Origin of the sequence: Legionella beliardensis (assembly GCF_900452395.1) — a bacterium.
In the GTDB taxonomy this organism is placed as follows: domain Bacteria; phylum Pseudomonadota; class Gammaproteobacteria; order Legionellales; family Legionellaceae; genus Legionella_C; species Legionella_C beliardensis.
In genome coordinates, this window is sequence record NZ_UGNV01000001.1 from 1,089,555 (window position 1) to 1,147,225 (window position 57,671).

The window sequence follows — 57,671 nt, forward strand, 5'->3', positions numbered from 1 at the left end:
TTACCTTCAACGGGTACTTCACCGATTAAGGCAGACAACAGATTGACTTTGCTAAAATCGCTGCCAGCTGGAATGGTATAAAAAGGTGTTTTACTAGGGGCTTTTTCTTTAGGGGAAGAATTAAATTCAGTAAGCAATTTGCTTTCTGGTGGAGCTTTATCTAGTAAACTATCTAAATCTTTTATTTGGCCGGATACAGAAGTTTTACTTTCCTGCATTGGGTAAGATTTTGTTTGATGCTCAGTTAGAGAAGTAAGCTGATCTTTTAACACCTGTAGCTCATCTTTGAAAGAGTGGCTAATTTCCGCTGAGGGCTGTTTTAATTGTTTTTGCAGTGATTTATTTTCCTTTTGCATTTGTTCTAACTTCTTTTCTGTTTCTAATAAACGTGCTGAAACATCACGGATGTTGTCATTGAATTGACTGGTGATAGCTTCATTAAAATTATTGAGGTTGGGCGTGTTATCATTAATAGGTGTATTTTGCCGGCTATTAATAAGAATCAGAATCACAGCAAAGACGACTGAACCTGCTAAAATTTTAATGCCATTATTTTTGTTCATCGGCTATACCTCGCACGTTGAGTAAGCGCTTCTGCAAAAGGTCGCTCAGACACTAAAAAAACCGTTGTACTTTCATGTTGATTACGTGGCGGTAATGTACTTTTGGGATAAACGCTGGCAGTTTGCCAATGGCCCATCAGCTTGTTGAATTTCAGTTTTACTGATTTATTGAGTAAGTTTTTTAAATCAATTGCGGTGACATACAGATTACCTCCACTCCATGAAGCGAGAGGATGAGCTTCAATACTAGCCCCATAAAATAAGGGAATAGTTTTAGTGGTTTGCATAGGAGTACGGTAAATTCCCTCAGGAATTTCTCTTACGCGCTCAGGTGAGTACAAGGCTTGAATGGCAAAACGAGTTAGCTGTATGGCGTTATATTCATAGTGGTTAGAATCTACAAGGTGAGTATTTTTAGGTGCGTCAATTAGAATTTCAATAGGTGTACTGTTAATTGCTTTTTCATCTGCCTTAAGGTTAAGAATGATTACTTCACCTTCAGGCAATAACTGAACAATTAGACGAGAGTCTTTGAATGCTTCTCTAGCGGTTAAATACAAACTACTTCTAACTTTTAGAATATCTAGGTTAGCGCTAAGTTGCTGGTCAATTACTTTAACATCTTGAGGAAATTGAACGAGCCTTTCTTTACTAATAGGCAATTCAATTGTTAAGGGAACTTTTTCCCAAACTAGATGTTCGCTTTGTAGAGCATAGCTTAGATTTGTGAGTACAAAACCCAAAGCAAGTTGCAGTAATTTAATGAGTTTCATGATGTCCCTCCGTTTCAACTAGTAAATCTTGTAAGCGCGCTTCAGGACGGGTATAGCCATCAAGAGCTAATTGGAAAGGATTGTGTAAGCGTGAGAGATTGAGTTTGACAACACGAAGATGGTAGGCCACTATTTTATCTGCAATGACCATGGCGTTATTGTCTTTAAGTCTTTGAGTGATACGTAATATTAGTTTGACCTCCCAAGCGTCAGGTCCAATTTTTTTAATATCTTGCGGCTCCATAAAACGATAAAGGCTTGCAACTTGAGTACGGTCAAAGAGTTGCGCATTTTTATAAGCTTTAAGCGCGTCATTTAGTAACTGCTCGTGACGCGGAGTAAAATAATAATGAAAAGATTTAATGTTCTGATTAAATTCTTCGTTGCCTCTATTAGACCAGCTGTAAAGCGTTGGCATTAAGGAAGCAGCAAAACCTTGCACGTATTCACTGGAAATTTCACCTGCTTTCATCAACCCACCGTTAGTTGCCATAGTTGGACTAAGCCAAAACTCATAGCGTCTGGGTATAGTCATCAAGCTTATAATTAAGGTCAAAAGTAGAATGAATAAAACACCAATAAAGGCCAACAATAATCGGTTATGGTGTTGGAGACTGTCGATTTTTTTCCAATAGTTAAACATGTGGCACTCCAACAGATTTATTTTTTTGCCATTGACCCTGATAGTGAATCCATGGTGAGTGCTTGAGCCTTAATCGCACCAGCCAGTGAATAGTCTGCTTCATTAAATAGCCATAAGGCTTACCTGCCTTAATGCGCGCGATTCCTTTAGGCCATACGGTAATAGAAAGAATGAATCCGATTACAAAACCAATGCAGCCGAAAGCTAGCGGAAATCTAACCGTTATTCCTAGTAGAATAAAAATAAGTGTGGTTATTGGAGTTGTAGTGATCACTATCCAGAATAATTCACGCAGACTTAAGCCTTTCCAAGCTGGAAAGTCGTGTGAGAGATGGCGCGAAGAAGGCTGAGTCATTGATCAATCTCCTATATTTTAAACTTTGTAATCATGGTGTAACCCACATACCCAGAAGCAATGCTGATGGCTAAGTATGTGATACCCATAACAGCAAAGGTGCCGAAGGCTACCATTGATCCGTCGTTCTTTTTAGATTCTTCAATACCGTGTTGTACAGTAGTAATAAATTTAATGAAGGTCACGACAGCGGTGATAAAGAGTAGTAAGCCTAAACCTTGTTTGACATAATTTCCGGTCACGGACATCATGTTTTTTGAGCCATCGCCAATGTTGTCCGCATCAGAAATTTTAGGAAACCAGGTATCTGCCAATAGCACTGGCGTATAAAGTAGATGAACTGCTCCAAGGTAGGTAGCACGTAGCATTGTTTTCATGTTGTCTCCTTAACAAATAAAACTAAGATAAAAATCATTAATCCAATCACGAGCCTGATTAACCGCGAACCTAGATGAATCAAATAACTTTGTTTTTGTTTTTCTTCAGCGCCCATCATGTGATTCACCGACCACATGACTGCCAGGATCACTAACGCTATGGCAATAAAGCGGATACTGCTGGAAAAATCTTGTGGCGAAATATTGTTGCTTGCTTGTTTAAAGGTGGTAGCAAAAAGTCTTGCAATTTCGTCCTTACTCATCAGGGTTTCCTTACAAAATCCATTTCTAATGGTTTAATTTTGCGAGGCGCAATAATGGGTTGATTAATGTAATCAATAAGACCATTGCGAATATTTAGTAGATCTTCTTTAAGCCCAGCATGATGCTGACCTTGAGCATCCTCGAATGACTCGATTTGTAATTGAATACGATCATTAGGTGTTATCTGCGTTTGTGCTTCGTCAAGAAGCGGCATAATGGCATTAATTTGATTAATAATACGTACTAAAGTTTCATTTAAATCAGGATTATTGGCTGAACACTGCAGGCTTATTATCATTAAGGCTAAACTAATTATTCGTTTCATGTTTCTCTCTATAAATACTTCTTAAAGCGACAAACTGTCATTGCCACCATTAAGCCCATTAACAAGCTAATAGGAGTAAAGACATACCCAGGAGTAATGCTGATTGGCAAAGCAAGCCAAAGCATGAGCAAAATAAGTAGTATCTTTTTTAAGTAATAATTAAGTTTGTGAAAGACATAAGAAGACTCACGACCCAGACAAGCTGTGCGAATTGCTCTTTGGTTTAAGCCATCAACCAGGCCTGCAACCATGGCCAGCGTAAATAGAGGTATAGCCGCAAACAAAATAATGATTTTGACTAAAAGGCATTGACTAATTAATACAATAAGTTGGAAGAATTGCTGCGATTTTTGAAGCAAGTCTGCAGCAAAATCATTGAGAGTTAATTTGCTTAAATAAGGAATAGTTAATACCCAATTTGGCTTATCTTTAAAGGGAAAGGCTGCCAATAAGGAACCTTGATAAACAGGAGTAATTGCGTCTCTCTGCATAGCGATGAGGTTATCAATTTTAGCAAACGCATAGGGGTAACCGTGGAGTAACCATAGGTATATTGCCCAGAGCATTAACGTTAGCCAACCTAAGAAAAGCATTAAGGTTAATTGCAGGGTTAGTTGTCTAGAATGTTGATTTACTGCCATACATCCCTCTTAGCAATGACTAAGGGATAATGTTTTTCATGAATGTAATCAAACAGTGGATCAACATTAACTGGTAGTAGCGGTAATTTAAACTTTTCCTGCAGAGCTATAATGGTTTCAAAATTGCTTACATTGGTAATAAACCCTATGGCCTGTATGGATTTTAATTGTGCTTGATGTTGCTCTAGCCATGCGATGGACATCTTATCTGCGCCTATCACAAATAAGTTTATGTTAAATAAATTAGCATCTAATATTTTATGAGTGATTTTTCCTACGGTTGCTTTGCTCTTTGCAGGTATGCCTATTGGACTAGATAAGCCTAGTTTCAATGAGGCATCATCTTGCGACAGCGATAGAGGGATTACATCTATGCTATAGGCGTTTAAAGTCACTAATAACAAGAGCAAAATTCTAATCATTAAAATCTCCCTAAATCGACGACTTGTGAGCTTCTACCGTTAGACAACAAGAGCAATGGAGTTTGTTTCTTATCAAGTTTTAAGCTTTCGTACTGTTGGTTTCCTGGGTTTAAGGTAATTCGCTGGTTATTCACCAATTCGATAGGAAGCTGATGTGTGTTAGCCCAAAGTTGAATAGCACTGTTGTCCATATCGAGAAAGAGTAAGTTGAGTCTAGTGTTTGGCGTACGATTAATTGCATCAATCAATTGCAGCAGAATAGTGGTTACCGAATCATCTTCTCTTACAAACAAATAAAGTATTTCTCCAGCATTTAAGTTGATTGGCTGATGCGCGTAGGGCGAGTAGGGAGATGGATCAAAATCACCAACGACAGGCACATCTTTAAAAAGTTTGTTATAGGCATGGTAAAAAGCATTATTCCAGGCTATATTTTGCGCTACCTTTTGTGCTTCTTGAAGGGCGGCAAGCTCTGCAAAATGCGCTCGTTCAGTGTCATCTCTAGCGTTGAGCCCCAGAATATCAACTGGTGTCATATGTAAATCTTTGTAATAAGTCCCGCTTCTACTTTGCATTAATTGCAGATAGCGTTTTTCTTCTGATTCGCTTAGACCCCAAACTCTAGCTTCTTGCCTTTGCACATCATTGAGTTGGAAATCTTTGTCCTCAATTACTTCATCGTGAAACTCAGCCAGACCTGCTTTAACCAAAGCATTATTGGTAGTTTGTATAGGCGGGGTAATAATAGTTGGAATATATAAACCGGCTATAGATTGATAACTTAAAACTAAACCAATTATTAGCGTAAATAGTTTATGCATGGTTCACCTCTTGACGATTTAATTGAACCAATACGCGTGCTTTATCGGAGTTTTCAAACTCTATAGTTTGTTTGGCAAAATCAATATCTAAAACTTTCCATCCAGCTAACGAGTCACCTTTTTCTAGTGCTTGTGTTTTGTAATCGTAAGCTACTGATGCAACCGAAATTTCTTGAATGCTATCAATACTTAAAACGTCAAAGGGTAACTGATCGATAGAAAGCATTTTGATAGGTTGTTTTTTTTCATCTAAATGGCGTAAAAGATCAGTAATTCTTTCGAGTTGTTTTTTTATAGCAACTTGTTCGGTAGTGAATATATTGCCTAATTGATGATCATCTCTGTTCTGTAGTTGCTGAATGAATCCACTTAACTGTTTGAGGTTTGCAGTAATAGGTGATAAATCGAGTTGATCAGTAGGCTTTTGTAATTGTTTCTGTAGGTTATTTAGACGTTTATCAAGTACATTAAATTCGTTGTCATAAGTAGCAACGTGGGTTTTTGTACACATAAACGCCATTAGCAATCCATTTAATAAAAGTAGACTAAGCCATTTAATATCAAGATACTTTTTCATTTTGCCCTCCTTGTAATGAGAGCAAAATTAATTTCTCTTAATAGGTCATCCTGTTTAAGGCCAAATAGATTCTGGCCAACCAGTACAGTAAGCCCATCTGCTATCTTTAAAGGGCCTAAATGTCTGTTAATTTGCGGAAGTGGCTGTTGAAAAATCTGCTGAAGGCTTTCGCTTCGCTTTTCTTTAGGAGCAAGATGATATCCGGAGTATCGCAGCCAATACTCTACTGCCTCTCCTATAGTTTGTATGGAGCGAGGAAAGTTAATCTGTTGAACAGCCTTTAATGGATTAACCTGTGCAGCTAGAGGTTGATTACTTATGGTCGCATAACGGCTAATTTGTGTAACATCTGCAGAATAAATTTGTAGGTTACATAAAGTTAAACTGACTATCATGCCTCTTCTAAACATAACTACCTCTAATGCTTATATCCCTTTTTGTTATCTCGTTTTTCTTGAGTAATACTGTGTTGGGCAACAACTTTCCTGATAAAAATTTCTTTACGATCAACCTCAATATTTTTTGGCGCTCGTACACCAATGCCGATCAGCCCATCTTTTTCGTGAAGTAAGGTAATTTTGATTCTTCCTTTATCAATGTAAATTTCCTCACCAATACGTCTAATTAAAATCAACATAACTTGTTCTCCTGATATCTTTTAGTTAGCGTTTCCAGCATTTGACGAACATGAAATTTAACAATCTTAGGATCTGATTTTTTATGTAATTCAGACTTAGGTTGTAAGGCTTCTTGCCGTGCTTGAATGCTTTTTTTAAAGGCCATACAAATCTCTGTAAAAACCGGCAAAGTAGGGGGTGCACGAAGCGTTTTTTTTGTTTTTTCTAAAGCCATTTTAAGAATTTGATCATCAAATTCTTGCAAGCTATCAGACCACTCACGTTTGGCTGTCTCTAGCAGTGTTGGACTGCTATAGGCCGATAGCCAAAGGCAGCCATATATCGCATTAAAGCGTATAAAAAGAGTATCTATCCGTTTGTCACTATTTCCTTGATGAACCGAATTGAATGATGTTTCTGCTGATTTCTGAAGGTTGGATGTCTTCACAGTCGAAGTAGAAGCTCGCATCTTTGCATGATTCAGCGAGGATATCTGCTGCTGACTTTCTGCGAGTATTTGTTTGATTGTTTGCATGTATTTTCTCCTTTGTTCGTATAGCTAATGGTTCATCCTTCCAACACTGTTGGGCTAGCCAATTAACAGGAAATTTCCATTTAGGAACCCATTCTCCAGCCAGTTCTAGTTCTTCACGGTTTTGAATTTGCGCTTGTAGAGAATCCATGATGTATTGGAACAATTCTTCATTAGGATTTAATTTATAAAACTCTTGGAATGCTCTAGTTTCATCTTGCTTCTGTGGATAAAGCGACCAAAATTTTTGAAATTGTTGCTGTACATACACACACTTATTTTTTGAGTTATGAGGTGTGTCGGGTTTTATATTTGTTAATGTGTCGGCTTTTTGAAAACTGTTACTGTAATTAATTGATTTAAAATAATTTCTATTGTTCTGGTTTGTGTTGGGTAGCTGTGTCGGGTTTGTGTCGGGTTTATTTTGAACACACAAATCCGAATTAGCTAAAAGGCATTTTAAAATAAGTTGCTTATCAGTAGATTGGATATCAACAAGTCCAGCTCTTTCTAGCGCACAGATGATTCGCCGTAATTGTTGGCGGCTAGGACTTCCAGAATACTCAAAACCTTGATGAGGCTCTACATACAAAATTTCGGCAAGAGATTGATAACTAATTCTGCGCTTAATGCCTACTAAACAAGTATTACGATCCATATAAGGACGAATTCCTAGCAGATAAGCTGATTGCTGGATATATGGCAATCCCATTAGTGCTGATAATTCCTCATTAGTCACAAATAAAAATCCCATTTTTCTTATTTCTTCCTCTATTCAACAGTTCAGAGAACAGCGCTTGCACTATCAAATAATTTCAATTAATATCAACTAATAACACGAAACGTGTTTTTGTTATCTCATTGTAAATACACGCTTTTTAGTGTCAATGGGGTCTTTCTAAGTGATATTAAATGAACTTAAATGAACATGAAAAAAATTATTGGCAATAGGATTGCGCAAGCTAGAAAGGTAAATGGACTAACGATTAAGGTTCTTGCTGAGAAGACAGGACTTGGGCCTACTCGAATTGGGAATTGGGAGCAGGGGACTCGAAGCCCTGGGCCAGAAGAGGCTAAGATTTTATCTAGGGCATTACAAGTTGCGGCTTCGTGGTTGCTTTGCTTAACGGATGATCCACGAGGGGAATGGTTTTCTAATCCTAAAGTAACGGTCATAGAAAATGAATGATTGTTATAATAATGCGAATAGGCCGAATAATTAATTTACTAAATAATCTTTTAGTTTAGACTTGCTCTAATTAAGCCTTCTAATAAGTCAAAGTGAAAAATATTAAACTATAATGAGCAATATAATCACAGATGATTATAGAGGCTTACATGGAAAGTATTATTCAACTAGATAATATTTATTATCGCTCTAAAAAGAGAATTAAAGAGCTGGGTGAAGTATTTACTCCCGATAGCTATACAGAAGCTATGTTAAGTCTTTTAGCACATGATAAAAATTTTTCCTGGGCAAATGAAAACACAGTATTCTTTGAACCTTGTTGTGGTCATGGAAATATTGTTTTAGTTATTTTTTCAAAGCGTTTGGAAGCGTTTTTTTATAATTCAAAAAGGTATTCTAAAAATTACTCTGCTTTCTATGCTGTTGCTAATGCTATAAATACACTCTGGGCAATTGATATTGATTCACAAAATATTGCTGATTGTCGCTCTCGGCTATTCAGAAAATCCCTAGATTTTTTAAAAAATAAATTAAAGATTTCAGATTATGAGAAACTTATTAATAGAGATAAAAATTTCTTTGCTCATTTATTATGTTCTATTTACTGGCATATTCATGAAAATGAAATGTTATCTGCGGTAGAAAAAAATAAAAAGCACTCAAAACTAAATGCTCAAAAAACTAAAGCGAGTGCAGGGTGGTTGAATAAAAATAAAATTCGCCCTCTCAATTTTCAATTAACTTGGACAGCATATTTTGTACAGCAAATAGCAAAAAATTCTACGCCTATCTTATTTAAAAAAGCCATGAAATTTATTGAGGACATTAATTCTAACTACGGTACTAAAAATAAAGCTTTTGACTTTGCTAAAAATTTATACGGAGTAAAACAAAATAGAGAAATGGATTTAGAGGGAAGATGCAACCAAATTTTACATTAAAAAATGCTCATGTTGTAGATATTTTAGGAAATATAATTGGAAGAGACCAACAAATAATGACGATGGAAAAATCTTGTAATTTGGTATCTCTCCTAGATATTAATGATTTCCTAGATGAGAAGGTGGTTTTCTTTGATCCTTTTTGTAAGGCGGGAGAAATACTTTTGGCTTGTGCTTTTGTCAGTTGTTGGAATAAAAGTAAGGTTATAGGAATCCCAATAGACTTGAGCAGTGTAAAAAAAGAATTATATGTGGATAGCCGTTATTTTGGTTTATCTCCTGATGAAAGGCACTATAGGTTAAGCCTAAGAACATTTTTAGGTAATGAAAATTCTCATATAGAGAAATACAACAAAATTATTAGAAATGGAAATTATTTATCAGAGGTTGATGGTCGACTAAATAAGCAAGAATTTATTAAGGAGTTACATAATATGCTTGATTATATAAGTTCTAGCTCTAAACCTAAAAAAATTATAGCGGTTGGAAATCCACCATATCAAGAAAATTATGGGGGGCAAAAAACTAATACAGGCGCAAACCCTATTTATCATTTTCTTTTAGAAGCCTTAATAGATTCAAATAGAATTGATCAATTTATTATGGTTATCCCTTCTAGGTGGTTTGCTGGTGGTAGAGGGAACTCATTGAAAAATTTTGCTTACAAGATTCGAAAATCAAAGAAAGTAAGGCAGATTTATGATTTTCAAGATTCAAGATCTATTTTTCCAGCTGTTGATGTTAAGGGGGGCGTTTGTTTTATTCACTGGGATGCCAACTATTTTGGAGATACATTATTTCATAGCCATGGCCAAGATGATGCTGAATATATTGACATATCTAGTGGCCAAATAATTATTCGAGATAAGCTTGCAAGATCAATTATAAATAAAGTTACCAAAAAAACTTCAATATATATTTCTGATCGCGCTTGGTCATGGAACCCATTCAATTTGGCGAGTAACTATTTTGAAAAAAATGCAAATGACCAAGAAAAAGATGCTATTGAGTGTTTCACAAAGCGTAAGGTGATTAAGAAAATTAATAGGGCAAAGATAAGTAAAAATATAGATAAAATAGATAGTTACAAGGTTGTAGTTCCTAAAGCTGTTAGTAAAGGTGGGATACCGTATAGGCCTGACCAAATTTTTATATTAGGTAAGGGGCAAATTTGCACTGAAACTTTTATGGTTATAGATTCATTTTACTCGTGGCATGATGCTGAAGAACTACGAAACTATCTAAATAGTGATCTGGTAAGATTTCTTGTAAGTGTCAAAAAAATTACTCAAGACATAACCAAAGATACGTGGTGTTTAGTACCCGACATTACAATTGTAAGAGGTTTAGGGAAAGAAGAATTATATAATTTTTTCCATTTAAACGAAGAAGAAGTTAATTATATAAGACAGAAGGTTCATTTATGGAAAAGATAGAACCACTGGAACTATATGCCTATGCCACACCGTCCGATCTGGAAAAAGGACGAGTAAAAGTTGGCCATACTAAAATTGGAGGGCATAGAGATAGAATCAGGCAGCAGTTTGGTACTAGTAATGCTGAATATCCAGAATATATCTTAGTAGGCGAACTTCCATTAGGTAAAAGAGATCATCATGTACATGCACAGTTAATAAAAAATGGTATAAGGAAAGTTGAACACAGTCCAGGAAAAGAATTTTTCTATGCAACATTTGATGATGTTAAAAGAGCATATAATGAGATCGTTTATGGGAGTCACCGGCGTGACAATTATAAACTTAGAGATGAACAAAAACAGGCTGTTGAAAGAGCTAAAAAATGGTTTCTAAAAGAATACTCCGATGAAGTAATTAGAGGTGCAACCTATCCTAATCGTTTCTTAATTAATGCCAAGATGCGTTTTGGGAAATGTTTTACAAGTTTACATTTAGCTAAAGCTCTCAATGCAAAGAGAGTCTTAGTGGTTACTTATAAACCTGATGTCATAGGTGAGTGGCTTGATGCTGTAAATGAACATGTTGATTTTGAAGGTTGGGTAGGCATTCGTGCTAAAGCTAAATCAAAAATATCAATAGATCCATGTCTAGATACTCATTCTGATTTTCACATATATGACAATCCTATTTTACTATGTGTATCACTTCAAGATTTATGGATTGATAAATATGGAAATACTAAAGAAAGATTACAAAAAATACCTAGAATAAGATGGGATTTAATAATTTTTGATGAAGTTCATTATGGTAGTAGAACTGAAAGGGCAAGCTATATTTTAAATCAATTGAATTATAAATATAGACTAGATTTATCAGGAACTCCGTTTAAACTAATTGAATTTGATGATTTCTGCGCTCAACAAGTATTTACTTACAGTTATATTGATGAACAGGAAAAGAAGAAAGAAGAAATAGCCAGCGATCCACAAGACATTAAAGAAAAAATTTATCGTTTAATGCCAAATCTTAATATCTCAGCTATTGAAATAACAGAAAAGGATATTGCAGAGCAAAGAGATACTTTTGAAACAGATGATATTGATTTTTCCTTAAACAAATTATTCCAAACGGATGAAGCAGGGCGTTTCTCTTTTAATGATGCTGTTGATCATTTTATTGATGGGTTAACTAGATCAGATCACAGTGCCCGATCAATTAGTGTTTTTGGAAAATTAGCACAAAAATTAAATTGTCCTCCTAAACGTCATACTGTTTGGTGGTTAAGACGAGTCGATTCAATTAAGGCATTAATTAACAAGCTTCATGTTCATCCTTATTTCTCCAATTTTGTTTTAATTGATGCATCTGGCTCAGATACAGCTAAAAGTGAAAATGAGCGAATCATAGTACGGGAAAAATCAAAAGTTGAGCAGGCAATTAAAGATGTCAATAATACTCCCAACAAATTAGGAACAATCACATTAACCTGTGGAAGATTTTTAACAGGTGTTACCATTAAGGAGTGGGACAGTATCCTTGTTTTAAATGATACCCAGTCTGCTGAATCCTATTTTCAAGCAATCTTTAGAGTGCAGTCTAGATGGATTAGTGAAAAGACACATGAAATAATAAAACCTACTGCTTGGGTATTCGATTTTGCTATTAGTAGATGCCTTACTGTTACATATGATTGCGCTAGTAATATTGCTGATCAACTTGCTAGTTATGAAGGAACAAATAGCAATGATAATAATCTTGATATTATAACGCAGAAATTATGTGATACTTTAGATATAAAAAGGTTTTATGAAGGTGATTTAGTAAGCACGCCTACGACTGCTAAAGATATTTTTGAAGTCCTCAATCATGAAGGTTCAAAGATTGCTCTTGCACGAAGGATTACCTCGGATTTTTTGGTAAATTTTGCGCAGTTAAAATTTGTTGATAATAGACTTCTTGAAATTTTGGGTAAAATAAAAGGTTATAGAACACAGAATGTTGCGGACATTAGTGCAGAAAAACTTGTTCAAATTGGTATAGATGCTGAGCGTTTAAATGAAATTAAGTCTGATCCTAATCTTGCTAGCGAAGTCAAGGAAGAGATTATTGAGGGTTTTTGTGAAAGAGATGAAGACAAGGAGCGCAAAACTTATAAGAGATGGTATGCAACTCAAATTAAGCGTTTAGCTATTTGTATGGCTGATTTTATATACATGACCTATGAGAGAGAAACCAACATTAGTGATGTAATAGAAACAAAATCCCCACAATTTTTTGAGGTAATGACTGGTATATCGAAGGATGACTTTTCTGAGCTCTGCAATAAAGGCTTTATAAAAACATCGCCTTTAAATCGAATTGTCAGAGAGTTTAAAGATCAAGAAACTACTTCACTGAATCCAGAAGAATATATTCTGATGAATATTATTCCTCTAGTATCTGTTGGTAGCCTAAGCCGAACAAATATAAGCGATAATTAATAAATATTTTTCAGAAAGAATATCTGACTATTTGTTTTCGCTCATATATGTATTTTGCTTTCATCATTATGAAAGTGCCAGCCACTAGGGTAAAAACGAGCAGAGAGGGTGAGGAGGCAACACCTGTTTTCTTCACCAGCATTAATGAAAGTAGTGGAGCGAGTCCAGCTGATAAGCTTGCTGCGGTTGAATAGAGTACTGACAAAACAGTACAACGTAAATTAATTGGAAACATTTCAGCTAACATAACGGGCACAGTAGCATAGTAAGCGCCAGCGGGGATCGCAATTAATGATTGCCCTAATATAAATTTATAAATATTATCGCTAGATAAGCAATAAAAGAAAGGCTGTGAAAGTATAAGAAGCCCTATAGTTGCAGCGATGACTATCTTTTCTCGATTAATTCTATCAGATAATTTTCCAAATAAAGGAAATACAGCTAGTAATACTATTAGTGAAATGATGTTAGAGGTAAGAATTTGATGGCTCTGCAGATTACCATATAAGTGAGCTTGCATGGGACCATAAATAAAAATTTGAAAAGTAGTTGTAACACCTAGGCAACTTAAAATAAATACATAAAGAGATTGAATCTTATTACTTTTTATATAATTTACCGATTCAGAAAGTAAATTTTTAAAATTAGGCTTTGGCTTTTCAGCGTAAAACATGATGTATTCCATACTCTCAGGAATGCATAAACGGATATATAATCCTATGGATGATCCTAAAAGCGCGAGTATAAAAGGTACGCGCCAAATTAACCAATCATGTTCAGGGTAGTGGTTAGTAAAGTATGTAACAACTAATGCAATCAGTGATGCTACTAACATCCCTGACATAGCGCCGAAAGAAGCCCAACTTCCGGAGTATCCTTTTTTTGATGCCTCAGCATTTTCGATTAGGTAAGCAGCTGAGTTTAAGTATTCTGCGCCGCAAGAAAAACTTTGAATAATTCTTAGAATTAATAAAGTAATAACAGAATACATTCCTATCATACTGTTTGTTGGTATAAAGCCAATTAGAGTTGTGGATACTCCCATGGTAAGAATAGAGCAGGCTAGGATTATTTTTCTACCATAGATATCAGATAATAATCCCATCAAAATAGCGCCTAATGGCCTAGCTAAATACCCGGTGAAGAAAGTCAAAAATACAAGAAATAACCCTTGAGACGTATCTCCCATCAGATATTTAGCAATGTAAACGGATAGTAAGCCGCAAATAGCCATATCAAAGGACTCAACTAAATTACCGAGTGCACCTGCTAGAATGATTCGAGTTTGATGTTTCATAAATTAAGCCTGTTTTTTTTGTAACTCTGATCTTGTGGTTAAGGATTCTTCATCTATGTGGTCAAAGAATAATAAACCGTTGAGATGATCTATTTCATGTTGAAGAATTCTAGCTTCTAGTCCAGTAGCTTTCTTAGTTATTCTGTTACCGTCTATGTCGAAACCGGTATATTCAATTTCCATAGCGCGGGGAACTTGACCCATTAATTCACCACAATTTAAGCATCCTTCATAATCTGTTTGAATTTCATCTGAAAGAACTTTGTAAGAAGGATTAATTAAAGCAGTATCTGGAATAGGGTATTCAGGTTGCCTGCGCTTAGTATAGTTCGTTCCAAATACGATGACTCGTTTACTAACCCCAATTTGAGGAGCTGCGACACCTACTGCACCTTGTTCAGCCATAATATCAAACATATCTTTAGTAAGTTGTTTAAGCCAATCACTGCCGAATTCTGCTTCTAATACAGCTTCTGCAGTTTGTCTTAAAATTGGATCGTTTTTATCTAGAAGTTTTTTCATAGAGTTCCCGATTATTAATAATTAACTTTAGTTTTGGTTTTGTTGTATAACACTTTTTTTGGTCAGGAAAAGGTACAAATTCTTTAATTTCTCTCAAGCAATACTTACCCAAAGCAAGTAGTTTATTGCACTGACTAGGTTCTTTTTTCTGAATGAGAAAATTTTCTCTTTTGAAGCCGAAAGAAAATATAGCTCTATAGTCTGCAAAGTTTGTTGGGATTGAGATTCCCATTGTTAAGGCTTGGCTCTGCTGCTTATATTGCTTTAGAAGGGCTGCATTCTCTAGACAAAGAAGTTCTGCCCATAGTTTAGGCAGTTCTTGATAAATAAAATCAGCTTGATAACTACCGTCATATTGCCAAAGCCCTTTTTCAATTAAATTTTGCTCTATAGAAGGCTTTGAAGATAAAAAAAAGAGTTGCCCGTTTTGATTAATTAAAGCAATTGATATGTAGTCTGTCTCGAGTTGTCCTAACACATTAGAGAACAATCGGCGTAATATTACATAATGTTCAAAAAGAAAATCTTTCGCTTCATGATGAAGCGTAATTTGTACAGCTGTTACATCCATATTAACCAACTTCTTAAATGACATGGGTGTATTTTTTATGTTTCTCTTTGTAGGAAGAAATAGAACTAATAGCCAAGTCAATTATTTTTAATAAATTACTTTTAGAAGTATCAATTGAACGCACTTCTTTAATTAATTCTAATACGAAATCAGCATAGTCGTCAGCATTATCTGTATCTTCTCGATATAGTTGATGGCTTTTTTTCAAAATGTAATAAAGTAATTCTTCATCTATAGGCTGAGCTTGTAATTCAGTGCTATTTTCTCCAAAGAGCAGCCATCCTGCAGAAACGTTTAAATGTTTAGCAATCTCTTTAATTTTTTCATAATCAGGTAAGGCATCGCCACGGATATATCGTCTACAGATCTGTTCAGAAGCGCCAGAAAATTGCGAGAGGGTCTGAATACATATGCCGCTAGGGGATCTACTAGCTGTAAAACCTTTCGCTTTCATAGCTTCGATTAACCTATTTGAGAATTCTTTATACTTCTCTAGCCCCATAATTAATAAATTCCTAAATTTTTTAAACAGAAATTAACATATAAATTAATATCATTCAATTTCGAATAATATATTAATTTTACTTTCCATAAAAAAATACTTGATAATAATTTTAATATTGTATTAATATTAGTTTCGCAAATGATTACACTTGGTGAAGAACAAAGTTGTAAATTGCTACTAATAAAAATTAAGATGTAACAGGAGTAACATAGATGTACCAAGACTTAAAACTAAGTATATATCAAGATATAATTCAATATTTACTTGATAACACCGATTACAATTTAAAAAAAATAGCTAGCCTTTCTAATTGTTCAATAGAAATTATTCACACTCTCTATAGGGATAATTCTTTTCTGCGTGATTTTGCTTCAGAAATTCATCTGATTAGATTGTTTCTGACTCTTTTTGAAATAGAAAAAAGATATGGGAAACAAAAATCCTTTTCTCCTCACAGGAAGGAATGGCAATTTATCAATACTTCTAGGGCAATAAATTAAATTAAAAATATTTGAAGAGATGTTGTTATGCAGTATTTAAAATTTCAAGAATTATCACAAAAAATTTTATTTATTACTGATGTAGAAAAAATGATTGGCCGTAATAGGCTTACGCTAAGGCGCTGGTGGATGGAAGGAAAATTTCCTAGACCGGTTAAATTAAACGGTAGGACTTTAGCGTGGCATACGGAAACAATAAACAGTTGGATTAATAAAAATGTCCAATAATCTTTAACCTAAGCGTCATGTGACGTTTAGGTTAATAAAATGGTTTTAAGATTTTATAAAAAAGAAGAGTAGTTTAGGATTTACTAGGAAGTAATGGCTTATCTATTAGCTATTATGTAATTTAAAGGAAATATGTATGTATCGTCTAAATCATTATTCAATTATTTTAATTACTACCTATATTTTAGCCTTTTTAGCCATGCAAATTGGCGCCCAAAATAGCTGGATAGTGGGATTAACAAGTCTTCCAGTGATCATCTTAACAGTGTTGTGGTCAGAAAGAGTAATTCCCATCAATAATGACTTAAATCGATCAACATTTAACCGAGATATGTTTATTATTGCGTATAGCTGCTTATTAGCATTTGTTGCGTCTTTAATATTTCAGAGTAATAACGTAGATGCCAGAGGTTGGTGGCCTTTGGTTATTGTGATTGGCGCAATGTATGGCATCTTAATTGGTTTAATATACGCTGCGTTTGCAACGTTACTGCGTAAAGAACATGATTCTTATACAAATAAATTTGGCATTGCATTATTTTTAGGTTATTTCGTTATTAGCTTGTTACCTCTCTATTTTAACTTTGCTTCTTTTAGCCAAACTCACCTATTTATCTCTTTTATCATTCTTCTATTGGGTTTTCATCTGCTAATTTGTTTAGGTGCTCAATTAACCCGAAAACATCGTTCATAAGTTTTACAACAATAAAAAGGAAGGGAAAATTGAATAAGAAAATTCTTATACTAATGATAGCTGCTATTGCAAGTCAGGCGGATGCAAGGAAACCATTAGCTTCAGGTGACATTGTAGGCAGAGATTTGTTAATTCCTGGCGCTGGCTGGATAGGACATGTTGGTCTCGGAACAGGAGATGATGTTGGATTACCTACGCAAATAATAATCGAAGTTCTAAATGAAAGCCCAGTAGTACAATTGAATAACCTTACTAATTTTAGAGCTCGCTCTAGATATTGGGGAAGTAGATCAGGACTAGGCGATTATTCTACAGGAACTTACAATGCGCTTGTGGAAGCTTATCATCAAAGTTGGTGGTGCCCAACTTATTCATCTTCCACTGCCTATGTTATTGGTCAGGGAAATCCTTATACTAGGCAGCCAACGAAATGTGGTATGTGGCGATGTGACACTTTTATAGCCTGGGATTTCTATAGTGCAGGGTTTCCACAAATAATGAATAATCGGATTATGTTGCCACTTAATGTCTATAATACGTTTCCGTATGCAAATGGAGATACGATTACTAAGATAAATAATGTTGAAGATAAGACCCCTCTTATTCACGATAAAGATAAACAATTTTTTGAGCTCTCTGCTGATGAATTAAATAACCTATCTTACGAAAAATTTGTTGAGCTAGCTGATATTCCATTAAGTGAAGAAACGCCTACTCATATTGCAGTAGAGTGGGAATTTGCAGCTAATAAGAATGTAAATAGTACAAAGAGAGGTATATTTATTGATAGATTATCTATATCAAATGAGCAAGATGTTATTTCAAGGTTCCTAGAAATGTATAAACGAGATTCTAATCCAGAAATCCGCTCAAAATTAATTCAAGGTATAATGATTTATTATCAAAATAATCGTGAGCAAACTGATAATACACTTGATGATGAATTACTTAAACAGTTTTACTCCGGATTATTAAATCAAAAATTAGCTCGTAATGATGCTGACAAGGTTATTCGGGGCTATATCGATTTTCATTCACCTGAAGAAATTATGAATCATAGGGTAGATGTTGAAAAACAAATGATTGGGATTGAACCGCGCTTAGAGCTTGGTTTAAGGCATGAGCTTGCCTATAAGTCAAAAGAGTTAGAAAAAATCTATATTACCTCAATAATTAAGATGTTGAAAAAGCATCAAAGATCGGATTTAGATGGTATGTTTTTCGGGATGACCAATATATGGTTTAAAAATCTTAAAGATGGTGAGTCTATAGAGAAAATTAAATCTTATATGAAATTATCAAAGAAAAAATACATGAATGTTAGGCCTGGTAACGAAGATTTGTATGCTGATGTCGCCAGAATATCTTTTCAAGAATTAAATAAAAGCTTAATACTCTAATAAAGATAAATATAATATGGGCTCTCTTAAAATTGTTAAAGTAGAAGGTAATAATTTAGAGAGCTTATATGAATTATGTTTTATATTTAACTCTTGAAAATTGAAGGCATGACTTTAATATTCGTCATAATTTATAAATAAAAACCGCCAAGGTTACGCAAGAGTGGAGACTCATTAGGCGTGGCGGTTATGTTAATTAAATGATACATAATTCCTCTTCTTTTGGCAAAGGGGTCTGACATGTAAGATATGTTTTGATGCATGTTGCCCATTTTTCAAGTGCTTCTCTTCTTTGTGGTAACATTTCATTTTTATTATAAGTTGCCATAATCTTAGGCATTTTGTGGCCAAGACATTTTTCAATCACGACAGGATCTACCAGCAAGGTTTCACCGAGCTGAGTTGCAAACGTTCGCCTTAAATCATGAGCAGTCCATTCTGGAATACCTATTTTTGCCTGAATCCGCCTAATTGCTCTAGGTAGCGCATTTTCATCGAGCGGCTTACCTTCAATTAAGCCTGAAAGTACAAAAGGAGAATCACTAATTTCTCTAAGCTCATTAAAAATAGATTTTGTTAGGTCAGTTAAATGAATTTTAACTGTGATTCCACCTTTATTATGCTCAGGGGGCACTATCCAAAGGGAATTGGCGAAATCAATTTGGCTCCACTGAGCTAAGCGTATTTCAGCTGTTCTGACTCCTGTAAGAATAATTATTTTTATGGCGCTTCTAGTTTGAATTGACATCTGGCATTGTGAGCTATCTAAAAAATGCCAAATTTTTTTAATTTCATCTAGGTTTAAATAACGTTCACGATGCTTTTCTAACCCGCCAATATCGCGAGCACGAATATTAGAAGCCGGGTTTGTTTGCATGCTTCCTCTACTTACTGCGTAATTGAAGACTTGCTTTAATGTACTTAAAACTCGGTTTGCTTGAATGGGAGCACCGCGTTTAACAATAATGTCTAATGCATTAGATATATCCAAGGGCTGCAATTTATTTAAACTAAAATGTCCGAATAAAGGAATAATGTCAGCTTCAATTTGTTGTTTTATTTGTAGAGGTTTTTTGCGGTTTTTGACTACGTAGTGGTTATACCAATCATTAATTAATTTCTCTACATTATAAGCATCTTTTAACTTTTCTAGCCTACTATGTTCAATAGGATTAATTCCTTGTTCTTTTAATCCTTGCACAGTAAACAGAAGTTCTCTAGCTTGTTTAAGGCTAAGAGCAGGGTACTTACCTAAAGTCATTTTTTGGCGCTTACCATTTAAAGTAAAGCGATAAATCCAAGACTTACTACCGCCTGGCATAACTCGGATTCCAAGGCCGCTCGATTCTATTTTTTCATACCAGTTACTCTCAGGCTTGAGATTTTTAATAAAGCTATCGATAAATTTCATAATCATCCCTAATACTTTTGGTACCAATTTTGGTACCGGCAATTATGTTTATTTATGATATCAGATGAACTAAAATGAAATCTATAGAATGGATAAAATCCTTATTAAATAAGGAATTGTCCGGTTATTTGATATTTTTTGATAATATTTGATATTGATAGAAAATAGTCTCGTAATCAATAGGCCAGCGGTTCGATTCCGCTCAACGGCATAGTAAAATCAATAACTTACGTATTTCAATTTTCATTTTCGTTTTGCGTGTCGAATATGTGTCGAAGTTTGGCTCAGAAATTCGCTCACTTATATTTTAGAATTTCTAAGCTTTAGTGCTATCTTTTAACTAAAGGACTGTAAAAATTAAAACTTAGGGCCTTGTTTGAGAAATAGGTGATTGTGCAATTTTTTAAGGAAAATAAATTGCGAATAAGTCAAGTGTTTAACCTTAATAAATCTCAAGCTGAGCTAGATTTTATAGATATTGAGCTTGAGACCGATATTAGCTTGTTCTTAGATCCTCATTTTCTGGCTAATAAAAATGATCGATGGTCTCAAGAGGCTACAAGGACTATAAGAAGCTTTTTTCAGCACTTGTTAAATTTACTTATCTCTCATCAACTGGACCATGCGAAACAGTTGTTTCAAAATCTCTATGAACCGAATGAGACGTGCTTAGGTTTGTCTAAAAGAAAACCACAAGGTCATGGGGTAGGTCCTAAAGATACAAATAAAATTTTTGAAAATATTCTTCAGAGCAAAGCTATGAAGTCAGGTTTAGTAGGCGATTTAGAAGATTTTATAATTTTTGTAGATAATTTTAATAAAGATAAGCTTTCTGATATGACAACAAATATTATTAGAATGCACTTAATAAATTATACACAAGAACAATGCCAATTATGGAACATTCCTTTAACCTCGTCTATTCAAAGTGGGCCGTTTTGGAATAAATCAGCTAATAGTTGGAATAATATTTATACAGAAATGCTTGTAATCGATAGTAAACGCTACTTGTTAGTTCCTAAAGGTGTTGTAAGTTACATTAAAGAATACACTCATCAGAGATTTCATAGATACTTTGCACTACATTTTTTACAACAAGAACATCTTCGCCTTAATACAGCATTAGTTCAAATGAGAAAAAGAAAGGATGGAAGTATTGAACGCTATGTTACTAAAAAGAGCTTAATTGAAAACGAATTACCTGGAACGAAATATGATTTAAATGCCTTTGTAGAAAAACACCCGCAGATTTTTCAAGATTTTAAAAATGCAATGAAAAAGCCGAGTGTTTCACTCGAAAATAAAGATTTTTCTAAAGTAGAGATAACCGAAATTGCTGCATTTCTTAAAGATAAACTAATTGCTATTCCTCTGGGGCATAAGGGTGCTACGCAGTTCCATGACTGTATAATTGGAATATTAGAGTTATTGTTCTATCCAGAACTTATTTGCCCACAAAAAGAACATGAAATACATAATGGTAGGAAGAGAATAGATATCACTTTTGATAATGCGGCCCGAAATGGATTATTTTTTGAGCTGAGTAAAAGCCTATCTTGTCAGTTTCTTTTTATAGAGTGTAAGAATTATAAAGGGGATCCTAAAAATCCTGAGCTAGATCAACTTTCAGGTAGATTTTCTCCCAATAGAGGTAAAGTTGGTATCTTAGTATGTAGAGAAATAGATAATTTATCTTTGTTTTGCAAACGTTGTTCTGATACCTATAAGGATGATCGTGGTTTAATATTACCTTTAATGGATACAGATCTTTTAGAAGTGCTTGACAGTTATTTAGAAGGAAGACCTAAACAATTAAGTGAAATGTTACGATTAAGACGTAGAAATATTCAAATAAATTAGACTTTTATCCTAATATTATAACTTCAATATTACTATTAAGTTAAGGTTTCGCAGGATGCAAAATTTAATAAAATATGTATTGATTACTTTTCTAATAATAACCTTTGCTACTGCTATTTTAGCTTTATGTGGAGTTACATATTTATGGTTAAATAGAGATTTACAGGATTTGCCTTATCTTAATGTTTTGTTGGGAGCTTCTATCCTCGAAATATCTGCAGTTGTAATCACCTTTTTCAAAAAAGGATTAAAATACATTCCTGAAACCCATACCAATAAGAATAAAGAAGAGACAATTGCTTTTATGAAACAATTTATTTCTTCAGGAACTAGCGCAACCATTTTAAGTAATCGAGCTTCCTGGCTAACAGAAAATGAGGATTTAATTAAATTAATCAATGATAAAACTCATGAGGGAATTAAAATAGAAATTATAACTAATCAAAAGTTACAGGATGAGATTAGAAATAAACTACCAAAAGTAGATTTCCTTACTAATAAATATTTCTCAACATCACGTTTTACTTTAATAAATACAAATAGAAGTGGATGTGAAAAACTAGCTATTGCAAAGGGTATTCATCCAGAACATGAGATTACTGTCTTTGACAATACTAATGGGCCACAAATGATTGGCATGGCTAAGGATATTATTAAATTTGCCAAGGAGAAACAGAAATGCCTAGAAGATGGAATAACGCAGCAAACTTAAGAAAAAGACAGATTGAGTCTGGGCTTGATATCACTTTTAGCTGCATTTTCATGCCAATATTTGTGAAGTTAATTAAAGAGGCGAAGCCTCATAAAGTATTAGAGATAGGAGCTGGAACGGGACATATATCAAAAGAACTATCTAAATTTGATTTTGAAATTGTAGCGTTAGAACCCTCTGATGGGATGTATAAAGTAGCAAATCAGGTTCTGCTAGATAGTGGTGTCTCCTTGTTAAGATCTCAAATAGAGGATCTGGATTCTAGTAAAAAATTTGAAGTAATTTTTTCACATATGGTAGCCCATGTGATAGATAATATTGATGAATTCTTTAAGAATATTTCAATGCATTTATATCCGAATTCTACTTTTATATTCTCAATACCTCATCCCTGCTTTTATAATAGTTATAAAAAAATATTAGATGATAATACATACAACTATATGAATGAGATTAGCCAAGAGATCTCATTTTCTATTAGTAAAGATAAGGAAAATTTAATAACAAATGTCCCTTACCATCATAGGCCTTTGTCCTTTTATATAAATACCCTTAGTAAAAATAAACTTATTCTAAAAAAGCTAGTAGAGATTTATCCAACTGACGAGATCCAAATGTTATATGGATCGTTCTGGCATGAGCCTCGATATTGTTTATTTATTTGCGAAAATTAATATATATCATTGTCAATAAAAGGCGAAATTATAGCAAGCGTAGATACTATCTTAAAATAAATTAATATGTCGCATCAGCCCGAATTCTGAAGAATCCTACCAGCACAAATTAGGGTGCATAGGTTGGTTCTCGGTCCAACATAATTACCTATCATTTCTCAAAACTTTGATTGCCTGCTTAAGCAAGTTAGTTTGTTCATAATTACATTATATTCAACAAAAATGAACGATAATTCATTAGACAATAAATAATCGGGTAAAAAACATAAAAAGGCTACCAGTATCTTTTAAGCCTATTAAAATCAACTGGGACATTTGGGACAAGCGGAGCATTCGCATAAAAACAGGCTAAAACCTGTCCCATTTTTTAAAATACTCATTAATACAACTAGGACAATACATGGCGAAAAGCATTCTTTCACTATTTGTTCGCTGTTCGCGAACAGCGAACAATCTTACTAAAGATGACTATGTCCTTCTATTATTCGTTCTCATTTAATTTAAACGAAGCAAGCAAATCTGCATGGCCTGTTTCTGCAGATAATCCCTTAATCAGATCAACTTCTTTAAATGGAAAGTGATTTCTCTTTTTTGCTTTAACGACAGTGAAGCCCTTTTCAGTAATTTCTACGTCAACTTCAGTTCCTTCTTTAAATTGAGGTATTTCACGCATTGGACCACTGATACGTAAAGCTAAGCTATTACCCCATTTTTGAATTTTCGTATGTATTTTCATTTTGTGCACGATATGTCATTCAGTTTTGTAACTAATTATAATATTTATGTAATAACTAATAGAAATGTTTCAAGCTCTTCCTGCAATTATTAAATAATTTCTTTGGTCTGATCGATGCCTATACTGCCATACAATGAAAACGCTATTAAATGTAGGTTCTAACAGTTGATGAGCTTTAGTGAACTTAGGCAATTTCATAATATTCATAAAAAACACTGGGACATTTGGGACAAGCGGGACACTCATATAAACACAGGTAAACACTGTCCCATTTTAAAAAATATCGGCTGGGACAAATGGGACAATTCACCTTAAGAAAAAATTTTCACTATCAAACAGTATCAAATAAGCACATTTAAGATCACCAATTTTAAAGTGCTTGACTCTTATTATCCTCTAAAGTAATAATCTCTACGGACTTTGAGAAAGCCTTAATTAACGTTAATAATTAAGCTTTTAGGATAATATCAAAGAATCCCCAGTCTCTTTTACCGCATTTAAGCAGATAAAGAGTCAACTGGTTTTCAAACAGCATGGACGCTGGTGGACGGCATTAAGCTGATTGATCATCATTTGACGAGGTTATCCATGTCTAATACTAAACTTTCTCGTTTACAACTTTTAAACGAATTTGAATCTGCACCACATTCTTCTTTATTTAATCAACAAACCTTAGCTGCTGTTTTAAGTTGCTCTACTCAACTTTTAGAACGCAATCGTTGGGCAGGCACTGGCATTCCCTATCTTAAAATTGGCCGCAAGGTTTTATATCGCAAAAGTGATGTTTTGGCATTTCTAGAGCAGCAACGAGTCTATTGTTCAACTAGCGATGAAGGGCGAAGCCTAGCGCTGGTTAACGGATAAAATCAATAAAAATAGATTTCTGTTCAAGAAGGGGATGATGTCTACGGAAATTGTGCCTTTCATGAACGCTGTTGGAGAAAGAGTCATGAGTCAAAATCAAATTATTAATATCAAAAATAAAGCGGGTAGCTCCTCTGTCATTTGTGAGTACGCTGGTGGTCACTTTAAGTTAACGGAAAAGGGTATCTCTTTTCTTGGCAATGATAAAGATGGTAACCCAATGGCACCACGCTGGATTTGTTCACCGCTCTATGTCATCGCTAAAACTCGTGATGCTAAAAGTGGTGAGTGGGGGCGTTTATTAGAGTGGCAAGATGACGATGGCATTATCCATCAATGGGCAATGCCGTTATCACTACTGCAAGGGGATTCCTCTGAAGTGAGACGAGAGTTAGCTAATCTTGGCTTATCTATCTCACCAAATAAAATTGCTCGGGATTTGCTAGCTACCTATCTACAAGTGTTTCCGGTGGAGGCGAGGGCACGTTGCGTTGATAAATTGGGTTGGCATGGTGAAACCTTTATCACGGCATCGCAAGCAATAGGTAATTCGTCAGAAAGAATTGTTTTTCAAAATACCAATGCCATTGAATCTGCCTTGTCTGTATCAGGTAGCGTTGAGGATTGGCGAGACACTATTGGTGCGCTCTCTGCTGGAAACTCACGCCTGGTTTTTGCTATTTCAGCGGCCTTCGCACCAACATTAACAACCATTGCCGGTGAAGATTCGGGTGGGTTTCATTTTCGAGGTGCTTCTTCATGTGGTAAGAGTACTGCTTTAAAAGTCGCCGCTTCAGTTTGGGGCAATCCACAGGCTTATTGCCGTTTATAGCGCAGCACTGCGAATGGCCTTGAAGGATTAGCTGCACTTCATAATGATGGGTTGTTAATTTTGGACGAATTAAGCCAAATGGATCCCAAAGAAGCAGGGGAGGCGGCTTATTTACTGGCTAATGGTCAAGGAAAAACAAGAGCCACTCGGCAGGGAATAGCAAAGCCCGCGTCTCGTTGGTCACTGTTTTTTCTCTCAGCTGGTGAAGAATCTCTCATGTCTTTAATGGCGAGAATCGGACAGCGAACTAACGTTGGGCAGGAAATTCGGTTAGCTGATATTGAAGCAGATGCTGGTTTTCATATGGGTATTTTTGAAAATATTCATAATCAACTAAGCCCCGCTACAATGGCGCTATCCTTAAAGGAATATTCCGGCAAGTATTACGGCGCAGTTGGCCTGGAATGGTTAAAAAAAGTAGTCGCTAATCGCCAGGCTATTGCCAGTAAGATAAATGGTTTAATACAGGAATTTATAAACAAGCTTGCTATAGCAAATGCGACTGGTCAGATTATACGCGTAGCACGACGTTTTGCTTTAGTGGCCATTGCCGGTGAATTGGCTAGTCATTATGGATTAACAGGTTGGGAAAAAGGCGAATCATTTTCTGCAGCGCAAAAATGCTTTAACGTTTGGTTAGACGCGTTTGGCAGCGAAGGGAATCGGGAAGATAGAGCAATACTCGCTCAAGTACGGGCCTTTTTTGAATCACATGGCGCCAGCCGCTTTGATAATGTAAGAACGCCTAATAATGAACGCGTTTTAAATCGTGCTGGCTTTTATTCAACTGACGATGAAGGCTATCGGGTTTATATGGTTTTAACGGAAGTCTTTAAAAAAGAGTTGTGCCTTGGCTTTGAGCCTAGAATAGTTGTTCGAGTATTGATGAATGAAGGCTGGTTAAGACCTGCAGCCGATGGACTGCCTACCCATAAACCAAGGATTAGAGGAGTGGGAACGCCCAGAGTCTATAAATTCACTGATAAAATCTGGGGTGGTGAGTAAATTATTAAATAAAAGATTGTCCCATAAATTTTAACTGATGGGACAATATGGGACAGCGTGAATCCAGTACTAATGCGCTGTCCCAAGTGTCCCAGTTGTCCCAGCCGATTTTACATCCTTAAGATATAACCATAACGTATTACGCGATTTTATTCCCATTTCATATTGTATCAATAAGCAAGTTTTATAGTTACCATGCTCCGCCAGCAAGCTTGCATACATTTGTTGCGCATACAAATGGCGCCAGCTTTTAGCGCTCGATAGGCGATGTTTGGCTAGAGCGCTGCGCCATCTTAAGCGGATTTCTTCATAGGGTATTATTTTTATGAGGCTATCTCGTCTACCAGTTAACTGATTAAAAAAGTTTACAAGTAAGCGTTGATTTGTTGTTCGATAAGGGATATGACGGTCGCTCGAGTTAAACGCAATATCTCTGGTAATCCAAAAATGATCATCTTGAACCTGGATGTGCGGTTTTATTGTAATGGCTTCTCGAAAGGTTAACCCAAACTCAGTTTGCAATGCCATAATGATTCGAGCGTATGGATCAGTGATTGATTTCCAAATATCTGCTTTAACATGTAACTTACGCTTTTTGCGTTTAATAGGACGTATTAAGTTAAGCGATTTGTTATCAATATTGCCAACAGGACACTCACATAGAGCCAAGAAACGGCGAATGATGGTCATATAGCGCATGATTGTCACGGGATTAATCTTGCGCTTTTTCCAATAAGAAACTAGTTCGGTAATATGTTGCGTGTTTAGGGCTTGCCAGGTAGGTGGTACTTGCCGAATAGCAAATAAATCATCAATCATTTTATGAATAACATAAGCACGATGCTTGCGATAAAGGTACTTACCTTGCCTGTCAAATTTTATTTGTTGATTAGCGAATTGTCTCAATGATTGTGTACGCATAGTTCACCTGCGAAAGTATTTTAAATAAATGTTTGCCCTGAGTGCTGTTTAGTGTTGGTCGAGCAGCTCACTCGCTAGTGAAACTCGGCAAAGCCGTAAAGCTCGAAGTAGGGGGCAAAGCAATCGTTATGAGGCAAACGATATGGCCATAACTAAGTTTTTTGGTGGTTTTTCTCCTATTAATGTAGTTGAGTAGATTAGATAAAACGAAAGAGTTTTATCCGCCATCCATTTCATATTGAACAATGATTTAGCTCTATCGAACGACAGAGTTCCTTAAAGGTTTCCCGACTAAACGTCTAACCATGAAATTAGGGAATAAGCATGGTTTTAGTATAAGACGCCTAAACGTTTCGCCGGATTTCCACCGGCTCATCAGTCATACTTCATTTAGAAAAGTAGCAAAGTGCAGATCTTGAAACAAGGGGTTTCACAGGGATTTTTGTCCTATCTTATTTGGTGCGTTAGTACAGAAGGCTTTCTAGGGCAGGTAGCAATTGGGTAGTTAATGGAAAAATTTCTGCGTCACTGCAGAAAATTGCAGTGACGCAGAACTTATAAATAAAAAATTTTCGATTTTATAATTATTCTTCTAAAAATGTATAATTTTTATAATGACTTATACACTACGCGTTCTGGACGTTTATTTGAATTTGATTAAGCAGTTTAATAGTAAATTTTTTAATTTAACAAATAAATTTTTCTTAGATGGTATAACTTCTTGGCTTATTGTAAATAATATCCCTCCTCCAAATGCTCTAGTAGATATAAGAGAGTTACAGTGACGGACACTGCCTTCTAATCCCGTAAATAATTTTTGATAGTTTATATTTTGAGCGTGTAATTTATCTATGAAGGATTTTCGTTTATTACATGATATATAAATTTTTCTGAAATACTTGGTAAAAATTTTAAGGTTATCTGAAATTATTTTTTCAAACGTTTGCTCTATAGTTATTTTGGTAAATATACCTTCTTGGTTTTTCATTCTTAGATTATTAGCATTTACAGGAAAGATTATATTTATTTGATTTAAAGCTTTATCAGGCAAATTTTTGTTTAGAACATATAATGCTCGATACGGAAAGGCTTTATCCCATTGTTCAGGCTCAAAACAAAAGTAAAGTGCATTATTAATGTTTTGTGTCCAGTCTAAATATTCTGTATTTAGTCCATAATGTTGTCCAATTTCCCATAGTGATTGTTCTTCTAACTCATGGATTTCCTTAATAGTTAATTCATATTCAGCATTTATATGTAATTTATTATCTTTGCTTTTTCCTGCTTCATTTATTAAAGCTGTTTGAAATTGAGCTAGGTATTTATCTAGTTCAATTTTTCTGGGAAAACCTCCTATATATTTTCGGTGCAGAGTTGGGCATAATTTCCATGTAGGATTTTCATGACCTCTGAATATAAGATTTTTTTCTATTTTGAGAGAATTAATTAGATTATTAATATCCTCTACTCGATTAACAGGGATTACGCATTCTGGATAAATTTCTTCAAGAACATAGCTCTTCCAAGAGCTAAAAATAGGAATTTTTTCATAAAAATCTTTATCTCTATATTTTTTATTAATGTCTTTTTCATAAGCTATTAAAATATCTTGGGACATTTTATAAGTATAAGAAAATAATCATCTCTATCGTTATCTAAATAAAAAACTTTAGCATTTCTTCTTTCCACTATGCATGAGATAAAACTTTTATAAATTAAATTTAAACTTATAAATAAATTATCAATTTTGTATTTAGGAGTATTAAAGATTTAAATAATCCTAATTTTATGTTAATAACTTGCTTGAGCTAAAATTAAATTAGTAACCTTGGATCAATTAAAATGAAAGAAAATAATTTTCCAACTTCTAAAAGTTACTATTTAACAATCCAGGAAGCTGCAGAAATTTTAAATGTTTCGCTTTCTTACATTAAAAAGCTTTTAGAGGAAGGGAAGATTTCATTTAATAAAGTAGAGCACAGACTAATTCTCGCTAGTGATTTAAAGAAATTTAAAGACGATGCCTTACAGGAAAGTAAGGAATCATTGCAAAATTTAGTCGATCAAGCTCAGTTTTTAGACATAGGATACTAATAAATAGGAGTTGTTAATTTGGTACACGCTGTGTTCCATTTTTGTTTTAATATTCGCAATTAACTATTAGTTTCATTATCTCGGATTAAATTAATAATGAGTTGAATCATGACATCTTTTTGAGCAGGATCACTTTGTGCTACGAGAAGGGCTATAGCGACTAACGCATTATCATTAATCTTAACTTCACCGCTACGTTTTAAATGATGTTTATTTAGTTGTAAAAACCAGATAAACATAAAGGCCCCAATACGTTTATTACCATCAGCGAAAGGATGATTTTTGATAATGAAATACAACAAATGAGCTGCTTGTTCTTCAATGCTAGGGTACAAATACTCACCTCCAAAGCTTTGTACAATATTTCCAAGAATCCCTTTGAAGCTTTCATCTTTAGGCCTACCAAATAAAGGAGTTGCCTCATTTGCGTTAATTAATCTTTGTTTTAAATCCTCTATGGCCTTAATAGCTGAGGCATAATTTATTTCGCAAGTAATATTAGTATTCAGTTTTCCTGCGGGAAAGTTACCTGTGTCGTATTGGTTTAATAAAATGAAGGTATGGGCGTAATTCGTTAAAATAGATAAAAGGCCATTAGCCTCTATTTCATTCAATGCAGTTAATTGAGCTTGTTGAAAAAGATTTAAGGTATTTTTCAATTCTAACAATTGTTGCTCTTGCTTTTGCAGGCGACTGCGATCAAGGGCATAACCACGTACTAAATATTCTTTTAAAACATTATTTGCCCAAATACGAAATTGAGTTCCTTGTTTTGATTTAACGCGATAACCAACAGAAATAATAACATCTAAGTTGTAAAGTTGTGTTTTATAGGTTTTTCCGTCTGCGGCAGTTGTCAAGGATTCCTTGACAACTGAATTTGCATCCAGTTCTCCCTCTTTAAAAATATTGTTTATATGTAAACTTATATTTTGTTTCGTTTTCTTAAATAATTCGACCATTTGAGCTTGGCTAAGCCAAACCGTCTCACCCTCTAACTGCACTTCGGTATGAATACTATTATCTTTATCCGTGTAAATTAATACAGATTTCTTCATTTTTGAACCTATTAAATACAAGTAGAGATGATGCCTTAAACTATTATTTTATATTCTTTATCTCTTTTAATCATTCAAAGAATAGGTAGGTATCAGATTATCATTGCAAATTTTTATAATTCTTTTCGGCAGAACAATAGAAAAAACAAGAGCCTCCGGAGAGGCTCTGCGCCCTAGGAGAAAAGTCCTAGGGGAAGTAGTCTTATAATTATACCTAAAAATTATAATAGCTAGCAATTTTGGTAATTGTGGTTATTTCTATTTAATAGACTTACAAAATCCCGAAGGAAAGAATTTTCTAAGGGCGCAATATACAAACTTTGTTTGTGGCGAAAAAATATACTTATTTCCTATTAAAATTAGACAAGATGGGCTTAAATGTATTTGGTACGCAGTGCGTTCCATTTTATTTGTTAAAGGTCTTTTCCATCTACGAGCTTTTTTATTTTCCACGCATAACAGTACACAATAATAAAATCAACTTAATTTGGAAGACACTGTCTGCCAATTTGTTGGATTGCAATCACGTCAGCCGATTTAACGACTCCCATACACTTTAAAATATAATCCGTAATCAATTGCATCGGTTTTCTCAACCGCTCCACATCCGCAATAATATAACCTGCAGTAACATCACTCGTCATTTTGTGATTCAGCAAGCGTTTAAGCGCATAAGCTGGAATATCTAAACTTTCTGCAATGGTAATAAACGTTCTTCTTAAATCATGCACTGTAAATTGAATGCCTGTTAGTTCAGTGACTTTAGTCATTTGTCTGCGCGGCTCAATAATGTGGCCCGCGGTTCCCGCGCCTGGAAAGACGTAATTGTTTATGCGACTGTCGTATCGCGCTTGCAGTAAGTTATGGAGAAAGTCAGAAAGGGGTAGGGTGTGGTTGTCGCGATTTTTAGTGTCGTGGATGATTAATGTCTTTGCCTTTAAATCAATTTGATTCCATTGCAATGTTGCTGCTTCTTGGCGACGTAAGCCGGTGAATAAAATTAATAGTAGGTAATCACGGAGCGTCTTATTTGGTAATTGCTCAAGAGCATTATACCATGGCGATAGTTCGTGTGACTTGATAAGGGTTTGGCGGCGTTCAATGCGATACCAAGCGCGAGTTTGTGATAAACGTCTAACCGGGTTTTCGGGAATAAGTGATTTACCTTCAGCGTCTTCATATTGTCCACTCGCAAAATTAAATAGGGCACGTAAAACGCGCATGGATAAATTGGCATAAGCCTCACCATGAGCTTCGCCTAATTTTTGATGGTGTTTAGCAATCTTGTCTTTAGTAATCGAAATCAGGGGTTTATTCATCCAGCTTGAGAAGCCTTTGGTTAGGATCTGTTTGTAGTTGATAAGGGTGCTTTGCTTTAAGGATTTTCGTGCTTGGAGGTAATCATTAAATACTTCCTGTAAGGTGATTTCTCGCATTTTGGAGGTTTTCTTCTGCGCTACAGGGTCAAAGCCCATTGCAATTTGACCAAGCAGCTTTTGGGCTTCTTTACGGGCCATTTCGACAGTTAATTCTGGATAACGTCCTAACGTAATCCGACTCAGTTTATTCTTAATAATTTTTTCAACAAAAAACGCTTTGGTGCCGCCTGAAGTCACTCGCACACCAAACCCTTTCATATTGTCATCGTAATAACGCTTTTGTGCGGATTTACCATTTTGGGTACTTAAAGGGATGGGCAATTTATCTACAACTGATTTAGTAATTTTCATTTAAATTTTCCTAAGCGTGTCGAATACGTGTCGAAGGCGTGTCGAATATGTGTCGAAGAATTGGTTAAAATTTGTTAAAAGAACTTATAACTTATTATAATGATTACTTGTTGTAAATAAAAGGTTTTTAAAAGAAATTAAAAGAATGTCGAAGTGCTTAAAATGCCCAATTTTGTAACTCGTAATCAATAGGCCAGCGGTTCGATTCCGCTCAACGGCATAGAGTTTATAAGGTTTTTATACTGGTAGTTAAATTTTCATAATCATTCGGGTACACTTAACAGAATTTCTAGAATCTGGGTCTTTCATTATTATATAAGCTATATTTTATACGTATTAGCAATTCCACAGTACCTAACTTAAAATTTTTATTAGTCTTTTATTAAAAATAAATAAATTATTAAACTTCTCTATAAATAGTCTTAGCTTTTGCATGGAGCGATAGAGATGAATTCAGAAAACATAATTTCTGTAGATACAGAAGTTTTAAAAAGCTCAGTAGAAAAATTTGTAGAAAATGTTACTAAGCCGGCTTTCGGCATTGTCACTAAAAAAGAACTAGAATTTATAATTTTCGAATTTATGAATGATATCAAGGACTATTAATAGTCCTCTTCAACATTTGGTTTAATGACTGAGCTTGGTATAACGAAAGCAAGGGCATCACGACTACTTTATGATTACGAAGTAAGAAAATTCAAAGATATAGATCCTGATCAAAAAATTAAAGCGGCTTTGTCAAAGGCAACATTTGCAAAAGATGGTGATTACTTCGTATTAGAAATAGAAAGTAATTTATTACAAGCTTTTCTTAGAGAAAAATTAAAGAATTTAGACCATATTTCTGATGGCTCTTTCAGTCAATCAATTGTAAGAATAAACCTAGATGCTGTTGCATCATTAATTTCTGAATATATCCCTGATAAAGAAAAAGATAGAATAAAACAAGCATTAACCAAAGCTGGCGCGCCTGATAATTCACTTAAGGAGTATTAAAGTCTATTTTAAAAACATCAAGCTCAAAAATTTTAGGTGGAAGTGCTGATCAATTAATAGAGAAATCAGCTGATCTGATAACAGATTTATGCTCTAATATTTTAGATAAAGATAGCTGGAAAAAATATCTTTACAATAAATGAATTAAGGTGATTAATTTTATGGTGAGTATCTAACGGTATTAAAACTCTTTTAGAGGTAATTTAAAACCTAAGTAAGTTCATTAGAATTTTTACCTTAAAAATTAAGAAATAGTGTTAGTTGTATATTAAATTAAACCCCTTAAACAGGGGCTTAATACCTTGAAAAAATATGTATCTCACCATTCGCTTCAACCGAACAATAATCACTAAGAAACAAATCACGAGCAAACGCTTCGCAATCGAAATAACTAATTAATTATCCGGTATTGCATGGCTATAGCATTCTTCCAAAATATGCCAGGCAAAATCAATTTCAGAATCGTAACAACCTACATAATCATCAGTCATCATGGTTTGAGCTTCTTTAAAACCAACATCTGCAATGAGTGCTTGTCCTAACTCACCATAAGTAGCTATAAAGTCAGCACATTGAGTGATGGTTTCTAAGTCTTCATACTCACTGAGATTGATGTTGCCAAAACCTTCATAATCATGAATCGTATAGTCGCCAACGTCCTCTGTCATGCTTTGAGCTAACATTGTTTGGATTTCTTCACTTATCTCGTCTGTACCTTGATTAGCGTTAATCCAAGTGCCATGTAAAATGCCATGGTTATAAGAAGCCAGGCATGCCACATAAATGCTTGGGGTAAGCATTATTTTCTCCTTAAATAAAAGATGCCTGAGCAAACTAAGTAGATAGCTTGCTCATGACTTAGAAGGTTAAAAGGGGACATTTGTTGTAGATGCGTTTTCTTGTAATATTTCGCGCATTGCTAACATGTGTTGCTCAGCTAAGGCAGTTGTCTTTTGACTAGCTTTGGCTTGCCCTAACAACTGAATATTACTCACCACAATACTAATGGAGTGGCGGTTATTACCGTCTTCATCAGTCCAGGGATTAGAGCGAAGTTTGCCTTCGATAAAGACCAAACTTCCTTTCTGTAAATACTCAATAACTTTAGTTAAAATGCCAAAAAAGACAAGCTGGTGCCATTCAGCGCGAGTATGCCATTCCTCTTTAATTTTGAATGATTCATTCGTGGCAAGAGTCGCGGTTACAAATGTTTGTCCACTTTTACTAGTGATGACTTTAGGCTCTGTACCTAAATGACCAATGAGTTGAATGCGATTTAAAAAAGCAGTCATTATGTTCTCCTATTTTTTAATAAAAAGCACAACAGGAAAACTTCCGCAGCAGACAGTTGTTTTTCTGTAGTGCGGATAGACAGTGATTCAATCAATGGTAAGCAGGCACAGATTGTTTGAAGTCAGAGAGAATGAGGTCAAGCTGTTTAATTTCTGCTAAAGACCACTGCTCACGAAATTGGCGCAGGGTATTCTAACAATAAATTAATTCAGCCAGTAAATGCTCAATCTCTCGTTCAACAGAATTTGCAGGTTGCATGGTATCGCTCCTTTGATACAAAGGAATTGGTTTCCCAAAAGGGAAAGAGTCAATCCCTTTTGGTTATGCAATGAAAAACCTCACCGATTCATCGGTTGATTTTGCCAAGTTATTAATGAAATTAGGCGTAAGCCTTCCTAGAGTGTAAGTACTTAAACTTAATCCATGAGTTAAATCCTACAAACGCAGCATTTAACTATATTCCCGACTAAACGTTCTGCCATAAATTAGGGAAGAAGATGGCATTATCACAAGACTAGGAAACCTAGTTTCACCAGAATTTCACTGGCTTATCAGCTGTGTCAATTTCATTCTAACAAGCAAAAAAAGAAAAGCAATGGGGGTGTTCTGGTTGTACCTAAATATACCTATTTGATACTCAAAATTTTTTAAAAGCTCTAGCCAAGGTAACTTTTATATGCTGAAAAACATAAAGTGTATTGTGGTTAGTTAGTACTTATGTGCAGTACGTTTAGATTTAAGTTTTTACAAGGACTTAATCAGAAATTACTGCACATAATATCCATACTTTCCACTAGACAATCATAGTAGCTGCAGGTATTTTAATGAGAGAGATAGTTATAGAGCAAGATACTTATAAAAATAAGGATAGAATTTTGACGAATTAAGTCATGATTTATGCCAAATCCAGAATTGCAATGCTATGCGATATTACTTTAATCTTAATATGGAAGTTAGTAAAACTATTAGGAAAATCATTCAGATGCACTAGAGTTTAAGTTAGACGAGAAAAACAATTTATATATTAAAAGCATAAAAATACCCGTTAAGGCACAAAAAATACTCGCTAATAGTATACCTAATCGAGCTGAATTAATAAGATTGTTATTGAATGCTAAATTCGCGATGAAGATAGCCATTGTAAATCCAATACCAGTTAATACACTACTACAAGCTAACAATACCCAATTAAGGTCGCTAGGTCTCTTTGCTAACCCAAGCAATTCAGCAATAAAACTAAAACTAAAGACCCCTATAGGTTTTCCCAGGATAAATCCCAAAAATACAGCAAGGGTAACTTTATTAGTAAAATCGGAAAAAGATATTACTACTCCTGCATTAGCTAGCGCAAATAGGGGCAAAATTAGATACCCAATCCAGGGGTGCAAGAGAATTTCAAGTCGCTCAACTGGAGAAAGGGTTTCACGAGCCGCTACTTCAGCCATGTGTAATGCCTTGCGATCATCTGTATCTCCACTCCAATGCTCTCCTGGTGGATAAGAAACCACATGCTCTAAAATTTTATGTAACCGTTTATCACTTATCCAGGCTCCAGTAGGAGTCATTAATCCAAGAATAACGCCAGTAATAGTGGGATGAATACCTGATGCATCTATTGAAACCCATATTAGAGCTCCAATAAAAAAAAATATAACTATACTGCGAATTCCTAATTTTCTCATGATGTACACGAGAATAAACCCTATTAATGATGTAGCAAGAGCTGGCCAAGTAATTCCATTATTATAACCAATAGCTACAACTAAGATTGCGCCAATATCATCAATAATGGCTAATGACAACATGAATATCCGAAGGCTTTGAGGAATATGTTTACCAAATAAAGCCAAGCATCCAATCACAAAGGCAGTATCTGTTGCCATAACAATACCCCACCCATTCTGCCCAGACTCGCCTGCTTGAAGTAAGAGGTAAAATAAAGCAGGTACAATCATCCCACCCAAGGCCGCAATAATAGGAAGAGCCGCTATTTTAGGCTCACGCAACTCGCCAAAGACCAATTCTCGCTTTAACTCTAAAGACACAAAAAAGAAAAATAAAGTCATTAATCCATCATTTATCCAGCTATGAATTGAACGAGAAAATTCAATATTTCCCACGTGAAAGCCTAAGGAGATATCCCAAATAGATAAAAAAAATTTTGACCAAGGCGAGTTTGCCAATATTATTGATATAAAAGCCGATAGTAATAATAAACTAGCTGTGCTTGTTTCAATACGAATAAATCGATCTAAGGGTTTAGATAACCAATGTATAGACTCCTTAGGTAATTGTGGATTTAATGGCACTCAATTATCCTTTTCATTTATGATGCAATAAGTCTAGGCGTAATGCTTGAAGAAAATTTAATTTTTTACGGCTTTCAGAGTCAATAAGAGATATTGCGCGTGAAGTGCGTAAAATTCCTAATACATTGAATTAATTTACAGAATTCCTTTTTCTATGACAAGTTTATTTAATTCTATTATTTTGATTTCCACCTTCATTATCCATAGCTTGTTTTGCTTCATTTTCTTGCGTTTGAATCGACTCTTCAGCCAGCGTAGCCTTGATGCAGCGCAGCGTAATCAAGGTTTCTACTCGCCAAAGCCAAGATTAGTACTAGGCTCAAATATCAAATCACCCCAATTTTTAGAAATAATCCCTTTCTTTACGTAATGATGAAACGAAGAATAAGGCCAGTGGTGTAGTGATTTAACTAAACCATGTTTAATAGGATTATAATGGATATAATTAACATGATTTATAAAATCTGCTTCATCTTTGATTGTATGTTCCCAAAAACGGCGCTGCCACAGGCAAAATTCATTATGTTTTGTTTTAATTAGTGGTAAGCCTGATTTATGTAGGGATTTTGCAAACAGAGTTTTGATCTTTTTCCACCTTTGTGAGTAATCTGAATCGCCTATGGGTAGTTGCCAAATCATGTGAAGATGTTCAGGTAAAATGACATAAGCTTTTATTTGAAAGAACTGCTCTGTTCTCACTTTACCAATTGCTTCTCTAAGTAAATGAATATTCTCAACTAGTAAATTTGATTTCCTATCTTGCAAGGTTACAGTAAAGAAAAATACGCCTCCAGGAGCAGTACTTCTGCGATAATTTACCATTTTGACTTCTTTGCTGGTTGGACGAGTCAATAATAATTTAAAGATTGAAATAAATAAACCTTGATTACGCTGCGCTGCATCAAGGCTACGTAATGATTAGAGTTATTTAGAACCCTTGATGAAAGAATAAATCGATCCAATTAAAAAATGTACTAGAGTTAACGCACCAAATAATAGCCATATGGTTTCAATGCTTTCAATATATAAAAAGGAAAGGTAGCGCGGATAAAAGGATATAAAAGCAAATAGAGTGAAAGTTAGTATGGCGAAAATATTAGTGTATCGCTTATGATTGGTAAGTAATAATTTACATAGGAGAGAATAAACAAAGGCAAAAATTAAGCCATATACCCAGGATATATAAATAATAACTGGCCAACAACCTTTTACATCACTATTGGTGTAATTAAATATTAAAGACACGAGTGTTGCCAATAAATAACTGTAACTGATTATTAATAAATCTCGTGAAAACTCATCTTGCTGCGATAAGTTAGAAGCTGGATTATCTAGAAGCTTTCTCTTTGAGAACAAAGTAGCCATGTAAGCTAATATTAAAGGGCTTACTGTTAATAAACCTTCTATTTTATTGGCTAAACTGATATTCATTAAGATAGGAATAGCTAAAAAGGCTATTAATAAGATGAATGAAAAGAGTAAAGATAATTTTTTAGCTCTAAGATCGGATTTTTCATTGATTTTTAACATAAGTAATTTTAGCTTATACAATAGAGCATCTGCCTAATTTAACAGTAATATTTATCCCAATAAATATTTTTACTAAGTGATTCGAATGAATTGTTAATTTATAGATGCTTGCCCAATGAATAGATTGAAAGATTGAAATAAATAAACCTTGATTACGCTTTGCTGCATCAAGGCTACGCTTGCTAGGTTGGGATAAAGTTAAGTTGTTAGCACCTGTATTTATTGGTGATACTTTATATGCTGAAACAACTATATTAGAAAAAAGAGAATCTAACTCTAGGCCTAGTCAAGGAATTATAAAGGTTGAAATAATAGGATATACCCAAAATAAACAGGCTGTAATCTCTTTTGAGAGAAATATTCTCATTCCTAAGCCGCTTATAAATAGGGGTTAAAAGTAAATTTACGAAAATTAATAATGCTAAGATTAATTGATGGAATCGAAATTAAAATAAAAAATAATATGAAGAAAATAATAATTGCATTAAGCCTTATACCTATAGTCACATTTGCTATCACAAATGAGCAAAAAGAAGCAATGTTAAAGGCTAGTATTGAAGTGCTCAAAAAGCAGGGCCTAGTCACACCTAATTCTGGTGTTCAGGTTTTGTCAAGGCAGGAACTAATGTCATCTGATTGGCAGAAGAAAAAAGAATTAGAGCAGCCACATCAATTAAAAACTAAAGGTTATATTCACGAAACGTCTAATCGTGCTTATGAGCTATTACACTTCCAAGAAGTTATTAAGCGTAATAAAGCAATAGAAGCAAAAATGCATAGACCTGATGAATCACATATGCGACATCATGTAGATGATATGCTTATGGCTTACCAATATGTTGGCGTTCCTCAAAGTGAAATGACAGAATTCATTGGTATAGCGCCTGCTGGAACTTATGTTAAAGAACCTGCGATGGGTTGGTCAGGCGCAGTTGAGTTTTTCAAAACTAGTTTTGGAACCTGTGCTTATATTGAGAATAATCTAACTATTTCTCATGGTGCGGTTCGAGTAGCTGAAGAGGATGCAACTTCTGATGTTAATGGCAAAGTAACTCTGGTTGATGTAAGAGGCAATGAAAATTCAGGTTTCTTGTATCAAGTTGAATGGTTTGATAATAATTTTATTCGTACTTTAGAATGTGCTAATGAAAAATATTCGCCAGATATAACAAAGGCAGTAATAGAGCTTGCCATACGAACTGATAAAGCTTAATTAATAGAAAGCGTAGGTCGGGCGCTTCGCCCATAGCCGTCAGGCTAAGCAAATAGTTCTTTTAGAACCATAGAAAATAATATGTTTAGAATACTGACGGCTTCGCAGCAGAGGTAAGTTTGGGCACTTTTTGGAACGAAGGTGTGCATGGATGCACAACATCGAGCCGCATGGATGGTTTCGGCGCTTCCAAAAAGGGACCAAATTTATCTCTGCCTGCCTCAATCTTGACTCTTGGACGCTTAGCCTGACGGCCATGGGCGATGCGCCCGACCTACGCTTGCTATTTAATGTGTTTAGCTTATATTTTCCAGGTTTGTCCTATTCTCATCAACTAACATAGCAGATTCCTTAGGTTTGATGGTTTTGCCTTTTTTTAGTACCAGTAATTTATTTATCTCAACGCCTATAAATAATATTTGTGAGGAAAAATAAAACCAAATTAAAATAATAATCACCGAACTGGCAGCGCCAAATATGGAGATTCGGCCGCTGTTGTTAATGTAGTAACTAACAATAAATTTCCCTAAGCTAAATAAAATGGCTGTAATAAAAGCGCCTATCCATACGTCCTTCCAGTCAAGGATAACGTCGGGTAATATTTTAAATAGCATGGCAAAAAGTACGGTAATGATGAGGAAAGAAACGACATATTCTAGGCGCATGAAAAAGTATACATTGCCACCAAACATCTCAATAAGAAAACTACTCATCGCAGCAAGGGCGACACTTAGCACCATTGAAACTAACAGAAGAAGGGCAATACCCAAAACCATGCTAAAAGACAGGAAACGGTCTTTAATAACATTAAGCAATCCTCTGCCTGGTTTAGGCATTACGCCCCAAATTCGATTTAATCCATTTTGCAGTTCCGCAAAAACTCTGGTGGTACCAAAAATTAGTAAAGCAATACCAATGAGCTGAGGCATCCTACTCTTACCAGCCTGTTGGCTATTTTCTATCATGGTTTGAATTTGTAACGCAGCTTTTGCCCCTACCAAGTCAGAGGCATGCTCTAAAATACGGCCTTGTGCTGCAGCTTCGCCTAAGAAAAAACCAATAAGAACAATGCAGATAAGCAAGATTGGTGCAAGTGAAAAAACAGTATAGAAGGCTAATGCCGCTGACAAACTGGAGACCCGGTCTATACGCCAGAGTTTAACCAACTCTTTAATTGACTGCCAAACGTTTCTAATGTCCATATTATAGATTCCATAGTAAATGAAACGAGGTTAGACCACTTTCAGCAAGCTATCCTAATAAATCTACTTACTTCTAAGATCGACAATAATCGTATCGCTATTTTTAATATCTTAATTAATTATAAACTACTATATAGCAGCTCATGATGATGGAATTATTTAGGATGCTTTATAAAAAAATAAATTGATCCAATTAAAAAATTTACTAGGATTAACGCGCCAGATAATAGCCATATTGTTTTAATGCTTTCAATATATAAAAAGGAAATATAGCGAGGGTAGAAGGAAATGAAACCCGGGTTCCGGTCCTTTGGACCTGCACCCAGGCTACATTTACTGCATATCCTAGTACCACCACCTTAGCCTGATTCTTAGGGGGTGCGTAGCGGATTAGCAGGCTCCATTATTTTATCAAACTTACTCTGTCAACAGGCAAGGGTAATATTTCTATGCGCGCTAAGATGGTTGCAGCTATAGCAGCGAAAGGATAGTTCTTGATAATGAAATACAACAAAGGAGCTGCTTGTTCTTCAATGCTAGGATCAAATAATCAACGATAAAGCTTTTTACAATTGCACTGCGCCCGCGTTGCTCACTTACCTGAAAATTTTACGCTATAAGCAGCGAGCTCTCTAGGCTAACTTTAAGTATTGTATTGAGATTATTAAATTTTAAATGCATTTTCCAAATTTACCTAACTTAGCTATTTTAATTTAAGCTTCCCTTAATAAACGGGGCAATATAATAGCCGAACCATAAGTTTATAGGATGTAATGCATGAAGTTTTCTCTTCAATATAAAAATAAAGTTGTTATCACATTAGAAATAGGCGAATTTAGCCAAGCAATGAATATTCCCTTATTAACCAGATCTAATATTCTAACTATAAAATTTCCTGGCAAAACCAATTGGTACAATTCTGAAATTGGTACAGAAATACATAATAAATTAGAGGAAATATTAAAGCAAAATGGTGTTGTAAGTAAGGCTAATTTTGCTGGTGTGCCTTATTTTAAGGTCTCTGAACATAAAGGTACAACAAATTTTTCTAGTTCGAGCCAGGAAGTAGTCCTACACATGATGATTGCTGTATGGAAATTCATGCAGGAAAATTCTAATGATATTACACTCTTAGAAAGAGATTATTATAACAGTGACTATACCCGTTTATATGAGACTAATCGCATTGATCGTAATCAATTTAATGATTATGTTAATACAGCATTTGCGTCTCTAACAGCACCAAGAAGAAACCTTATTACAGCCTATGAGCAATACCAAGAGAGCATTTTAACATTACAGGGTGAGCTAAATAAATTTAAATCTAATCTAACAGGTATTTCCTCAAAATATAAAAATACAGGTTATTTAAAGCAAATTACGAGTGATTTTGCAGCTCAGATCAATAATGTATTTAAAGATAAAATATGCTTAACTCCATTAGTTAAGCATGAGGTAGCAAAAGTTATTTCTGAAACTTATCAGAAAGCGGTTGTTGCGCATAAAAAAAATAGCTTTTTTGGCCGAATCGGATGGTCAAGTAGTGATTTTGCCACTGATCTAAGTAAAGCGTTTAAAAAATTCTTACTAGCAGATGGCGTTGATAGTCAAATGATTGCCGCAGTCAAAGCTTCAAATCCTATTGAGATTTGTTATCATACTGCAGAGTATTACTTTAATTTAGTTAAATCAAAACCTAGAGAATTAACAAATTTTCATATGCAGGCGGCGCGGTATCTTAAATTAGCTGTGGATCTTGATAATGGAAGTCATGTTGCCAGCTTTATGGAAAAAATAGACAGGCGATTTATAGCAGAAAGCGCCAAAATTTCTGAGCATATTGCCCTGCATGTCATAAGAACTCCTAAGCTTCGTAAAGATTTAACTCCATATCAGTTAGGAGATATTATTTATTCTACTAATTGGTCAGAAGAAAAGGCAAATGAAGTTATACATATTATTGCAGGGCCTCCGCCTTTAATTGATACATTTTCTCAATTAGAAAGGCTTTGTGGTAGTTTTTCTTCAGCAAATCTTACTATTCTCACTAAGCCTTCTTTGCTTGAATTACAAAAAGTAGGTTATACGCATATTGGTTATGTGTTGCGTGGTGCTTATGGCGCTTTAATAAAAAATATTGATTCTTGTGAGACTGTTTCAGCAGAGCTAATAGACTTCATAGACATCGCTAAAGAAAGCGATAATGCTGTAAAAGAATACAATAGTCATTATACAGGTTTATATGAGTTAAGTGAGAAGTACGCTACTGTTTTAAAAAAATTAGAAGAAAAAGCGTTAGAAGGGCATACAGATTTTCAAGTGTTAGTCGGGCAATTATATAGAAGCTCAAATCCATTTACTCCAAAAAATACAGAAAAGGCATGTGAATTCTTGCTAATGGCTGTGTTCAATAATGAGGAAAGGGCTTTACAAGAGTTACTTGAGATGGATGCTGCTGAAAGCGATGACTCAATTAAATATAGTTTGGGTAAAATTTACTTAGATAGGTTGGATTTTGATAAAGCATTTGACTATTTTTCCCAAGTAACTTCAGCATCGAAACATTATGATGAAGCTATGTTTGAATGTGGAAATATTAAATATTGTATTTCTAAAGATAAAGCTGAAGCATATAGTTTATTCGCTAAAATAAATCCTGATAAAAAATATCATTTATCTGTACTGCTGGAGTCTTGCCGTGACAGAGTAGGCTCTAATCCTTCTATAACAGATATTTATGCAGTGCAGAAAAGGCAGACAATAGACTCAGTGATAGTTTCTGGCCAAGAATTTCCGAAAGATGTTAGAACAGCTCAAGTGTTGTTTGGTAATTCAGAAAATAACAAGGTAAGCCTTGAGCAATTGGAGAAAGTTTGGGGAGAATATCAAAAAATTAAAAAATCAATTTTTAAGAGAAAGACTAGCTCTGAAACATTAGCTGTTTATAATCAAGCAAAAAGCCCTATTTATAATGACATCGGTAGATATCGCATTTTATGTGAATATGCATTAGATAAAAAGAATCAACACCGTGAATTTTATAAGCTTTTAATAAAAACATTTGGTCAAGATTTCTTTCAAGAAAGAAGTAATAATAGCTCATTAATGTTTCAAACTCCTTTAAATACGTTTAAAGGAAAAGATAGGGACAGTTCACAAGAATATCGTTCTATCCCGAGGGTTTAAACTTTTAACATTAGGGATTGAAGTATTCGATAAGGTCTCAAGTCTGTTGATTAAACATCCTGCCAAACTCAACTGGCCTGAGTTTTTAGCTCAAGACAGTTGCTAGGCTTGCTGCTCAATTTCCCTCAGAGTAAGCGTAGCAAGCAAATCGGCATGGGCAATTTCTGCAGATAATCGCTGAATAAGCTCAGCTTCTTTAAATGGAAAATGGTTTCTTTTTTTGGCTTAACTACCATAGAGCTTTCTTCAGTGAGAGGAGGGGTTAGTAAGTAGTTTGGTGTTAAGGTAAACCTGGGATATGGGCTATGCGCTTCTCCCAGGCTTTACTATCCTAGAATTAAAGTGATTAAAACTAAAATAATTTTTTAAGGTGTTATTAAATTTATTATTTTGTTTGGTAAACAACTTAGAACAAAGGATGATAAAGTGGTAGTTATCAACAAAATATATAGATACTTATGAAAATAAAGCAATTTTCTTTCTGTGAAAATCCAAATACTGCCATTCTTAGATTAACCAGAAATTTCGGATTAAAAAAAGAAAATGAACCTCCAAATAAGAAGCTCACCGCAAAGGAAAAAGCTAAAAGAAAGCATGCGTCCCTTGTCTATGAAGAGATGTCTAATCTAATGGAGAAAATGAAAGAGCAGGGAATTAAAGTCATTACTGTAGGCGAAGATAAATACATTAAAAACGAAGTGACTTATTTATATCCTGATCAAGTTTTCTTAACTGATACCGGACATTATTTTGTAGATGAAAGTAAACTTCATTTTGTTCCTGCTTTTTTTAAGTATAAGTCACGTCGAGGTGAAGAAGAAACCCCAACTAAACTTGCAGCAGCGCTTGGCGCAACCATATGGCCTCTACAGCAATTTGATGAAAAGAAAATTATTTTCGAAGGCGGCGACTTTATACAGGCACCTAACCGTTCATTATTCTTTTTAGGTTATGGCCAAAGGACTGAAAAGAGGGCCATTGATGCCATGCGCCAAATAATCAAAAAGACGGTTATTCCAATAAAATTACTGCGCAAAGAATTCTTTCACTTAGATTGTTGTGTATTACCTCTACCTAATGATGCATTGGTTCTTTATGAAGGGGAATATATCAAAGATGCTAATGGACATTTTATTTTAGATAAAAGGGGCTTGCCGCTGTTGAAACCAGGAAGCCAGACTATGACAGAAGCGAGCAGATGTCTTCTGCGTGAGATTTATGATGTAGAGAAAATCATTTTACTCAGTACTGCTGAGGCACTTGCCTTTGGTGCTAACGCTGTGATTTTAAAAAGTGATACAGATAATCGCTATAAACTATTTGTGAATGGCGATTCTAAAGGACGAGAAATAGAAGAAAGCATTGCACTTCAAAATCATTTAATTTCTTATTTTTCACACACGAAAACAAAAATACTAGAAGTCACTGAAAATATGATGGATATCTTCGAAGTACCTTATAAGAGCCTGCATTATTCATATGGGTCTGTTCATTGCACGGTTGAAGAAACTTTTTTGCCACAGATAAATGCTAGTGTGATTACTTAAAAAAATTTACTTTATCATCCTTTTTTACGAAAGCATTTATTAAGTCTCGCATCATTTTTTTGATGCGAGCTTAACAATAAAGGATTATTTAATATCAACGGTATACTTTACAGACTTAGATAATCCGCTATCGCATTTCGAATACAAATAATAACCAAAACTACCGGGTGTGCCAGGTAAGCTATTATCTGTATAAGAGGTAGCTGAGCCACTCCATAAAAAACTATCTTTATAGTTATTTACTTGATATTGGTTAATGGGAAGCGATTGCTCAGGAGTTTGCCAGCGTAAAGTGATTGATTTCTTGTCAGCACTATAGGTCGCACTAATATTGGCAGGAGGCAAACACTGGCCTGAAGATGTTACACGTTTAATTTTATAAATAGGTGGGTTTCTTTGCTCAGATATCGTGTAGTAATTCCCAGCCTCATCATAAGTCACTGCTTCACCTTGTGGTTCTGATGGCGCAGGTACAGATACTAACGGTTCTTGCGTAAAGCGGATGACGTCTTGTTGTTTTAATTTCCTCACTTCATGAATGGTTTCGTAGGTTCTAATTAATAACCCTTCACCATCACGACTCATGTCAGCGCCCGTTATCGTAGACAAAGGAAATTTGCCGAGGTATTGCAGATAATTGGTTGAGCCGGAAGTGTCCATGGTTTGGAATTCAAAAAATTCCGTTTTTGTAGCCTTGGATATAATATAAAGTTTTTGTGTTTGTTCGTTAAACATCAAAGCTTCTGCGTTATATCTAGCATTATTGGGGTAAGCAAATTTCATCTTTTTAACAGTAACATCAATATTTTTGCAGCCAGAAACGCCATTGAGGTTGGGTTCGGGCATGACATTAATGTAATAAGAACTTCTGGCCTTGCCATTATCACCTATATCGCCTAAAAAGAGTGTTTCAAAACCTTGATAGTTTCCTAAAGCGATGTCTTCAATATCTACATTAGAGGCGCTCTTCATGGTAATTCTTGCACTACAGCTACCATCTTTCAGATTGATGGCATACACTATTGCCGCATTTCCACTGTCGTTATGTACCCATGCAATGCCCGGATTTTTTTTTACTCATTACCAAGCCTGAGGCTTCAACTATGGCAGAATAATTAACGGTGACTAATTTAACAGGCTTTTCATAAACAGGAGCTAAGGAATCTGCAAAAATTAAGGGAGAAAATAAAATGAACAACCCAATTTTTAATTTTTTCATATAAGTCCTTAAGTTAATAATCCCAAATAACTGCAAATTTTATTTATTAGCCAAGTCTATTTGTTTTCTCACAAACACCCTTAAAACATTTAGTCATGCGTTGTTCAGGCATAAACTTCTGTGTAAACCCAGGCTTTAGGTAATTATCATAATTGGTATCATTAGTAAGGTAACGTTTAAAAAAGGCGGTACCATAGAAAGCTAAAAAGTGTGAAAGTTTATCTTCATCTAAATAACGAGGAAAGTTTCCAGGTGGGATATCAAATACCCAGGGCAATGGATTATAACCGTAAAGGTATTCTAGTTGCGTGTTAAAACTTGGGAGCGTTGCTGACCAATAATTAGAAGAGTCTATGACAATATTTGTTAGTGAATAATAATTAGCAGGGATAGTTGTTTTTGGACAAGTATTTAGTAAATTGCTTAGCCCAGAATTCGTGCTAACACCGCCAAAGAAAAGATTCTCATTGGGTAGAAATGCTTGCGGATTAGGATTTGCTGCCAAAAATTTAAATTGTGCCTCATAAATTGCACAAAAACTTGAATCTAGCTGATGGGCACTATTTTTAAGAATGACTTCATACTTAGGTGCTTGCTGACTAGGGAGTAAATTAAAGACACGATTACGTGCATAAGATGAGTCACCATAAATCGTAAACACTGGCAAGGTAATTGAACGAATATTTTCATTACTGCTAACAGGCGCTTCTATATAATCATCGCTTGCACAAGTTTCATAAGGCATAATCGCTTTAAAACGTGGGTTTGCTGCAATACCTAAGGTGTTTGAACCACCGGCTAAAATTAATGCATTACAAGCACCTAATGAAAAACCTGCGGCACCAAACTGATTAATATTAATATGATTTTGAAAAGATGGCGTATTTGTATCTTGACTATTTTTAGTAATTAAATTTTCTACTAAAAAATTAATGTCGGCAATATTATCAGGGGGGATAGTAAAATCAAGATTACTGTAAACATAATCAAGGCTCTGAATATTAGGTGCCAATAAATTATAATAATAATTAGTATATCCATTGCCATGATTAAGTGCGGCTACAATAAAGCCATTGTTAGCTAAACGCTCTGCTACTTTGTAAAATTCAATTGCTTGGCCGCCATTACCATGCGAGTACACAATCACTGGAAAATTACCGGGAGCAACTGGTAAATTTTCAGTTGCAATTTTAGAATAAAAATTAATTGTTGCCTCACCAGGGCACACCACTTGTGAATAAGGCGGTGGCGGAGGATTGGCGTTGGGGGCAGAGGGTGGAATATTGTTAAATGGTGCATTCAGTGCTGTTTTAGCAAGTGGGCCTAGTAGCTCATAATCATTTCTACAATTGGCAATGGTTGTTGGAAAGGGTACATATGGGGGCATATCACTTTCTACCGTGTGGTTAAAAGTATATTCAGCTAAGGGACTTGTTACCGTTGATTGGGAAGGGTACCAAATATCAACAATAAAACGTCGGCCACGATTTTCATAAAGTGAGCGCACAAACGCTTCTTGGAGACCATAACTTTGATAAATACTATCAGGAATAATGACATTGGGTGCTCGACTAAAATCTTGCAAGATAATGCTAGTATGTCCTACCCGATACGGGCCTTCTAAAGCCGGGGGTAAAGCAATTGCCCACACAAGCTTAGGTAAAAGATAAATACTCAACGCTAATTTGAGGTAGCCTTTGCAGCGCATGCTAATCCTTTAGCTTGTGATTAATTCATTTACAGTAAATCAATCCTCTTTTTTTTTCAATGGGTTTTAATCAATGAGACAGCGTGTAAGATTATTAAAATATTTATAATGCGTACGCTTAAAAAGGGCAATTTAATAGGCGCTATGTATTACCAAGCCGCCTATAATTAGCGCCTTGGTATTAACATACGCAATATGACGTTAAAAGGGTGGGTAAGTGATGCGAATATCTTCTTCAAATCCTATTATAGTGCCTTGACCGGCAGCTACATTATCGACACTGTTATTAGTTTCGAAAATATCACTGTAAAATTGATAGCCATAAATACCGAAGGCATTACCGCCGCGCTCGTTACTGTTGCCACCTTGCACCAACGTTATCGTGTTGTTATTAATAGCCACGTTATCGCCTGAGTTAATGGCTTCAATTCCCACGGCATCGCTGCCAATGTTATTGCCCGTACCGCCATAAATGGCTGAGACATTATTTTGGGCAATGAGCATGGTGGTATTATCAAGTCCATCATTATAATCATTGAGCGCAAAGATACCTATACCATTACCGCCAATACCGCCCCCATTACCACCCGCTACTTGGTTAATTGTGTTTTGAATTAAACGAATCCTGCCTCCGAATTCTCCTCGAGCCTGAATGCCCATGGCATTACCGCCTATTGCGTTGTTACCGCCAGAAACATTAATAATGGTATTTGCTTGTGCGGTTAATGTGCCATAAATTTGAGAAAGTTGAATGCCACTAGCCACGCCGCCCTCAGTTAAGCCATCACCGGCTGCAATGTTATCAACAATGTTATTATTCACATACGCCTGTCCGCCATAATTAGCAAGGTTAATCCCATTTACTTCATCGGTTTGTGAGCTGCCTCCTAAAAGCGCTGTTATTGTATTGCTCTCTATGCGGGCACTACCGACTTGATTATTGATGTTAATCCCATTAGTAGTGGTTGAATTCGTCGCATTACCAGACACTAAATTGGCAATGGCATTATTGCGTACGACAACGTGGCCCTGGCCATTGTTAAACACCATTAGCCCATAAAGCGATTGATTTTGACCGCCATTAAGTGCACCGGTTAAGTTAGCGAGAGTATTTTGATTAAAATTAATTAAACCTACGGTTTGGTTTTCACCCCATAGACCATACATAGCTGTATTAATCGTGGGATTAAAATCAGTTATCGTATTCTTAGCAATAGTCATACTGCCGCTTTGCTCATTTATTACAGAAATACCATACAAGGCATGATACTCTTGCGCGTCTGTCGTGCTTAATGCCTCAACTGTATTGCCTACTAGATTAAAATAACCATCACCTACGTTTTGGCCGGCAATGCCATAGACTTGACCTACGAGCGGCTCATCGATATTAACCCCGCTACCAATATTGTTGACGCGTGAATTGGTAACGCGAATGTTGGTGCCCACAAGATTCATACCATAGCCAGCACGGGTATTATTGCCAGTAAAGTTACGTACTTCGACTGCATTAATCGCCAGTGTACTGACTGGACTTAGGGCATGGCCTGCGACAATGCCGATGGGTTGCCGGGCGCTTGTACCATCCAAGGTTAAGTTTGCTAAAGTATTATTTCCTTGTAATTCCAATGTCCCATTGATAATCGGTTGATTGCCCAAAGGGGCTGGTGCTCTAAACGCTAAGGTTCGGCCATAGATGGACTGGCCGGATAAGATAAATAAATAATGATTATTCGCGCTAATATCAAACAGTCCTTGCTCTAAATAAAGTTTAGGGTCAAGCGTATATTGACTGATTAAGTTTAAATTCGCTTGATTAAACTGAGTACTGTAACAAGGGTGTTCATACGTACAGCTCATTGGCGTAACAAATGACGTATCACCCGCAGTGCCTGAAAAAAACCACACATTATCACGAGTCAACACATCCTGGCTGGTTTTAAACCAGGCACGCTCGCTTGGAATAAAACTGCCGGTGTTTAGTGTGCCTAAATGGCGCGGTATTTCATCACTTAAGCGGTCAGACAAGTTGGTTTTCGCAGTCGGACTCACGCCTCCTAGTTGCAGCGTTAAGCCCAAAAAAACCGTATTATGATGCACATTGTCATAACTATCTGCGAGCTTTAACGTTAATCTTGAAGTCATTGGAATATTAATGCCGCCCTGCACGCCATCAATGGTGTGCATTTTCTCAGGGGAATAATAATAAGCGCCAATGTAGGGCCGCACGTAATGAAAATTAGCAAACGTATTACCAAGAATGACATCAGCCCCAGGGCCAACGGCTTCAAAATAACTGCTTGTATAACTATACTCTTGACGACTATTAAAGTGACTAATGGTTTGGGTCACCGTGCGATGATTAGGTCCATACTTAATTAAGGAGGTTTGTCGATTAGCGGGCACATACGCATTTAAGTGAAAATCAACCGTATGACCTAGCCATTCAAGACCCGGATTAAAAACGATGGCATCATGATTAAGTGTTGTTTTGCTAAAATCGGCAAACGTATAAAGGCCTATAATGCCACCTACACGTACTTCACGAAATCCTAGGCCTGCCGACAAGCCATAGCTGCCTTCTTGACCAACTTTTGCGTCGAAATTAGAAAAAAGATTATGCATATTTGAGGCACTTAATGGCATAAGAATGTCAGCTAACCCTAGACCGGAACTGCTTCCTTCAAACGCACTAGCGCCACCAGACAAAGACGCACGCGCCACATGCTTAAGCTCGAGAAAGTCTGTTAAAGTAGCTGCTTTGGCAGAACATGCGAGACATAATAGACAACATACTGTACTCTCAATAAAAGCGCCTTTCCATAAGTGCATGAATCAATCCTTTTTATTTTATTAACTGCCCAAGTGGATAGTATTCTTAAACTAATAGAAATCATTATTCCTTAGTTTCTTATGTACGTAAATAGTGAAACAAATTGAAAAAAAAAGCAGTTTGCTTTACTGTGAATGAATTAACCATAAGCTAAAGGATTAGCATGCGCAGTAAGGGGTACTTAAAGTTTACTTGGGGACTCTGCTTTTTATCAAATCTGTTGTGGGCAGTGGCCTTACCGCCGACCTTAGAAGGTTCTTATCGTGTGGGTCATACCAGTATTATGTTACAAGACCTAAGCCGCGCACCGCTGATTATTATTCCTGAGATTATTTATCAAAGTTATGGTTCTCAAGAAACTTTTGTCCGTTCACTTTATGAAAATCGAGGTCGACGTTTTATTGTTGATATTTGGTACCCGACCCAGGCAACAGCAACAAGTCCTTTAGCGGAATATACTTATAATCATATGATCGAAAGTGATTTGCCGCCTTTTGTGCCTTTTCCAGCAACTGTTGCTGATTGTGATAACACTAATCCACAGTTGGGTCCTATTGCTAAGACGTTGCTAAACACCCCTTATGGGCCACCTAATGCACCGGAACCGCCACCTGATGCTCTTCTACCATTGCCACAATTGGTTTGTCCTGCACGTATGCATATTAGTTTTTACTCTAGGCAAGCCGTTGAAAATGTACCCGTTGCCTCTGGGGCCTTTCCAGTGATTGTCTATTCACATGCTTATGGTGGTGATCCATTTGAATTTTATAAAGTGGCAGAGCGTTTAGCAAATAATGGTTTTATTGTCGCTGCAGCCAATCATGCTGATAATTTACTTAATAATGCCATCGTAAGTTATGCAGCTCCAAACATTCAAAGTCTTCAGTTTGTCTACAATAATGATACTTTTGCTACGGTCCCACCCGATAATATTGCTGATATTAATTTTCTGGTTGAGAATTTAGTCGCTAAAAATACGCAAGATTCTAGTATTCCTTCTTTTCAAAATCACATCAATGTTAATCAATTTGGTGCAGCGGGCTTTTCCTCAGGTGCTTGTAATACAGTCATTTTAGCGGGCGGATCAACTACTTTAAATATTGCCCCTAACCCGCGATTTAAAGCCATTATGCCCTATGAAGATTGTGCTGCTTTACCCATTGAGGCTCCAGCTAGTAGTAAAGCCAACATTCGTTCAATTACCTTGCCAGTGTTTACGATTTATGGTGACTCATCTTATGCACGTAATCGTGTCTTTAATTTACTCCCTAGTCAGCAAGCACCTAAGTATGAAGTCATTCTTAAAAATAGTGTGCATCAGCTAAATTCTTCTCTTTGTAGTTTTTTTGACGCCTCTTTTAGAGTGCTCGCAACCAATCCCAATTTACAACCGTTGGATACTTTTTTCCTAGGTTATTTTCTTGATAATAATGTATTTGGTTTAAGTAGTTTATTTCTTTATTGCCCAAAATCTAATACGCCAGCTAATTATTACACGTTAACTAATATTCTTAATACCCTAGATAATTATTGGTCATCAAATAACAGTTACCTGCAAACACGAAATTATATTTTTGGTAGTAGTGTTCCTTGGATATTTGATATACCACCTGGCAATTACCCTCAATTTTTAGATGAGGACAAGGTCTCACAATTTTTAGCCTTTTATGGCACCGCTTTTTTTAAACGTTACCTTACCAACGATGTTAGTTATGACAACTATCTAAAACCAGAATTTACTCAAAAATTTATGCCTGAGCAACGAATGACTAAGTGTTTTGATGGTGTTTGTGAGAAATCAAACAAGAGCCGTTAAATGATAACATGTAGCTAAAAGGTTTTTCAGATGAAGGATAGGGAATAAAAGCCTGGAAATTACTGCGCAAGGTGATTGTAGGCACTTGGCTGTTATTGAATACAGTCTTTATATATGCGGGCACACCATTATGGACGTTTACACCATTAACGCCTACGCAACTTACTATTACAGCCAACGATACTGCCACAATTAGCTATCAAATCACTAATCAATCTAAACATACACATACACTCGCTCTGCGTCCAATTTAGGGGGCATCCAAGACACTTAATATAACTAGTTTTAGCAAACATAGTTTGGTTGAAGCAGTGCCAAACCCAGATTTCGGTCCTACCGACCTGCACCTAGACTATGTTGGCTGTTCTTTTCTATAAGGGCTGCAAATTCTTATCAATAAATAATAAACTTGTCGTATTTTTACAATATTTGTTCATTAATCTTATTCATAATATGGCTAAGTATTTTATGAAAGGGTTTTTATAATCATGAAAAAATTAGGGTTTTTTGCATTACCAAAATTAAATTTAAATAGCTTAGAAAAAAAGGTAGAGAACGAGGTGCCTCGTAATGAGATTTCTGAGCAGCCGAATAAAGCAGAGATACCTAAAAATATTCATTTTGTTTGGGTAGGTGGAAAATTACCTGAAGAGAAACTTGAAAAGATAAAAAATTGGCGAGAAATGAATCCTGAATTTGAAATCATGGTATGGACTGATACTCCTACAAAAAATGGTTATTTGCCCACATCTTCTGAAGATATAAAGTATGATTCTTTTAATTATTCTGATTATTTATCAAGCTTAGATCAGTTTGATATTGAAACTCAGAATTCACTAAAGAAAATATTATATTCAGAAATCTATTTGCCGGAAGGAAATTATGCTGCAGTAAGTGATATTGTGCGGTTACTGGCGTTATATAAACATGGCGGATTTTATTTTGATTTTGATGAGCAGCCCACAGACTTAAAAAAACTAATTCATTGTTTAACTGAGCCAATTTATGGCGGTGGAAATATAAAAGAGAGAGAGTCAGTGGCAAATAATGTCTTAACTAGCAATACCATTAAAAATCAAGCTTTGTTAGGGTATATAAAGGAAATCATTCAGCGATATGGTGAGAACCCATGCGCTGAACTAAAAGAAAGATTTTTATTACATCCTCTGTGTAATGAAGAATCCATTAAAAATATCTATAACAAGTATAAAGATTTATTTAAGAAAGACCTTATTGATAAGGGAAAGAACGAATTAGATGCAATGAAAATGTGTAATAACTTACTTGAATCTTCTGAAAATTTTAAAGAATTTGAAGCATTTTTAATTAAATATCATCCTTATCTTTATGAGAATTTTTCACGTCGAATTGTAGATCAAGAAACTGGGCCAGGTGTTATGAAAAAAGCGCTTGGGGACGTTAAAAAACTATACTCAATGCTGCCTGAAGGTGATTTAGAGAATTTTCAAATGGGCGCAGAGCATAGTTGGTGGAAGCTTCCCCCAAAACAACGAGATGCATGGTTGCAGTGCGTTCATCTTCATCGTTTCATTCCAGTTGGAGAGCTGAGTTCCATTTCTGACCGTGTTATTGAGAATTACATGGCGAAAACGACAGGTGATGAATTAAATAATAATGGTATTCCTCTTGATTGGAGAAACCAAGATTTATCGAATAGCTTATCTATTAAGCCAGAAATGATAACGTTTCATTTAGAAAGGTTCCAAGAGGAATATCAATCTTGTCAAATTCTTAAAAAGGACGAGGTGAGACAAGAGGTAGAAGAAGACGAAGCTTCGGTGCAGTACTGTCAACTTAGGTGCTAATCTAGGCGTTAGTTTTATTAGCTGGCAGAACCTGCTTGTAGCAGCTGCCTCTTGGTTACATAAGATGTTAATAGTTACCATAACTTAAGCGCCACATCGCTGGATACTGCGGCCAAGCCGCGGTAATTCGTTTTTTTCTTTGGTTTCTTACTATTCTATTGAATTACCTCAGTTTGACACATTATCCAATCTGATTGTCGTGTTTTTACAATACATGAACATATAATATGTTATAATTGATTAAATTTAAATCAAAATGGTTGGTAATATGGCTTGGCAATCACATTATTTTAAACGAGATATAAGTGAAGTACGTGCCGTGGGTGAGTTTAAAGAAGCCTTTAAACAAGTCACGCAGGAAATGGTAGAAGACGTGAGATGGACGCAAGAAGAAAAAGAGGTTATGCAATTAATCTCTGAAAATAATGATCCTAGAGCAATTCATCGGCAAATTCAGTTGGATAATGAATCAAATAAAAAAATAGCCGATGTGTACTTTATGGTTTTGCTTAATTCGCTTATTCGCAGCAAAATACAGGTGCCCTTTAAATTACCTGAAAAAGAAATTAGTTCTTGGCCTAACGATTACCCAATAGAGCAATTTGCCAAGGATATTCTTAAGCATAAAAAAAGTTTGAGCTCTTCGCCTGTTGGCAATGAGATTATGAAAGCTGCTTCTGACTACGCTGTACTCTATGAAAGCACGGTAGGTAAAACAGCTCATCAGACTACAGACCGCTCAGAAAAGGCGAGTTCTAAATTGAGCAAATCTTCGGCTAGTTCAACATTCGACAACGTTAGTAATACCTTAGGATTTTTGTATGGATTATCAGATGGCTTATTGTCGACTCTTTCTAATCCATATCCTAGTACAACTACCATGATGAGCGAATCAGCAAGGGTAGGGTATGCTGCAGGAATTTTCGCTAAAGCTGTATTTGAGCTTGGTAGTCTCGCTATCCACCTTATGAAGTAATATTGACATGCTCTTTTAGTCCATTACAGAGAGTCGTTAATGAAAAAGAGCTAATACTCATTAGTTTTTAACGTTGAGATAGGCCATAAATTAAACTAAAATAATTATATATGCACAGATTCGGTGTGATTTTTATGGTAGTTCATCGTATGGATTTACATCCTCTTTTGGTTCCATATATCAGTAGCATAGACATATTTCACTCAGTCTCACCGTTTCCGTTCTACTTATATCCGAGTTTATTAACTACCATTAGTTTTCAATATGAGGGTGAACCTGTTGTGGTTAGCAAAGAAAATAAAAGCGAAAAAATTAAAAACTGTAGTGTCTTTGGATTAATAACAAAACCTTGTAAATATCAAGTGCTTAAGCCATTAAAAACAGTCATAGTAAGAATGTATCCTTGGGCAATTCCCAAATTTTTTAAAGAATCAGCACATGTACTCTCTAATCAATTTATTGGTCTAGATGATATGGTAGGCAGCCAAAAAATTGGTATTTTAGAGGAGCAAATTCAAAAAGATACGTCGCCTTTCGCAATTATGACTCTTATTCAGAAATTTTTTATTGAATTATGTTTAAATAATGAGAATACTGAATTTGAGCGTATTATAAAGATTGTGAGTGAAATTGCTCAAAGTCCATGCGGAACTATTCAAGACATTGGCAAAAAATATGCATTTAGCCAGCGAAGTATAGAGCGCAAGTTTCTAGGGATAATAGGATTAAGTCCTAAAAAATTTATGCTTTCCGCTCGTTTTCAACAAACGCTTAAGAGTTTAAAGAGGGGGGCCAGTTGGTCATCAATTGCGAGTGATTTTAATTTTTATGACCAATCCCATTTCATTAAAGAATTTCAGGCATTTACTGGTACTACTCCTCAGCAGTTTCTATTAATAAACTTTCCTGTAAAAAATCCCTATGAATGTATTTCTTTTTATCAACAACAAAATGATACTGAAGGGACTCTCAATTTAATGATGTCCAGGCCATCTCAAGCATAGATTGGGTCGCGGCCCAACATGTAAATGCCTCTTATTTCTCAATATCTTTGCGTTACACTAATAAATTAATGGGTTTTCAAATAGCGTAAAATACTCTATCTTAGAAAATGAATAATCTCCTAATTTTTGTCAGGTTTTAGTCTTGCAAAATTGACTCTCAAATATTTTTGGGCATATGGTAGGTAGATTGCTTTGAAACAACCTTGCTGAAATAAATAAACCTGGATTACGCTGCGCTGCATTAAGGTTAATTAGATATTACATCAATGGAGCCTAAGGGACTTAATGACTATAGATAACTTTCATCATATATTATTTCTTGTACAAAAAGGCATTTCGCTATGCGGTGTCCTGGTTATTTTAATAGGTGTACTAATCGCATTAGGACGCTACATTCATTATGTATTTTCCTCCTTTGTTAATAATAATGAATCGGCATTCAGTATTAATCACATTAGGTTAAG

General features: G+C 35.3%; 58 protein-coding genes and 2 pseudogenes (2 of these 60 cut by a window edge). 25 read left to right on the top strand and 35 right to left on the bottom strand.

Annotation, left to right across the window (positions count from 1 at the left end; all coding sequences use genetic code 11):
• The 15 genes in view from DYE47_RS04845 to DYE47_RS04915 are tightly spaced (at most 11 nt apart) and all read right to left on the bottom strand, a layout consistent with a single transcriptional unit that may run on beyond the window.
• Window positions 1-563: the start of a TIGR03752 family integrating conjugative element protein gene (locus tag DYE47_RS04845; RefSeq protein WP_115302181.1), read on the bottom strand. It extends 697 nt beyond the left edge of the window; the window shows 563 of its 1,260 coding nt (coding positions 1-563); the start codon lies at window positions 561-563; its stop codon lies beyond the left edge, outside the window.
• Window positions 560-1,336: a TIGR03749 family integrating conjugative element protein gene (locus tag DYE47_RS04850; RefSeq protein WP_115302182.1), complete on the bottom strand. Its 777-nt coding sequence runs from the start codon at window positions 1,334-1,336 to the stop codon at window positions 560-562. The genes DYE47_RS04845 and DYE47_RS04850 overlap by 4 nt, the downstream gene beginning before the upstream one ends.
• Entirely contained in the window at window positions 1,323-1,979 is a 657-nt protein-coding gene (locus DYE47_RS04855; protein WP_115302183.1) for a DUF2895 family protein, read from the bottom strand. The genes DYE47_RS04850 and DYE47_RS04855 overlap by 14 nt, the downstream gene beginning before the upstream one ends.
• Window positions 1,972-2,334, bottom strand: coding sequence for a TIGR03750 family conjugal transfer protein (locus DYE47_RS04860; protein WP_115302184.1), 363 nt, complete (start codon window positions 2,332-2,334; stop codon window positions 1,972-1,974). The genes DYE47_RS04855 and DYE47_RS04860 overlap by 8 nt, the downstream gene beginning before the upstream one ends.
• 11 nt (window positions 2,335-2,345) lie before the next feature.
• Window positions 2,346-2,711, bottom strand: coding sequence for a hypothetical protein (locus DYE47_RS04865; protein WP_115302185.1), 366 nt, complete (start codon window positions 2,709-2,711; stop codon window positions 2,346-2,348).
• Window positions 2,708-2,974, bottom strand: coding sequence for a hypothetical protein (locus DYE47_RS04870; protein WP_115302186.1), 267 nt, complete (start codon window positions 2,972-2,974; stop codon window positions 2,708-2,710). The genes DYE47_RS04865 and DYE47_RS04870 overlap by 4 nt, the downstream gene beginning before the upstream one ends.
• On the bottom strand, window positions 2,974-3,300 hold the full coding sequence (locus DYE47_RS04875; protein WP_115302187.1) for an RAQPRD family integrative conjugative element protein: 327 nt from the start codon (window positions 3,298-3,300) through the stop codon (window positions 2,974-2,976). The genes DYE47_RS04870 and DYE47_RS04875 overlap by 1 nt, the downstream gene beginning before the upstream one ends.
• An 8-nt stretch (window positions 3,301-3,308) precedes the next feature.
• A complete protein-coding gene (locus tag DYE47_RS04880; protein ID WP_115302188.1) occupies window positions 3,309-3,941 on the bottom strand; it encodes a TIGR03747 family integrating conjugative element membrane protein in 633 nt (210 codons plus the stop codon).
• Window positions 3,932-4,363, bottom strand: a complete 432-nt coding sequence (locus DYE47_RS04885; RefSeq protein ID WP_115302189.1) for a PFL_4695 family integrating conjugative element protein — start codon at window positions 4,361-4,363, stop codon at window positions 3,932-3,934. The genes DYE47_RS04880 and DYE47_RS04885 overlap by 10 nt, the downstream gene beginning before the upstream one ends.
• Window positions 4,363-5,184 (bottom strand): TIGR03759 family integrating conjugative element protein, encoded by an 822-nt coding sequence (locus DYE47_RS04890; RefSeq protein WP_115302190.1) that lies wholly within the window; start codon window positions 5,182-5,184, stop codon window positions 4,363-4,365. Before DYE47_RS04890 ends, DYE47_RS04885 begins: the two co-directional genes overlap by 1 nt.
• Window positions 5,177-5,761 (bottom strand): hypothetical protein, encoded by a 585-nt coding sequence (locus DYE47_RS04895; protein WP_115302191.1) that lies wholly within the window; start codon window positions 5,759-5,761, stop codon window positions 5,177-5,179. Before DYE47_RS04895 ends, DYE47_RS04890 begins: the two co-directional genes overlap by 8 nt.
• The gene (pilL2, locus tag DYE47_RS04900; RefSeq protein ID WP_115302192.1) at window positions 5,758-6,171 is read right to left on the bottom strand and encodes a PFGI-1 class ICE element type IV pilus protein PilL2; all 414 of its coding nucleotides are present in this window, start codon (window positions 6,169-6,171) and stop codon (window positions 5,758-5,760) included. Before pilL2 ends, DYE47_RS04895 begins: the two co-directional genes overlap by 4 nt.
• Window positions 6,172-6,179: 8 nt before the next feature.
• On the bottom strand, window positions 6,180-6,398 hold the full coding sequence (locus DYE47_RS04905) for a carbon storage regulator (RefSeq protein WP_115302193.1): 219 nt from the start codon (window positions 6,396-6,398) through the stop codon (window positions 6,180-6,182).
• Complete coding sequence (locus tag DYE47_RS04910) at window positions 6,392-6,826, bottom strand: hypothetical protein (RefSeq protein WP_244924155.1); 435 nt, start codon at window positions 6,824-6,826, stop codon at window positions 6,392-6,394. The genes DYE47_RS04905 and DYE47_RS04910 overlap by 7 nt, the downstream gene beginning before the upstream one ends.
• Complete coding sequence (locus DYE47_RS04915) at window positions 6,762-7,664, bottom strand: hypothetical protein (RefSeq protein ID WP_115302194.1); 903 nt, start codon at window positions 7,662-7,664, stop codon at window positions 6,762-6,764. The genes DYE47_RS04910 and DYE47_RS04915 overlap by 65 nt, the downstream gene beginning before the upstream one ends.
• 168 nt (window positions 7,665-7,832) lie before the next feature.
• On the opposite strand from DYE47_RS04915, the gene DYE47_RS04920 reads away from it, so the two are divergent.
• The 4 genes from DYE47_RS04920 to DYE47_RS04935 all read left to right on the top strand — a co-directional run bounded on the left by DYE47_RS04920 (window position 7,833) and on the right by DYE47_RS04935 (window position 12,938).
• Complete coding sequence (locus DYE47_RS04920; protein WP_115302195.1) at window positions 7,833-8,099, top strand: helix-turn-helix domain-containing protein; 267 nt, start codon at window positions 7,833-7,835, stop codon at window positions 8,097-8,099.
• Window positions 8,100-8,248: 149 nt separating this feature from the next.
• A complete protein-coding gene (locus DYE47_RS04925) occupies window positions 8,249-9,040 on the top strand; it encodes a hypothetical protein (protein WP_115302196.1) in 792 nt (263 codons plus the stop codon).
• Window positions 9,019-10,476, top strand: a complete 1,458-nt coding sequence (locus DYE47_RS04930; RefSeq protein WP_115302197.1) for an Eco57I restriction-modification methylase domain-containing protein — start codon at window positions 9,019-9,021, stop codon at window positions 10,474-10,476. Before DYE47_RS04925 ends, DYE47_RS04930 begins: the two co-directional genes overlap by 22 nt.
• On the top strand, window positions 10,464-12,938 hold the full coding sequence (locus DYE47_RS04935) for a DEAD/DEAH box helicase family protein (RefSeq protein ID WP_115302198.1): 2,475 nt from the start codon (window positions 10,464-10,466) through the stop codon (window positions 12,936-12,938). The genes DYE47_RS04930 and DYE47_RS04935 overlap by 13 nt, the downstream gene beginning before the upstream one ends.
• Window positions 12,939-12,948: 10 nt before the next feature.
• Here the strand turns inward: DYE47_RS04935 and DYE47_RS04940 are convergent, their stop codons facing one another.
• From DYE47_RS04940 to DYE47_RS04955, 4 genes are read right to left on the bottom strand one after another with little or no spacing between them, the layout of a single operon-like run.
• Complete coding sequence (locus DYE47_RS04940) at window positions 12,949-14,235, bottom strand: MFS transporter (protein ID WP_115302199.1); 1,287 nt, start codon at window positions 14,233-14,235, stop codon at window positions 12,949-12,951.
• A gap of 3 nt (window positions 14,236-14,238) precedes the next feature.
• Entirely contained in the window at window positions 14,239-14,757 is a 519-nt protein-coding gene (def, locus tag DYE47_RS04945; protein ID WP_115302200.1) for a peptide deformylase, read from the bottom strand.
• Window positions 14,738-15,328, bottom strand: coding sequence for a flagellar biosynthesis protein FlgJ (locus DYE47_RS04950; protein ID WP_165482021.1), 591 nt, complete (start codon window positions 15,326-15,328; stop codon window positions 14,738-14,740). The genes def and DYE47_RS04950 overlap by 20 nt, the downstream gene beginning before the upstream one ends.
• Window positions 15,329-15,341: 13 nt before the next feature.
• On the bottom strand, window positions 15,342-15,830 hold the full coding sequence (locus tag DYE47_RS04955) for a helix-turn-helix domain-containing protein (RefSeq protein ID WP_115302202.1): 489 nt from the start codon (window positions 15,828-15,830) through the stop codon (window positions 15,342-15,344).
• A 215-nt stretch (window positions 15,831-16,045) separates the two neighbouring features.
• Here DYE47_RS04955 and DYE47_RS04960 point away from each other — a divergent pair, with 215 nt between their 5' ends.
• From DYE47_RS04960 to DYE47_RS04975, 4 genes are all read left to right on the top strand, one after another.
• The gene (locus tag DYE47_RS04960) at window positions 16,046-16,333 is read left to right on the top strand and encodes a hypothetical protein (protein WP_115302203.1); all 288 of its coding nucleotides are present in this window, start codon (window positions 16,046-16,048) and stop codon (window positions 16,331-16,333) included.
• 27 nt (window positions 16,334-16,360) lie between these two features.
• Window positions 16,361-16,561, top strand: a complete 201-nt coding sequence (locus tag DYE47_RS04965; RefSeq protein WP_115302204.1) for a helix-turn-helix transcriptional regulator — start codon at window positions 16,361-16,363, stop codon at window positions 16,559-16,561.
• A gap of 136 nt (window positions 16,562-16,697) precedes the next feature.
• Window positions 16,698-17,255, top strand: a complete 558-nt coding sequence (locus DYE47_RS16225; RefSeq protein ID WP_176579711.1) for a hypothetical protein — start codon at window positions 16,698-16,700, stop codon at window positions 17,253-17,255.
• Between the two features lie 29 nt (window positions 17,256-17,284).
• On the top strand, window positions 17,285-18,655 hold the full coding sequence (locus tag DYE47_RS04975; RefSeq protein WP_131750062.1) for a hypothetical protein: 1,371 nt from the start codon (window positions 17,285-17,287) through the stop codon (window positions 18,653-18,655).
• 196 nt (window positions 18,656-18,851) lie between these two features.
• Here DYE47_RS04975 and DYE47_RS04980 read toward each other — a convergent pair whose 3' ends face one another.
• Window positions 18,852-20,066: a tyrosine-type recombinase/integrase gene (locus DYE47_RS04980; protein ID WP_115302206.1), complete on the bottom strand. Its 1,215-nt coding sequence runs from the start codon at window positions 20,064-20,066 to the stop codon at window positions 18,852-18,854.
• Window positions 20,067-20,483: 417 nt separating this feature from the next.
• On the opposite strand from DYE47_RS04980, the gene DYE47_RS04985 reads away from it, so the two are divergent.
• The 3 genes from DYE47_RS04985 to DYE47_RS04995 are packed head-to-tail and all read left to right on the top strand — an operon-like array spanning window position 20,484 to window position 23,312.
• On the top strand, window positions 20,484-21,926 hold the full coding sequence (locus tag DYE47_RS04985; RefSeq protein ID WP_218019042.1) for a hypothetical protein: 1,443 nt from the start codon (window positions 20,484-20,486) through the stop codon (window positions 21,924-21,926).
• A 55-nt stretch (window positions 21,927-21,981) separates the two neighbouring features.
• Window positions 21,982-22,638: a hypothetical protein gene (locus tag DYE47_RS04990; RefSeq protein WP_115302208.1), complete on the top strand. Its 657-nt coding sequence runs from the start codon at window positions 21,982-21,984 to the stop codon at window positions 22,636-22,638.
• Entirely contained in the window at window positions 22,605-23,312 is a 708-nt protein-coding gene (locus tag DYE47_RS04995) for a class I SAM-dependent methyltransferase (protein ID WP_115302209.1), read from the top strand. The genes DYE47_RS04990 and DYE47_RS04995 overlap by 34 nt, the downstream gene beginning before the upstream one ends.
• A 481-nt stretch (window positions 23,313-23,793) precedes the next feature.
• Here the strand turns inward: DYE47_RS04995 and DYE47_RS05000 are convergent, their stop codons facing one another.
• On the bottom strand, window positions 23,794-24,048 hold the full coding sequence (locus DYE47_RS05000) for an AbrB/MazE/SpoVT family DNA-binding domain-containing protein (RefSeq protein ID WP_115302210.1): 255 nt from the start codon (window positions 24,046-24,048) through the stop codon (window positions 23,794-23,796).
• A gap of 588 nt (window positions 24,049-24,636) precedes the next feature.
• Between DYE47_RS05000 and DYE47_RS05005 the strand changes: the two genes are divergently transcribed.
• Both DYE47_RS05005 and DYE47_RS05010 read left to right on the top strand, forming a co-directional pair.
• Window positions 24,637-24,912: a helix-turn-helix domain-containing protein gene (locus DYE47_RS05005; protein WP_115302211.1), complete on the top strand. Its 276-nt coding sequence runs from the start codon at window positions 24,637-24,639 to the stop codon at window positions 24,910-24,912.
• 85 nt (window positions 24,913-24,997) lie between these two features.
• Window positions 24,998-26,749: pseudogene (locus DYE47_RS05010) on the top strand (DUF927 domain-containing protein).
• Window positions 26,750-26,818: 69 nt separating this feature from the next.
• Here DYE47_RS05010 and DYE47_RS05015 read toward each other — a convergent pair.
• Together DYE47_RS05015 and DYE47_RS05020 are read right to left on the bottom strand one after the other, a co-directional pair.
• Window positions 26,819-27,670 carry an integrase gene (locus DYE47_RS05015; RefSeq protein ID WP_115302212.1) on the bottom strand — a complete coding sequence of 284 codons (852 nt, stop codon included), beginning with the start codon at window positions 27,668-27,670 and terminating at the stop codon, window positions 26,819-26,821.
• A 643-nt stretch (window positions 27,671-28,313) separates the two neighbouring features.
• The gene (locus tag DYE47_RS05020; protein ID WP_115302213.1) at window positions 28,314-29,288 is read right to left on the bottom strand and encodes an FRG domain-containing protein; all 975 of its coding nucleotides are present in this window, start codon (window positions 29,286-29,288) and stop codon (window positions 28,314-28,316) included.
• A 224-nt stretch (window positions 29,289-29,512) separates the two neighbouring features.
• Between DYE47_RS05020 and DYE47_RS05025 the strand changes: the two genes are divergently transcribed.
• Window positions 29,513-29,764 carry an excisionase family DNA-binding protein gene (locus DYE47_RS05025; protein ID WP_115302214.1) on the top strand — a complete coding sequence of 84 codons (252 nt, stop codon included), beginning with the start codon at window positions 29,513-29,515 and terminating at the stop codon, window positions 29,762-29,764.
• Between the two features lie 59 nt (window positions 29,765-29,823).
• On the opposite strand, the gene DYE47_RS05030 is transcribed toward DYE47_RS05025, so the two are convergent.
• Window positions 29,824-30,822: a virulence RhuM family protein/type II toxin-antitoxin system death-on-curing family toxin gene (locus DYE47_RS05030; RefSeq protein ID WP_115302215.1), complete on the bottom strand. Its 999-nt coding sequence runs from the start codon at window positions 30,820-30,822 to the stop codon at window positions 29,824-29,826.
• A gap of 482 nt (window positions 30,823-31,304) precedes the next feature.
• Window positions 31,305-32,552: a tyrosine-type recombinase/integrase gene (locus tag DYE47_RS05035; RefSeq protein WP_115302216.1), complete on the bottom strand. Its 1,248-nt coding sequence runs from the start codon at window positions 32,550-32,552 to the stop codon at window positions 31,305-31,307.
• A gap of 447 nt (window positions 32,553-32,999) precedes the next feature.
• Between DYE47_RS05035 and DYE47_RS15995 the strand changes: the two genes are divergently transcribed.
• Window positions 33,000-33,158: a hypothetical protein gene (locus tag DYE47_RS15995; RefSeq protein ID WP_160149845.1), complete on the top strand. Its 159-nt coding sequence runs from the start codon at window positions 33,000-33,002 to the stop codon at window positions 33,156-33,158.
• 24 nt (window positions 33,159-33,182) lie between these two features.
• On the top strand, window positions 33,183-33,548 hold the full coding sequence (locus tag DYE47_RS05040; RefSeq protein WP_115302217.1) for a hypothetical protein: 366 nt from the start codon (window positions 33,183-33,185) through the stop codon (window positions 33,546-33,548).
• Between the two features lie 294 nt (window positions 33,549-33,842).
• Here DYE47_RS05040 and DYE47_RS05045 read toward each other — a convergent pair.
• The 5 genes and pseudogenes from DYE47_RS05045 to DYE47_RS05065 form a co-directional block, all read right to left on the bottom strand.
• Window positions 33,843-34,348: pseudogene (locus DYE47_RS05045) on the bottom strand (antirestriction protein ArdA).
• 66 nt (window positions 34,349-34,414) lie between these two features.
• Window positions 34,415-34,840, bottom strand: a complete 426-nt coding sequence (locus DYE47_RS05050) for a single-stranded DNA-binding protein (protein WP_115302218.1) — start codon at window positions 34,838-34,840, stop codon at window positions 34,415-34,417.
• A gap of 975 nt (window positions 34,841-35,815) precedes the next feature.
• Window positions 35,816-37,150 carry a Na+/H+ antiporter NhaA gene (gene nhaA, locus DYE47_RS05055; RefSeq protein ID WP_115302219.1) on the bottom strand — a complete coding sequence of 445 codons (1,335 nt, stop codon included), beginning with the start codon at window positions 37,148-37,150 and terminating at the stop codon, window positions 35,816-35,818.
• Between the two features lie 288 nt (window positions 37,151-37,438).
• The gene (locus DYE47_RS05060) at window positions 37,439-37,972 is read right to left on the bottom strand and encodes an REP-associated tyrosine transposase (RefSeq protein WP_115302220.1); all 534 of its coding nucleotides are present in this window, start codon (window positions 37,970-37,972) and stop codon (window positions 37,439-37,441) included.
• A gap of 102 nt (window positions 37,973-38,074) precedes the next feature.
• Window positions 38,075-38,680, bottom strand: a complete 606-nt coding sequence (locus DYE47_RS05065) for a hypothetical protein (RefSeq protein WP_115302221.1) — start codon at window positions 38,678-38,680, stop codon at window positions 38,075-38,077.
• A 179-nt stretch (window positions 38,681-38,859) separates the two neighbouring features.
• Here DYE47_RS05065 and DYE47_RS05070 point away from each other — a divergent pair, with 179 nt between their 5' ends.
• Together DYE47_RS05070 and DYE47_RS05075 are read left to right on the top strand one after the other, a co-directional pair.
• Complete coding sequence (locus DYE47_RS05070) at window positions 38,860-39,075, top strand: hotdog family protein (protein ID WP_115302222.1); 216 nt, start codon at window positions 38,860-38,862, stop codon at window positions 39,073-39,075.
• 23 nt (window positions 39,076-39,098) lie between these two features.
• A complete protein-coding gene (locus DYE47_RS05075; protein ID WP_115302223.1) occupies window positions 39,099-39,893 on the top strand; it encodes a hypothetical protein in 795 nt (264 codons plus the stop codon).
• 296 nt (window positions 39,894-40,189) lie between these two features.
• On the opposite strand, the gene DYE47_RS05080 is transcribed toward DYE47_RS05075, so the two are convergent.
• Window positions 40,190-41,095, bottom strand: coding sequence for a YihY/virulence factor BrkB family protein (locus tag DYE47_RS05080; RefSeq protein ID WP_115302224.1), 906 nt, complete (start codon window positions 41,093-41,095; stop codon window positions 40,190-40,192).
• 777 nt (window positions 41,096-41,872) lie between these two features.
• On the opposite strand from DYE47_RS05080, the gene DYE47_RS05085 reads away from it, so the two are divergent.
• Entirely contained in the window at window positions 41,873-44,281 is a 2,409-nt protein-coding gene (locus tag DYE47_RS05085) for a tetratricopeptide repeat protein (RefSeq protein WP_115302225.1), read from the top strand.
• 458 nt (window positions 44,282-44,739) lie between these two features.
• The gene (locus tag DYE47_RS05090; protein WP_115302226.1) at window positions 44,740-45,828 is read left to right on the top strand and encodes an arginine deiminase-related protein; all 1,089 of its coding nucleotides are present in this window, start codon (window positions 44,740-44,742) and stop codon (window positions 45,826-45,828) included.
• Window positions 45,829-45,912: 84 nt separating this feature from the next.
• Here DYE47_RS05090 and DYE47_RS05095 read toward each other — a convergent pair whose 3' ends face one another.
• From DYE47_RS05095 to DYE47_RS05105, 4 genes are all read right to left on the bottom strand, one after another.
• Window positions 45,913-46,800, bottom strand: a complete 888-nt coding sequence (locus tag DYE47_RS05095; protein ID WP_115302227.1) for a hypothetical protein — start codon at window positions 46,798-46,800, stop codon at window positions 45,913-45,915.
• Window positions 46,801-46,870: 70 nt separating this feature from the next.
• Complete coding sequence (locus DYE47_RS16000; RefSeq protein ID WP_160149846.1) at window positions 46,871-47,047, bottom strand: hypothetical protein; 177 nt, start codon at window positions 47,045-47,047, stop codon at window positions 46,871-46,873.
• Window positions 47,048-47,093: 46 nt separating this feature from the next.
• Window positions 47,094-48,755: an alpha/beta hydrolase family protein gene (locus DYE47_RS05100; protein WP_115302228.1), complete on the bottom strand. Its 1,662-nt coding sequence runs from the start codon at window positions 48,753-48,755 to the stop codon at window positions 47,094-47,096.
• Between the two features lie 201 nt (window positions 48,756-48,956).
• The gene (locus tag DYE47_RS05105; RefSeq protein WP_115302229.1) at window positions 48,957-51,584 is read right to left on the bottom strand and encodes an autotransporter outer membrane beta-barrel domain-containing protein; all 2,628 of its coding nucleotides are present in this window, start codon (window positions 51,582-51,584) and stop codon (window positions 48,957-48,959) included.
• A gap of 164 nt (window positions 51,585-51,748) precedes the next feature.
• On the opposite strand from DYE47_RS05105, the gene DYE47_RS05110 reads away from it, so the two are divergent.
• From DYE47_RS05110 to DYE47_RS05135, 5 genes are all read left to right on the top strand, one after another.
• Complete coding sequence (locus tag DYE47_RS05110) at window positions 51,749-53,401, top strand: alpha/beta hydrolase family protein (protein ID WP_115302230.1); 1,653 nt, start codon at window positions 51,749-51,751, stop codon at window positions 53,399-53,401.
• A 488-nt stretch (window positions 53,402-53,889) separates the two neighbouring features.
• A complete protein-coding gene (locus DYE47_RS05120) occupies window positions 53,890-55,227 on the top strand; it encodes a glycosyltransferase family 32 protein (protein WP_115302232.1) in 1,338 nt (445 codons plus the stop codon).
• Window positions 55,228-55,495: 268 nt separating this feature from the next.
• Entirely contained in the window at window positions 55,496-56,203 is a 708-nt protein-coding gene (locus DYE47_RS05125) for a hypothetical protein (protein ID WP_115302233.1), read from the top strand.
• A 149-nt stretch (window positions 56,204-56,352) separates the two neighbouring features.
• Window positions 56,353-57,207, top strand: a complete 855-nt coding sequence (locus DYE47_RS05130; protein WP_160149847.1) for a helix-turn-helix domain-containing protein — start codon at window positions 56,353-56,355, stop codon at window positions 57,205-57,207.
• Between the two features lie 285 nt (window positions 57,208-57,492).
• Window positions 57,493-57,671, top strand: the 5' end (the start) of a protein-coding gene (locus tag DYE47_RS05135; protein ID WP_115302235.1) for a DUF1622 domain-containing protein. 196 nt of this gene lie beyond the right edge of the window; only the first 179 of its 375 coding nucleotides appear in the window; the start codon lies at window positions 57,493-57,495; the stop codon falls past the right edge of the window.

Excerpts from the sequence above, each read along its gene's own strand:
- DYE47_RS04850 (WP_115302182.1), bottom strand. The coding sequence starts at position 1,336 with ATGAAACTCATTAAATTACTGCAACTTGCTTTGGGTTTTGTACTCACA.
- DYE47_RS04855 (WP_115302183.1), bottom strand. The coding sequence starts at position 1,979 with ATGTTTAACTATTGGAAAAAAATCGACAGTCTCCAACACCATAACCGA.
- DYE47_RS04860 (WP_115302184.1), bottom strand. The coding sequence starts at position 2,334 with ATGACTCAGCCTTCTTCGCGCCATCTCTCACACGACTTTCCAGCTTGG.
- DYE47_RS04865 (WP_115302185.1), bottom strand. The coding sequence starts at position 2,711 with ATGAAAACAATGCTACGTGCTACCTACCTTGGAGCAGTTCATCTACTT.
- DYE47_RS04870 (WP_115302186.1), bottom strand. The coding sequence starts at position 2,974 with ATGAGTAAGGACGAAATTGCAAGACTTTTTGCTACCACCTTTAAACAA.
- DYE47_RS04875 (WP_115302187.1), bottom strand. The coding sequence starts at position 3,300 with ATGAAACGAATAATTAGTTTAGCCTTAATGATAATAAGCCTGCAGTGT.
- DYE47_RS04880 (WP_115302188.1), bottom strand. The coding sequence starts at position 3,941 with ATGGCAGTAAATCAACATTCTAGACAACTAACCCTGCAATTAACCTTA.
- DYE47_RS04885 (WP_115302189.1), bottom strand. The coding sequence starts at position 4,363 with ATGATTAGAATTTTGCTCTTGTTATTAGTGACTTTAAACGCCTATAGC.
- DYE47_RS04890 (WP_115302190.1), bottom strand. The coding sequence starts at position 5,184 with ATGCATAAACTATTTACGCTAATAATTGGTTTAGTTTTAAGTTATCAA.
- DYE47_RS04895 (WP_115302191.1), bottom strand. The coding sequence starts at position 5,761 with ATGAAAAAGTATCTTGATATTAAATGGCTTAGTCTACTTTTATTAAAT.
- pilL2 (WP_115302192.1), bottom strand. The coding sequence starts at position 6,171 with ATGTTTAGAAGAGGCATGATAGTCAGTTTAACTTTATGTAACCTACAA.
- DYE47_RS04905 (WP_115302193.1), bottom strand. The coding sequence starts at position 6,398 with ATGTTGATTTTAATTAGACGTATTGGTGAGGAAATTTACATTGATAAA.
- DYE47_RS04915 (WP_115302194.1), bottom strand. The coding sequence starts at position 7,664 with ATGGGATTTTTATTTGTGACTAATGAGGAATTATCAGCACTAATGGGA.
- DYE47_RS04920 (WP_115302195.1), top strand. The coding sequence starts at position 7,833 with ATGAACATGAAAAAAATTATTGGCAATAGGATTGCGCAAGCTAGAAAG.
- DYE47_RS04925 (WP_115302196.1), top strand. The coding sequence starts at position 8,249 with ATGGAAAGTATTATTCAACTAGATAATATTTATTATCGCTCTAAAAAG.
- DYE47_RS04930 (WP_115302197.1), top strand. The coding sequence starts at position 9,019 with ATGCAACCAAATTTTACATTAAAAAATGCTCATGTTGTAGATATTTTA.
- DYE47_RS04935 (WP_115302198.1), top strand. The coding sequence starts at position 10,464 with ATGGAAAAGATAGAACCACTGGAACTATATGCCTATGCCACACCGTCC.
- DYE47_RS04940 (WP_115302199.1), bottom strand. The coding sequence starts at position 14,235 with ATGAAACATCAAACTCGAATCATTCTAGCAGGTGCACTCGGTAATTTA.
- def (WP_115302200.1), bottom strand. The coding sequence starts at position 14,757 with ATGAAAAAACTTCTAGATAAAAACGATCCAATTTTAAGACAAACTGCA.
- DYE47_RS04950 (WP_165482021.1), bottom strand. The coding sequence starts at position 15,328 with ATGGATGTAACAGCTGTACAAATTACGCTTCATCATGAAGCGAAAGAT.
- DYE47_RS04955 (WP_115302202.1), bottom strand. The coding sequence starts at position 15,830 with ATGGGGCTAGAGAAGTATAAAGAATTCTCAAATAGGTTAATCGAAGCT.
- DYE47_RS04960 (WP_115302203.1), top strand. The coding sequence starts at position 16,046 with ATGTACCAAGACTTAAAACTAAGTATATATCAAGATATAATTCAATAT.
- DYE47_RS04965 (WP_115302204.1), top strand. The coding sequence starts at position 16,361 with ATGCAGTATTTAAAATTTCAAGAATTATCACAAAAAATTTTATTTATT.
- DYE47_RS16225 (WP_176579711.1), top strand. The coding sequence starts at position 16,698 with ATGTATCGTCTAAATCATTATTCAATTATTTTAATTACTACCTATATT.
- DYE47_RS04980 (WP_115302206.1), bottom strand. The coding sequence starts at position 20,066 with ATGAAATTTATCGATAGCTTTATTAAAAATCTCAAGCCTGAGAGTAAC.
- DYE47_RS04990 (WP_115302208.1), top strand. The coding sequence starts at position 21,982 with ATGCAAAATTTAATAAAATATGTATTGATTACTTTTCTAATAATAACC.
- DYE47_RS04995 (WP_115302209.1), top strand. The coding sequence starts at position 22,605 with ATGCCTAGAAGATGGAATAACGCAGCAAACTTAAGAAAAAGACAGATT.
- DYE47_RS05000 (WP_115302210.1), bottom strand. The coding sequence starts at position 24,048 with ATGAAAATACATACGAAAATTCAAAAATGGGGTAATAGCTTAGCTTTA.
- DYE47_RS05005 (WP_115302211.1), top strand. The coding sequence starts at position 24,637 with ATGTCTAATACTAAACTTTCTCGTTTACAACTTTTAAACGAATTTGAA.
- DYE47_RS05015 (WP_115302212.1), bottom strand. The coding sequence starts at position 27,670 with ATGCGTACACAATCATTGAGACAATTCGCTAATCAACAAATAAAATTT.
- DYE47_RS05020 (WP_115302213.1), bottom strand. The coding sequence starts at position 29,288 with ATGTCCCAAGATATTTTAATAGCTTATGAAAAAGACATTAATAAAAAA.
- DYE47_RS05025 (WP_115302214.1), top strand. The coding sequence starts at position 29,513 with ATGAAAGAAAATAATTTTCCAACTTCTAAAAGTTACTATTTAACAATC.
- DYE47_RS05030 (WP_115302215.1), bottom strand. The coding sequence starts at position 30,822 with ATGAAGAAATCTGTATTAATTTACACGGATAAAGATAATAGTATTCAT.
- DYE47_RS05035 (WP_115302216.1), bottom strand. The coding sequence starts at position 32,552 with ATGAAAATTACTAAATCAGTTGTAGATAAATTGCCCATCCCTTTAAGT.
- DYE47_RS15995 (WP_160149845.1), top strand. The coding sequence starts at position 33,000 with ATGAATTCAGAAAACATAATTTCTGTAGATACAGAAGTTTTAAAAAGC.
- DYE47_RS05040 (WP_115302217.1), top strand. The coding sequence starts at position 33,183 with ATGACTGAGCTTGGTATAACGAAAGCAAGGGCATCACGACTACTTTAT.
- DYE47_RS05050 (WP_115302218.1), bottom strand. The coding sequence starts at position 34,840 with ATGACTGCTTTTTTAAATCGCATTCAACTCATTGGTCATTTAGGTACA.
- DYE47_RS05060 (WP_115302220.1), bottom strand. The coding sequence starts at position 37,972 with ATGGTAAATTATCGCAGAAGTACTGCTCCTGGAGGCGTATTTTTCTTT.
- DYE47_RS05065 (WP_115302221.1), bottom strand. The coding sequence starts at position 38,680 with ATGTTAAAAATCAATGAAAAATCCGATCTTAGAGCTAAAAAATTATCT.
- DYE47_RS05075 (WP_115302223.1), top strand. The coding sequence starts at position 39,099 with ATGCTAAGATTAATTGATGGAATCGAAATTAAAATAAAAAATAATATG.
- DYE47_RS05080 (WP_115302224.1), bottom strand. The coding sequence starts at position 41,095 with ATGGACATTAGAAACGTTTGGCAGTCAATTAAAGAGTTGGTTAAACTC.
- DYE47_RS05085 (WP_115302225.1), top strand. The coding sequence starts at position 41,873 with ATGAAGTTTTCTCTTCAATATAAAAATAAAGTTGTTATCACATTAGAA.
- DYE47_RS05090 (WP_115302226.1), top strand. The coding sequence starts at position 44,740 with ATGAAAATAAAGCAATTTTCTTTCTGTGAAAATCCAAATACTGCCATT.
- DYE47_RS05095 (WP_115302227.1), bottom strand. The coding sequence starts at position 46,800 with ATGAAGAGCGCCTCTAATGTAGATATTGAAGACATCGCTTTAGGAAAC.
- DYE47_RS16000 (WP_160149846.1), bottom strand. The coding sequence starts at position 47,047 with ATGAAAAAATTAAAAATTGGGTTGTTCATTTTATTTTCTCCCTTAATT.
- DYE47_RS05100 (WP_115302228.1), bottom strand. The coding sequence starts at position 48,755 with ATGCGCTGCAAAGGCTACCTCAAATTAGCGTTGAGTATTTATCTTTTA.
- DYE47_RS05105 (WP_115302229.1), bottom strand. The coding sequence starts at position 51,584 with ATGCACTTATGGAAAGGCGCTTTTATTGAGAGTACAGTATGTTGTCTA.
- DYE47_RS05110 (WP_115302230.1), top strand. The coding sequence starts at position 51,749 with ATGCGCAGTAAGGGGTACTTAAAGTTTACTTGGGGACTCTGCTTTTTA.
- DYE47_RS05120 (WP_115302232.1), top strand. The coding sequence starts at position 53,890 with ATGAAAAAATTAGGGTTTTTTGCATTACCAAAATTAAATTTAAATAGC.
- DYE47_RS05125 (WP_115302233.1), top strand. The coding sequence starts at position 55,496 with ATGGCTTGGCAATCACATTATTTTAAACGAGATATAAGTGAAGTACGT.
- DYE47_RS05130 (WP_160149847.1), top strand. The coding sequence starts at position 56,353 with ATGGATTTACATCCTCTTTTGGTTCCATATATCAGTAGCATAGACATA.